The 57,671-nt window shown below is 68.7% G+C and carries 42 protein-coding genes, 6 rRNA genes and 1 pseudogene (1 of these 49 running past the window's edge); 27 read left to right on the top strand and 22 right to left on the bottom strand.

The annotated features are described in order from the left end of the window. Nucleotides 1–166: 166 nt before the first annotated feature. From ACWPXV_RS09060 to ACWPXV_RS09115, 12 genes are all read right to left on the bottom strand, one after another. Nucleotides 167–931 (bottom strand): TorD/DmsD family molecular chaperone, encoded by a 765-nt coding sequence (locus ACWPXV_RS09060; RefSeq protein ID WP_454084937.1) that lies wholly within the window; start codon nt 929–931, stop codon nt 167–169. Then, nucleotides 928–1,551, bottom strand: coding sequence for a molecular chaperone TorD family protein (locus tag ACWPXV_RS09065; protein ID WP_454084938.1), 624 nt, complete (start codon nt 1,549–1,551; stop codon nt 928–930). The genes ACWPXV_RS09060 and ACWPXV_RS09065 overlap by 4 nt, the downstream gene beginning before the upstream one ends. After that, nucleotides 1,551–2,561, bottom strand: a complete 1,011-nt coding sequence (locus ACWPXV_RS09070) for a dimethyl sulfoxide reductase anchor subunit family protein (RefSeq protein WP_454084939.1) — start codon at nt 2,559–2,561, stop codon at nt 1,551–1,553. The genes ACWPXV_RS09065 and ACWPXV_RS09070 overlap by 1 nt, the downstream gene beginning before the upstream one ends. Beyond that, nucleotides 2,561–3,178, bottom strand: a complete 618-nt coding sequence (locus tag ACWPXV_RS09075) for a DMSO/selenate family reductase complex B subunit (protein WP_454084940.1) — start codon at nt 3,176–3,178, stop codon at nt 2,561–2,563. Before ACWPXV_RS09075 ends, ACWPXV_RS09070 begins: the two co-directional genes overlap by 1 nt. After that, complete coding sequence (locus ACWPXV_RS09080; RefSeq protein WP_454084941.1) at nt 3,175–5,655, bottom strand: DMSO/selenate family reductase complex A subunit; 2,481 nt, start codon at nt 5,653–5,655, stop codon at nt 3,175–3,177. Before ACWPXV_RS09080 ends, ACWPXV_RS09075 begins: the two co-directional genes overlap by 4 nt. A 101-nt stretch (nt 5,656–5,756) precedes the next feature. Next, nucleotides 5,757–6,551, bottom strand: coding sequence for a twin-arginine translocase subunit TatC (tatC, locus tag ACWPXV_RS09085; protein WP_454084942.1), 795 nt, complete (start codon nt 6,549–6,551; stop codon nt 5,757–5,759). Beyond that, nucleotides 6,548–6,784: a Sec-independent protein translocase subunit TatA gene (gene tatA / locus ACWPXV_RS09090; RefSeq protein WP_454084943.1), complete on the bottom strand. Its 237-nt coding sequence runs from the start codon at nt 6,782–6,784 to the stop codon at nt 6,548–6,550. Before tatA ends, tatC begins: the two co-directional genes overlap by 4 nt. A 48-nt stretch (nt 6,785–6,832) precedes the next feature. Continuing rightward, nucleotides 6,833–7,168 (bottom strand): hypothetical protein, encoded by a 336-nt coding sequence (locus ACWPXV_RS09095; RefSeq protein ID WP_454084944.1) that lies wholly within the window; start codon nt 7,166–7,168, stop codon nt 6,833–6,835. Nucleotides 7,169–7,229: 61 nt separating this feature from the next. Continuing rightward, nucleotides 7,230–8,165, bottom strand: a complete 936-nt coding sequence (locus ACWPXV_RS09100) for a DUF362 domain-containing protein (protein ID WP_454084945.1) — start codon at nt 8,163–8,165, stop codon at nt 7,230–7,232. A 9-nt stretch (nt 8,166–8,174) separates the two neighbouring features. Then, nucleotides 8,175–8,459, bottom strand: a complete 285-nt coding sequence (locus ACWPXV_RS09105; protein ID WP_454084946.1) for a DUF6457 domain-containing protein — start codon at nt 8,457–8,459, stop codon at nt 8,175–8,177. Continuing rightward, nucleotides 8,456–8,791: a carboxymuconolactone decarboxylase family protein gene (locus ACWPXV_RS09110; protein WP_454084947.1), complete on the bottom strand. Its 336-nt coding sequence runs from the start codon at nt 8,789–8,791 to the stop codon at nt 8,456–8,458. The genes ACWPXV_RS09105 and ACWPXV_RS09110 overlap by 4 nt, the downstream gene beginning before the upstream one ends. Before the next feature lie 95 nt (nt 8,792–8,886). After that, on the bottom strand, nt 8,887–9,459 hold the full coding sequence (locus ACWPXV_RS09115) for a DoxX family protein (RefSeq protein WP_454084948.1): 573 nt from the start codon (nt 9,457–9,459) through the stop codon (nt 8,887–8,889). A 202-nt stretch (nt 9,460–9,661) separates the two neighbouring features. Here ACWPXV_RS09115 and ACWPXV_RS09120 point away from each other — a divergent pair, with 202 nt between their 5' ends. The 7 genes from ACWPXV_RS09120 (at nt 9,662) to rrf (ACWPXV_RS09150) (ending at nt 24,367) form a co-directional block, all read left to right on the top strand. Beyond that, nucleotides 9,662–11,149, top strand: a complete 1,488-nt coding sequence (locus ACWPXV_RS09120; RefSeq protein ID WP_454084949.1) for a malic enzyme-like NAD(P)-binding protein — start codon at nt 9,662–9,664, stop codon at nt 11,147–11,149. 600 nt (nt 11,150–11,749) lie between these two features. After that, nucleotides 11,750–13,273: ribosomal RNA gene (locus ACWPXV_RS09125) — 16S ribosomal RNA — on the top strand. Between the two features lie 296 nt (nt 13,274–13,569). Continuing rightward, nucleotides 13,570–16,697 (top strand): 23S ribosomal RNA (locus tag ACWPXV_RS09130). 99 nt (nt 16,698–16,796) lie between these two features. Further along, nucleotides 16,797–16,913: ribosomal RNA gene (gene rrf, locus ACWPXV_RS09135) — 5S ribosomal RNA — on the top strand. Together the 16S, 23S and 5S rRNA genes form the textbook arrangement of a ribosomal RNA operon. A gap of 2,290 nt (nt 16,914–19,203) precedes the next feature. Then, a 16S ribosomal RNA gene (locus ACWPXV_RS09140) occupies nt 19,204–20,727 on the top strand. Nucleotides 20,728–21,023: 296 nt separating this feature from the next. Next, nucleotides 21,024–24,151 (top strand): 23S ribosomal RNA (locus tag ACWPXV_RS09145). 99 nt (nt 24,152–24,250) lie between these two features. Further along, nucleotides 24,251–24,367: ribosomal RNA gene (gene rrf / locus ACWPXV_RS09150) — 5S ribosomal RNA — on the top strand. A 61-nt stretch (nt 24,368–24,428) separates the two neighbouring features. Here the strand turns inward: rrf (ACWPXV_RS09150) and rocD are convergent. Next, a complete protein-coding gene (gene rocD, locus ACWPXV_RS09155; protein WP_454084950.1) occupies nt 24,429–25,637 on the bottom strand; it encodes an ornithine--oxo-acid transaminase in 1,209 nt (402 codons plus the stop codon). A 167-nt stretch (nt 25,638–25,804) separates the two neighbouring features. Between rocD and ACWPXV_RS09160 the strand changes: the two genes are divergently transcribed. The 5 genes from ACWPXV_RS09160 (at nt 25,805) to ilvD (ending at nt 32,841) form a co-directional block, all read left to right on the top strand. After that, complete coding sequence (locus ACWPXV_RS09160) at nt 25,805–26,620, top strand: ABC transporter substrate-binding protein (RefSeq protein ID WP_454084951.1); 816 nt, start codon at nt 25,805–25,807, stop codon at nt 26,618–26,620. 3 nt (nt 26,621–26,623) lie between these two features. Then, nucleotides 26,624–27,409: an amino acid ABC transporter permease gene (locus ACWPXV_RS09165; protein ID WP_454084952.1), complete on the top strand. Its 786-nt coding sequence runs from the start codon at nt 26,624–26,626 to the stop codon at nt 27,407–27,409. Then, a complete protein-coding gene (locus ACWPXV_RS09170) occupies nt 27,406–28,146 on the top strand; it encodes an amino acid ABC transporter ATP-binding protein (RefSeq protein ID WP_454084953.1) in 741 nt (246 codons plus the stop codon). The genes ACWPXV_RS09165 and ACWPXV_RS09170 overlap by 4 nt, the downstream gene beginning before the upstream one ends. 50 nt (nt 28,147–28,196) lie before the next feature. After that, nucleotides 28,197–31,028, top strand: a complete 2,832-nt coding sequence (locus ACWPXV_RS09175) for a M14 family zinc carboxypeptidase (protein WP_454084954.1) — start codon at nt 28,197–28,199, stop codon at nt 31,026–31,028. Between the two features lie 112 nt (nt 31,029–31,140). Continuing rightward, entirely contained in the window at nt 31,141–32,841 is a 1,701-nt protein-coding gene (gene ilvD, locus ACWPXV_RS09180) for a dihydroxy-acid dehydratase (RefSeq protein ID WP_454084955.1), read from the top strand. Between the two features lie 83 nt (nt 32,842–32,924). Here ilvD and ACWPXV_RS09185 read toward each other — a convergent pair. Beyond that, nucleotides 32,925–33,904: pseudogene (locus ACWPXV_RS09185) on the bottom strand (quinone oxidoreductase family protein). A gap of 51 nt (nt 33,905–33,955) precedes the next feature. Between ACWPXV_RS09185 and ACWPXV_RS09190 the strand changes: the two are divergent. The 4 genes from ACWPXV_RS09190 (at nt 33,956) to ilvC (ending at nt 38,413) form a co-directional block, all read left to right on the top strand. Beyond that, a complete protein-coding gene (locus ACWPXV_RS09190) occupies nt 33,956–34,612 on the top strand; it encodes a DUF6226 family protein (protein ID WP_454084956.1) in 657 nt (218 codons plus the stop codon). Between the two features lie 319 nt (nt 34,613–34,931). After that, on the top strand, nt 34,932–36,779 hold the full coding sequence (locus tag ACWPXV_RS09195; protein ID WP_454084957.1) for an acetolactate synthase large subunit: 1,848 nt from the start codon (nt 34,932–34,934) through the stop codon (nt 36,777–36,779). Between the two features lie 13 nt (nt 36,780–36,792). Then, complete coding sequence (gene ilvN, locus ACWPXV_RS09200; protein ID WP_110853694.1) at nt 36,793–37,317, top strand: acetolactate synthase small subunit; 525 nt, start codon at nt 36,793–36,795, stop codon at nt 37,315–37,317. A gap of 67 nt (nt 37,318–37,384) precedes the next feature. Then, nucleotides 37,385–38,413, top strand: a complete 1,029-nt coding sequence (gene ilvC / locus ACWPXV_RS09205; RefSeq protein ID WP_454084958.1) for a ketol-acid reductoisomerase — start codon at nt 37,385–37,387, stop codon at nt 38,411–38,413. Between the two features lie 64 nt (nt 38,414–38,477). Here the strand turns inward: ilvC and ACWPXV_RS09210 are convergent, their stop codons facing one another. After that, entirely contained in the window at nt 38,478–39,596 is a 1,119-nt protein-coding gene (locus ACWPXV_RS09210) for a ScyD/ScyE family protein (protein WP_454084959.1), read from the bottom strand. Between the two features lie 198 nt (nt 39,597–39,794). Further along, nucleotides 39,795–40,346 (bottom strand): DUF4870 domain-containing protein, encoded by a 552-nt coding sequence (locus ACWPXV_RS09215; RefSeq protein ID WP_454084960.1) that lies wholly within the window; start codon nt 40,344–40,346, stop codon nt 39,795–39,797. An 87-nt stretch (nt 40,347–40,433) separates the two neighbouring features. Here ACWPXV_RS09215 and ACWPXV_RS09220 point away from each other — a divergent pair, with 87 nt between their 5' ends. Next, nucleotides 40,434–41,027, top strand: a complete 594-nt coding sequence (locus ACWPXV_RS09220; RefSeq protein ID WP_454084961.1) for an ASCH domain-containing protein — start codon at nt 40,434–40,436, stop codon at nt 41,025–41,027. Between the two features lie 76 nt (nt 41,028–41,103). On the opposite strand, the gene ACWPXV_RS09225 is transcribed toward ACWPXV_RS09220, so the two are convergent. Further along, a complete protein-coding gene (locus tag ACWPXV_RS09225) occupies nt 41,104–42,732 on the bottom strand; it encodes a Cys-Gln thioester bond-forming surface protein (RefSeq protein WP_454084962.1) in 1,629 nt (542 codons plus the stop codon). Between the two features lie 239 nt (nt 42,733–42,971). Here ACWPXV_RS09225 and ACWPXV_RS09230 point away from each other — a divergent pair, with 239 nt between their 5' ends. The 6 genes from ACWPXV_RS09230 to ACWPXV_RS09255 all read left to right on the top strand — a co-directional run bounded on the left by ACWPXV_RS09230 (nt 42,972) and on the right by ACWPXV_RS09255 (nt 49,622). Further along, nucleotides 42,972–44,024 (top strand): 3-isopropylmalate dehydrogenase, encoded by a 1,053-nt coding sequence (locus ACWPXV_RS09230; protein WP_454084963.1) that lies wholly within the window; start codon nt 42,972–42,974, stop codon nt 44,022–44,024. Nucleotides 44,025–44,153: 129 nt separating this feature from the next. Next, on the top strand, nt 44,154–45,248 hold the full coding sequence (locus tag ACWPXV_RS09235; RefSeq protein ID WP_454084964.1) for a branched-chain amino acid aminotransferase: 1,095 nt from the start codon (nt 44,154–44,156) through the stop codon (nt 45,246–45,248). 231 nt (nt 45,249–45,479) lie between these two features. Beyond that, nucleotides 45,480–47,099: a citramalate synthase gene (gene cimA / locus ACWPXV_RS09240; protein WP_454084965.1), complete on the top strand. Its 1,620-nt coding sequence runs from the start codon at nt 45,480–45,482 to the stop codon at nt 47,097–47,099. Nucleotides 47,100–47,142: 43 nt separating this feature from the next. Further along, nucleotides 47,143–48,192, top strand: a complete 1,050-nt coding sequence (locus tag ACWPXV_RS09245) for a lipoate--protein ligase family protein (RefSeq protein WP_454084966.1) — start codon at nt 47,143–47,145, stop codon at nt 48,190–48,192. Between the two features lie 121 nt (nt 48,193–48,313). Continuing rightward, on the top strand, nt 48,314–49,018 hold the full coding sequence (locus tag ACWPXV_RS09250) for a YggS family pyridoxal phosphate-dependent enzyme (protein ID WP_454084967.1): 705 nt from the start codon (nt 48,314–48,316) through the stop codon (nt 49,016–49,018). Between the two features lie 61 nt (nt 49,019–49,079). Then, complete coding sequence (locus tag ACWPXV_RS09255) at nt 49,080–49,622, top strand: hypothetical protein (protein WP_454084968.1); 543 nt, start codon at nt 49,080–49,082, stop codon at nt 49,620–49,622. A gap of 50 nt (nt 49,623–49,672) precedes the next feature. Here the strand turns inward: ACWPXV_RS09255 and ACWPXV_RS09260 are convergent, their stop codons facing one another. After that, nucleotides 49,673–51,673: a M13 family metallopeptidase gene (locus tag ACWPXV_RS09260; RefSeq protein ID WP_454084969.1), complete on the bottom strand. Its 2,001-nt coding sequence runs from the start codon at nt 51,671–51,673 to the stop codon at nt 49,673–49,675. An 85-nt stretch (nt 51,674–51,758) separates the two neighbouring features. Between ACWPXV_RS09260 and ACWPXV_RS09265 the strand changes: the two genes are divergently transcribed. Continuing rightward, complete coding sequence (locus ACWPXV_RS09265; protein ID WP_454084970.1) at nt 51,759–52,205, top strand: ribose-5-phosphate isomerase; 447 nt, start codon at nt 51,759–51,761, stop codon at nt 52,203–52,205. A 16-nt stretch (nt 52,206–52,221) separates the two neighbouring features. Here the strand turns inward: ACWPXV_RS09265 and ACWPXV_RS09270 are convergent, their stop codons facing one another. Next, complete coding sequence (locus ACWPXV_RS09270) at nt 52,222–53,508, bottom strand: GNAT family N-acetyltransferase (protein WP_454084971.1); 1,287 nt, start codon at nt 53,506–53,508, stop codon at nt 52,222–52,224. Nucleotides 53,509–53,559: 51 nt separating this feature from the next. Here ACWPXV_RS09270 and ACWPXV_RS09275 point away from each other — a divergent pair, with 51 nt between their 5' ends. Genes ACWPXV_RS09275 through ACWPXV_RS09285 form a run of 3 tightly spaced genes read left to right on the top strand, consistent with a single transcriptional unit; the run spans nt 53,560 to nt 55,325 of the window. Beyond that, a complete protein-coding gene (locus ACWPXV_RS09275) occupies nt 53,560–53,886 on the top strand; it encodes an MGMT family protein (RefSeq protein ID WP_454084972.1) in 327 nt (108 codons plus the stop codon). Next, the gene (locus ACWPXV_RS09280; RefSeq protein ID WP_454084973.1) at nt 53,879–54,802 is read left to right on the top strand and encodes an Fpg/Nei family DNA glycosylase; all 924 of its coding nucleotides are present in this window, start codon (nt 53,879–53,881) and stop codon (nt 54,800–54,802) included. Before ACWPXV_RS09275 ends, ACWPXV_RS09280 begins: the two co-directional genes overlap by 8 nt. Nucleotides 54,803–54,848: 46 nt before the next feature. Then, on the top strand, nt 54,849–55,325 hold the full coding sequence (locus ACWPXV_RS09285) for a nucleoside deaminase (RefSeq protein WP_454084974.1): 477 nt from the start codon (nt 54,849–54,851) through the stop codon (nt 55,323–55,325). A 105-nt stretch (nt 55,326–55,430) separates the two neighbouring features. On the opposite strand, the gene epsC is transcribed toward ACWPXV_RS09285, so the two are convergent. From epsC to ACWPXV_RS09300, 3 genes are all read right to left on the bottom strand, one after another. Then, nucleotides 55,431–56,012: a serine O-acetyltransferase EpsC gene (gene epsC, locus ACWPXV_RS09290; RefSeq protein ID WP_454084975.1), complete on the bottom strand. Its 582-nt coding sequence runs from the start codon at nt 56,010–56,012 to the stop codon at nt 55,431–55,433. A 1-nt stretch (nt 56,013) separates the two neighbouring features. After that, entirely contained in the window at nt 56,014–56,949 is a 936-nt protein-coding gene (cysK, locus tag ACWPXV_RS09295) for a cysteine synthase A (RefSeq protein WP_454084976.1), read from the bottom strand. A 240-nt stretch (nt 56,950–57,189) separates the two neighbouring features. Then, nucleotides 57,190–57,671, bottom strand: partial view of a DUF1648 domain-containing protein gene (locus tag ACWPXV_RS09300; protein WP_454084977.1) — the end only. The gene runs 529 nt beyond the window's last position; 482 of the gene's 1,011 nt are visible here — the last part of the coding sequence; the start codon falls outside the window, past its right edge; the stop codon is at nt 57,190–57,192.

Consider the following 57,671-nt stretch of genomic DNA (forward strand, 5'->3'; position numbering starts at 1 on the left):
TGGACCTCCTCACCGATCTCGCCACCGGCGGGGGTCGTCCTGGTGACGATCTGGGGGGGGCGGCCCGGCCCCCCCACCCCGCGGGAGGCGGGGGTGTTCTCGGCGGCCCCCGCGGGGGGGGAGGGGTCGACGTTGCCCTCCCTGGGGGAGGGTTTTTTGTTTCTCATTATTCCTCCTCTTGTGGGTGTGGCGGGCGTAACCCGCGGGGGTACATCCCCGCCCCGCCGGGGCGGGGGGGGACTGAGTGGTTACCCGTAACAACGCGGCTCTCGCGGGGGGTTTGTGTCTGGCGGGCGGGGTGGGGCACTCCGGTGGCGCGGGCGTAGCTGTCGATCGCGCCGAGGGAGAGCTGGGCGAGGCCTCTCATGAACGCGGTGTCCGCCTCGGCGACCACGCGGCTGAGCATGTCTGGGGCCCACTCGAGGAGGTGCCGGCGCAGGAAGTCCGCGCCGTGGCGGACGTAGCGCTCGGCGTCACCCGGGGAACCCTGCTCGAGCGCGTCCAGGGCCCGCAGGCACGACTGGGCGACGAAGTCGAGCTCGAGGCCGATGTGGTCGTCCGGCTCCCGGTTGAGGTGCGGCGCCTGGAGGGACAGCGCGCGGTAGGCGTCGCGAACCTCGAGGGTGTGGGCGTCGAACACGAGACCCTCCTGGCCGCGGTGCACCGACTCGTAGGGCGCCACGCGAGCCGTTGCGAGGGTGCCGTAGAGCCAGGCCTGGTCATGGTGGATCATCGCGGCGTCCTCGCCGGCCTCCTGCGAGGCGCGCATGAGCCGCAGCCCCTCCTCCGCGCCGGGGGTGCCGGGCAGGGGCCACTCGTCGAGGAGACCGCGCAGGCCGGCGAGGGCGGCGTCGTCGGGCGGCTCCTGGTGGAACCGCGCGAGAACCGTGAATGCGGCGGCGAGGTCGTCGAGCTGGTCGGTGTCGATCACGAGACTCCTTGGTGGACGGCGGCGCACAGGGCGGCGTGCCCGGTGAGGAAACCACGCAACAGGCCGGGGACGGCGCGGTAGAGCCGCGTGGCGGCGTGACGCGCGATGCCCTCGATGACCGGGCCGGCGACGAGGTCGGTGTGCTCGGTGCGAAACCGCAGGGCGGTGTCCGCCGCCCCACCCGCGCCGGCGACGTCCCCGGCGGCGTGCAGCCGCCCCACCCGGGTGGCGAGGTCGGCGAGGAAGGCGAGCTGCAAGCCGAGGTGGTCGTCCGCGGGGGAGGGCAGTCCGGCGAAGGTCGTCCCCGCGTAGGTGTCGAGGAGCTCCTGCCGCAGGGCGTCCGCGTCGCTGCCCCCGCGCCAGGCCGACTCGTGCAGCGGCACGAGCGGAGGACGACGGCGGAACATCGTCATGTGGTCGCGGACCACGACGTCGAGCGGCTCGGGGTCCACCGACTCGACGGCGTGGACGCTGTGGGCGTCCTGCAGCGGCCATGTCTGTCGCATCCGGGGCGAGGCGAAGCTCTCCGCGAGCGTCTGGCTGGGCGGCTCGAGGAGGAGGCGGGACAGGACGAAGCCCGCCGTCCCCACCTGCGCGCCCCGCGCGAGGAGGTCCTCCATCAGATGCCGATCCGCAGCATCGAGTCGTAGTGGAGGGAGCGGCCCATGAGCTCGGCCACCAGCGCGACGACGAAGGCGGCGGTGATGAGCGCCGTGAGGACCTGGGGCCGCTCCAGCACCGTGCTCGTCGCCGTGCGGAACACGAAGAGCGCGAGCAGGACGGTCGACAGGCTCAGGAGCAGGAGTCGAGCGGTGAAGAATGCCCCGCTGAACACCTCGGCCGAGGCGGCGCCGACCGGGTCGGAGGCGAGCTCGACGATGTGGAGGGGATAGGAGATGAGCACCGCGACGCCGGCGACCGCGGAGACGACGGCGAGCCACTGGATCGTCCGGGTGGTCAGTGCCCACTCGGCGCCCGTCGTCGGCTCGTTGATCTCCTCGACGCGGGTGCGCACCGACGTCATGACGCCACTACCGGGCGACGGCGGCTCCTGGGCTGGCGCGACCGGCCTGCCGGGGGTCACGTTGCGGCGGCGGACCCACGTCGTGACGACGAGGGCGGTGCCGACGGCGAGGGCGCCGAGCATGATCGCGGTCGCGAAGAAGTGGAACGGGACGATCGGGGTGTTCCACGCGGGGACGGCGACCAGGGAGTAGTAGATCTGGGACATCGACCAGATGAGGGCGATACCCGCCAATGCCGTCGCCGCGGCCAGCAGCTGGCGCAGCCGGAAGGTGCCGATCTTGAACCACTGGACGAGCGCGAAGCCGAAGCCGAGCGCGGCGAATGCCATCCCGAAGACGATCTCGCGTGACAACCACGAGCTGCCCACGTGACGGAACACGTTCAGGGTGTTGGTGATGTCGTTCATGTGGAGCGTCGAGGCGGCCAGGCCCAGGACCATGGCCGGTCCGATGGCGTAGACGATGGGCTCGGTCAGCCGCTCGACCGTCTGGGTGTCGTGGCGACGGGAGGCGAGGAGCTGGATCACGCCCAGAACGATGAAGGACCCCACACATATCTGGGCGATGACGGTGAAGAGGATCATCGGGAGCTCGTGGATGTTCATCAGATCTCCTTCGGGTTGGAGATCTGCCCCGTGCCGGCGTCCCAGGGCTGAGCGTCGCGGTGCGGGGTCATCACCAGACGGGGCCGGGTCACGGACGGGTCGGGCAGGGGCGCGATCGCGTCGGTGTCGCCGTACTTGCTGCGCAGCTCCTCGATGGGGCCCCAGTCCAGGGCGCGCGAGGGGCAGGCGTCCACGCAGGCGGGGTTCTGGCCCTGCTCGCGGTAGTCGTAGCACAGGTCGCACTTGGACATGTGGCCTGTCTCCACGTTGAACTGCGGCGCGGAGTAGGGGCAGGCCCACTCGCAGTAGCGGCAGCCCACGCACTTGTCCTCGTCGACCCACACGGTGCCGTCGTCCCGAACGGACATGGCGGTGGTGGGGCACACCTGCATGCACACCGGGTTCTCACAGTGGTTGCAGGAGATGGAGGTGTAGTAGGTGAAGACGTTGGGCGTTGCGGTATTGCCGTCGACACGCCACGAGCCGCCGGTGTACTCCACGACGCGGCGCCAGTTCACGCCGACCGGCAGGTCGTGCTTGTCCTTGCATGCGATCTGACACGCCTTGCAGCCGTTGCAGGACGACTGGTCAAAATAGAAGCCGAAAGCCATTGTCATCTACCTCCCTTTACCTTCTTGATCTGAACGAGGTTCGTGTGTTGCGCGTTGCCCTTGGCGATGGGGGTCGGGTGGATCTTGGTGAGGACGTTGACCGAACCTCCGCGGTCGACGCCTTCGTCGTCGAGCTCCATCCATGCACCCTGCGGAAGGGAAGCCACACCTGGCATCGTCTTGGGGGTCACCTTCGCCGGGATCTTCACTCGGCCCCGGTCGTTGAAGATCTCGACAAGATCACCGTCCGCGATTCCGCGCCGATCAGCGTCGAGCGTGTTGATCCAGACCGTCTGCGGGTGGGCCTCCTTGAGCTTGGAGTGGTTCCCGTAGGTCGAGTGGGTCCGCTGCTTGTAGTGGTGGCCGATGAGCTGGATCGGATACTTGGCGTCCGGGGCGATCGCTTCCTCGGGGCCCTCCCACGTGGTCACGTGCTCGGGCAGTGCGCTGATCCGATCACCCAGCGCGGCGTCGGGGAACTCCCAGTCCTTCGCCAGCTGCCACAGCTCGTTCGAGAAGATCTCGATCTTGCCCGAGGGCGTGGCCAACGGGTTTGCTTCTGGATCGTCTCGGAACTGCCGTAGAGGCACGGTGAGGCCCTCTGGGTTGTGATAGCGGAAGACGCCAACGTCCTTCATCTCGTCGAAGGAGGGCAGCCCTTCCACAGCCGGCCGGTACTCGGTCTCGTGCAGGTGCCGCGCCCAGTCCTCCAGGGTGCGGCCCTCGGTGAACTCCTCCTCGATACCCAGGCGCTTGGCGATCTCGGTGCACATCTCGTACGCGGGACGCGAGTTGAACAGAGGGTCGATGGCCTTCTCGCACATGATGAGGTACGCCATGTCACCGGTGTACTCGCTCGGTGCGAAGTCCCATCGTTCGGCCGTGGTGGTGTCGGGCAGTACCAGGTCGGCCAGGGCGACGGAGCCAGTGAACTGGTTGTCGACAACGCAGATGAACTCGCAGTTGGACTCGTCAGTGAGGATCTCGCGCGTCCGGTGGTTGTCGGCATGCTGGCTGGCCAACATGTTCCCGCCGTACTCGAGCATGAACTTGATGCCGACCTTCAGACGGTCTGCGCCGCGAACTCCGTCCTTGGTCGCCGTGAGCTCGGGGCCCCGCTCGATCGCATCGGTCCAGCCGAAGTTGGAGATGGCCGTCTTGACGGGGTTCTCTCCGTCAGGGAACCACGTCGTGAGTGGCCAGTAGTAGCCCTCGCGGCCACCGGTGCCGCCACCGGGGATGCCGACCTGTCCGAGCACATTGGACAGGGTGTAGATGGCCCGCGCCTGGTACTCCCCATTGGCGTGGCGCTGCGGTCCCCAACCCTGGGTGATGTTGACCGGCTTGGTCCGACCGAGCTCGAGCGCGAACTCACGGATGACGTCGGCGGGAACGCCAGTGATGGCCGAAGCCCACTCGGGCGTCTTCGCCACGCCGTCGGGGCCTGTCCCCTCGATGTAGCTGCGGTAGGAGTTGCCGCCCGGGATGCCCTCGGGCATGTGCTCCTCGTCGAAACCCACGCAGTAGGTGTCGAGGAAGTCCTGGTCGTGCAGGTCGTTGGCGATCAAGTGGTGCACGATGCCTGCGACCAACGCTGCGTCGGTGCCCGGGCGTGGCGCGATCCACTGGTCGGCCAGCAGTGCGGCGGAGTCGGAGTAGCGGGGGTCGATGACCACGATCCGCAACCCCTCGGTCTTGGCCGCTTCGAGTGAGGTGAAGACGAGCCCACCGCCGGACATGCGGGTCTCTTGGGGGTTGTTGCCCCACAGGACGAGCATCCGCCCGTTCACGACGGTGTCCTCGAAGCTGTTGGAAATCTGCTCGTCGGGCGCTCCGTAGTGGAAGCGGGTGATGGTGCCGATCTGGGAGTAGGAGTAGTTGCCGTAGTAGTTCAGCGAACCGCCCATGAGGTTGAACAGTCGTTGCCAGCCGCCGGAGTTGCCCAGGTGCGCGTTCCACACGCCGGATCCGTAGACCTTGAAGATGGCTTCGTTGCCGTAGGTGTCGATCGTGTACTGCAGCTTCTCCGCGAAGAGGTCGAAGGCCTCCTCCCAGCTGATCTCGTCCCACTGGCCGCCGCCACGGGGGGTGCCCTCGCGGCGCTTCAGGGGGGTCTTGAGGCGGTCCGGGTTGTAGATCCGCTCGCGCATGTTGCGCCCGCGGACGCAAGCCCTGATCTGACGATTTAGCAAGGAGTTGTCGCCCGTGTTGTCGGGGAGGACGCGCTCCACGACGCCGTCCTTGACCTGCAGGCGTAGGGGGCAGCGCGATCCGCAGTTCACGACGCAGGCACTCCACACGGTGCGGTCGGCGTCAGCCATCCCCTCGACGGGAAGCGCGTGGGCGGAGTCGCCTGGCATCCCGAGGTCGGACACCGTTGACACGAGAGCAGCAGCGCCGCCGGTGACGGCGGACCACTTGAGGAAGCTGCGACGGGTTGGCCCCGGCCGTTTCTTCGGCGTCTGGATATCTGTGGGACTCATGACGAGCCGCCTCCAATGCGAGTACGAACGATGTCCACATCACATCAGCGGGATTGAGGGCACCCGCAGGACCTTTGTCCAGCGGTTCGATTCCGCGGCGGCTATGAGGACAGCGTGCGTGCTTCGCCGATCTTGGCGGTGATCGTCTCCCGCCGGCGAAGCAGCCCCTCGCGCAGAGCGGCGACGCCCACGGCGAGCAGGTAGAGGCCCACGAGCGCCAGGGCCTGACCGATCATGAACACGGGGTTGGGAAGCGGGTTGATCATCGCGGCGAAGGTGAAGGCCACGACGACGGCCCAGCGCCAGCCGCGCAGCATCGTGCGCGCGGGCAGGACCCCGAGGAAGTTCAGCGCCACGAGGACCTCGGGCAGGAGGAAGGAGAGCCCGAAGGCCAGCACGAGGTACATGAAGAAGCTGACGAAGGATGTGGCACTGAGCAGCGCCGCGGCGTCGTCGGGGACGAAGGACAGCAGTGCCGTCACCGCCCGCGGCACGACAAGCACGCCGGAGACGGCTCCCGCTGCGAACAGGACGACGCCCGCAGCGCCGAAGGCCAGCGCGTGGAACCTCTCGCCGCGCTTGAGGCCCGGGCCGATGAACGCGCCGATCTGGTAGATCCACCACGGGCTGGACAGGATGGCTCCGGCCCAGAAGGCCACCTTGAGCTGGAGCTCGAAGGCGGCGCCGATGGTCTGGAAGTTCAGCTGCGAGCTGCCGCCGCTGATCTCAGTCAACGGCTCCTGGAGGAAGGCCATGACCGGTTCGTAGAGGAACCAGCCCGCCGTCGTCCCGACGGCGAGGCCGAGCAGGACGAGCACGAGTCTCTTGCGCAGCTCACGGAGGTGGGCGCCGACGCTCATCGCCCGCTCCGGGTTGGCGCGCCGGCGCGACCTCATCTGTCCGTCGGTGCCGTCCCACCGGCGGCCGGCGTGACCGGCGCGGGGGCGGGCGTGGTGGCCTGCGTGGTGGCGACGGGAGCGGCGGGGACGACGTCCTCCTGCAGCTCGGTGATCTCCTTCTTGAACACCTTCATCGACTGCCCGACGGACCGGGCGACGTCGGGCAGTCGCTTGGCCCCGAAGAGGATGACGAGGACGATGAGCAGGATGAGGATGTGGGTCGGTCTCATGGTGTCTCCCAGCGTCGAAGCGGCCTGGTCCAGGTCGTCGTATCGAACCTAACGACCCGTTCCGGGCGGAAGGTCGGACTTCGGTCCCGGCCCGGCGGCGCCCTGCTTCATCCAGGCGTCCATCTCCTCGCGGACTGCCTGCCGGACGATCTCGCGCGGGTCGTACTGGCGCAGGTCCAGGGAGGAGAGGTCGAGCTCCTCCAGGCCGACGGCCGCGGAGTCGCGCTGTGCCTCCTCACGCAACCGGGCGCTCCAGGTGCGGACGAGCTCAACGCCCCTGCGGAAGGCACGCACCGCCTGGGCGAACCCGGACGGGCCGAGGACGAGCACGACGACGACGAGCACGATGACGAGCTCGACCGAACTGACGCCGAACAGGTTCATCGCTCCTCCTCATGCCGGCTCCTGCCAGGCTAGGTCCGCCCGGAGGGCGCGGCCTGGGGCATTAGTCCCCTTCCCGCGCTCCCGCCTGTGTTCCGGCTGCCGGGCCCAGCCGGGCGAGGAGGGCCGGGGGCAGCGCCGAGCCGAAGGCGTTGCCCTCCCGGTACCGGCACGTCGGGCACAGCGCACCCTCGTCGGCGGGGTGCCGGGCACCGCAGCGCTCGCAGGCTGCCGTGGTGAGCCGGGCGAGGACGGCGACGGGCTCCTCGAGCAGCTCGGCGAGAGCGAGCGGGCCGGTGGTCGAGTAGGCGTCCACCGGGCACAGCCGGACGCACTCGAGCTCGGAGCGGCACTGCTCGCGCAGGTGGGCCAGCGTGCTCACGCCGTCGGCGTGGTCGAGGACGAGCGCGTCGTGGGGACAGGCCAGCACGCACACGCCGCAGGCCGTGCACCCCTCGACGAGGAGCCGCGCGGCTGCCGCGGCCGGCGGCGGTGCGGCCCGGCCCTCGGCGGCCGCGGCGGGGTCCTCGCGCGGGCGGGCGCGGCCGGCCTCCTCGAGCAGCCTGAGCGCGGCGAGGGTGCGGCCGGCGTCGTCGAGGTCGAGGTCGAGGGGGGTGCGGTCGCGCAGGCCCAGACCGAGCAGCGTGCGCCGGGGGAGCGGGATCTGCCCCAGGACGAGGACGTCGGGACGCGACCGCCGGCGGCGCGGGGGAGAGAAGGAGGCGACGCCGTCGGGAAGGACGGCGCTCCACGCGGCGACGTGGGTGGCCGCGGCACCGGGGTCGGTCGGGCAGGGCAGCACCTCGACGACACCCACGCCCGACGCGAGGAGCTGGGCCGACAGCCCCACCCCGACGTCGCGGACACAGCCCTCGAGGCGGACGGCGACTGTCCCGCGTGCCACCCGCGGCGGCTCAGCGTCCGCGCAGATGAGCACGACGCGCTCGGGGGTATCGTGCGCGGCGAGCCACCGCAGCAGCGCCCGGTTGGGGTCGGACATGGCGTGGGGTCAGCGTGCCGTCCGGGAGGCGACGAGCCGCTCGACGGCCTCGGCCCGCTCCGTCACGTCGCGCACGGTGGTGGCGGTGTCCAGCTCCCGTCCTGCGGCGCCCGCCGACAGACCGACGAGGAACGCCGTGAGCGGGGCCCCCGGACGGGTGGGCCCGTGGGCCACCTGGCCGACGAGCGCGAGGAGCTGCTCGTCCGTGCTCTCGACGACGGCGGGGTCGACGCCGAGCTCGGCGCACACCTCGCGCAGCCACTCGTGCATCTGGACCATCCGCTCATCGCTCACGGACGGTCCTCCGCCTCGAGGACCTCGCTGGCCCACTTCCAGGCGGCGATCGTCGCCGGGAAGCCGCGCGTGGTGAGCCCGAGCAGGACCACCTGCTCGACCTCCTCGCGGCTGGCCCCCGCCTCCAGGGCCTTGCGGACGTTGGAGCGCACGGCGCCGTCGGCCTGGGATCCCAGCGCGATGCCGAGCTTGACCAGCCGCAGCGTGCGCTCGTCGAGCGGTCCGGCGTCGTCGACGGCACGGGCCACGGCGTCGTGGCGCTCGACGACGTCGCCGAAGCGGCGACGGAAGGACTGGTAGACCTCGGGCAGGTACTCGGTGCTCTCGTCCATGCGCGTCATCGTGGCACAGCTCCTTCCGGCAGATTCGGGGGAGACGCACGAGCGCCGAGGACCGGTCGTGCCCGGTCCTCGGCGGGTGCAGGGGGTTAGCGGAGCCAGCTGTTGCCGACCTTTCCGGCCCACCACTTGCCCAGGCCCCACTTGTCACCGGAGAGGGTCACCGCGGCGATGATGAGGAGCAGTGCCTCCATCCAGTGGGAGTCGAGGACGGGGTTGGTGCCGTGCTCACCCACCCAGGGGAGGGCGACGACGTACATGAAGGCCATGAGCAGGGTGCCGCTGACGGCCGCGATGCGCAGGCCCGCGCCGGTGATCATCGCGACGCCGATGCCGAGGAGGCCCAGCATGAAGACGATGTCACCGAAGGGGTTGAGGAACAGGGACTGGAACAGCTCCGCAAGCGGCTGCTCCGGCGGGAGGTTGCCGAGGTAGCCCTGGGCCGGCGTGCCGCCGTTGATCCAGGCCCGCTCGCTCGGCGTCGAGAAGCCGAGGCCGAAGGTCTTGTCGAGGAAGGCCCACAGGAAGTAGAAGCCGATGACGATGCGTCCCACGGCGAGGGCGGCCTGCGCGCCGGGCCGGGTGACGATGTCGTCCATGTACAGGGTCGTGCTGCCGCGGCCCTGGGCGGAGCCTCTGGCGGGAGTGGTCGTGGTGGCCATCGGAGTTCTCCTTGCTTGTGGGTGGTGCCGTGTGGTGCTGTCATGCACAAGCGTCCTCTTCGGACTTGTCCGGCAAACGGGGCCAAGGTCCCGACTTTCCCGACACGGCGCGCCGGGGCCGCCTCGAGCGGCCCGCGCCCGCGGGTTGGCCGATAATGACGGTGGTCGCGACGCCGCGACCACGGCGAGAGGACTGACAACGATGGCACTGCCCAGCCCGAGCTACACGATCACCATGCGCGTGCAGGTACCCGCCTCGCAGGCGGCGACGAGCGAGCTGGTGGCCGCGGCGGCCGCGGAGGGCGCCTCCGTCACCGGTGTCGACATCGCGCAGTCGAGCACCGACCACCTCACGGTCGACCTCACCTGCGACACGATCGACGGGCCGCACAGCCAGCGGGTGGTGGACGCGCTCGACGCGCTCGACGACGTCCACGTCCTCAAGGTGTCCGACTCGACCTTCCTCATGCACCTGGGCGGGAAGATCGAGGTGGCTCTCAAGGTGCCGCTGCGCACCCGGCGCGACCTGTCCCGGGCCTACACACCCGGCGTCGCCCGGGTGTGCCTCGCGATCGCCGAGCGGCCCGAGGACGCCCGGCGCCTCACCATCAAGCGGAACACGGTCGCCGTCGTCACCGACGGGACGGCCGTCCTGGGGCTGGGGAACATCGGGCCGGCGGCAGCGCTGCCGGTCATGGAGGGCAAGGCGGCGCTCTTCAAGAAGTTCGCCGGCGTCGACGCCTGGCCGGTGTGCCTGGACACGACGGACACCGAGGAGATCATCTCGATCGTCAAGGCGCTGGCACCGGTGTACGGCGGGGTGAACCTCGAGGACATCTCGGCTCCGCGCTGCTTCGAGATCGAGCGGCGCCTGCGCGCAGAGCTCGAGATCCCCGTCTTCCACGACGACCAGCACGGCACGGCCATCGTCGTCCTCGCCGCGCTCATCAACGCCCTCAAGGTGGTGGACAAGCGCATCGAGGACGTCCGTATCGCCGTCGCGGGCGTGGGCGCCGCGGGCTCGGCCGTCATCCGGCTGCTGCACGCCCAGGGTGCGCGCAACATCGTCGGCTTCGACCGCGACGGCGCCATCCACGCGGATAGCGACACCCCGGGGGAGCACCACCAGTGGATCGCTGCGAACACCAACCCCAAGGGTTTCACCGGGACCCTGCAGGAGGGGCTGGAGGGGGCGGACGTCTTCATCGGCGTCAGCGCGGGCGACATCCTCACCGGTGACGACGTCGCCCGGATGGGGGAACGGTCCATCGTCTTCGCGCTCGCCAACCCCGTCCCGGAGGTCGACCCGATCGCGGCGGCCGCGCACGCGCACGTCGTGGCGACCGGACGCAGCGACTACCCGAACCAGATCAACAACGTGCTGGCCTTCCCCGGCCTCTTCCGCGGGCTGCTCGACGCCGGCGCGCGTGACGTCACCCAGGAGACGATGCGGCGCGCGGCCGTCGCCATCGCCGGCGTCGTCGGGGATGACGAGCTCAACCCGTCCTTCGTCATCCCGGGCGTCTTCGACACCAGGGTCGCCGAGGCCGTCGCCGACGCCGTCCGTGAGGAGGCCGAGGAGGCGCGCGCGGCCGGTCGGTCGCCCGCACTCGCGGACCAGGAGGCCGAGGATGCCCGGGTCACGTGGCCGGGGCGCCAGCCGGGCGACGAGGACCCACATGTGCCGTGACGCACACCCCGGCGCCCGCTCGGCCGCGAGGGTCCATTTTTCCCCGGAACGGCGCGCTTTCTAGGACGTGCAGCGGGCCTTTCGATCCGGCTTGACCGGCGGTCGGTCGCCTGCCTATGATTCTCGAGCCGGCAAGGGAGGCACGGACACCAGGAGCTGAGAGGCTCGGTGGCCGGTCCCGCCGGAACGACTACTGAACAGGGCGCCGCTCAGTCGGCGCCGCTTCGGACAGTCGGAACTCGACAGGGTTCAGGGCGTCGCTCGCACAGCGGGCGGAAGTCACTGGGTCATGCCGGGACAGCTGGAAGATAGCCCCGTTCCGGGTCTGCACGGTTGGTGTGGGTCTGGCGGTGTGTGTCTGTTTCTTGAGAACTCAACAGTGTGCCAAGTTTTTGATGCCAATATGGTCCTGGCGTCGGCTGGTTTGTCCATCGTCTGGTGGATGGGTTGGTTGGTGTCTGGGGTCGTTAGTTTGTTTGGTTGATGCTCGTCCGTGGTTTCCTTTCTGCGGGTGGGTGTTTGCCTGGATCGCTCGCCGTCCTTTTGGGTGGTGGGTGTTTCTTCGTATGGTTGTTACCTCTTTGGGGGTGGCGATAAACATTTACGGAGAGTTTGATCCTGGCTCAGGACGAACGCTGGCGGCGTGCTTAACACATGCAAGTCGAACGATGAAGCCCAGCTTGCTGGGCGGATTAGTGGCGAACGGGTGAGTAACACGTGAGTAACCTGCCCCTGACTTCGGGATAACTTCGAGAAATCGTGGCTAATACCGGATATGACACGTGCCTGCATGGGTGTGTGTGGAAAGATTTATCGGTTGGGGATGGGCTCGCGGCCTATCAGCTTGTTGGTGGGGTGATGGCCTACCAAGGCGACGACGGGTAGCCGGCCTGAGAGGGTGACCGGCCACACTGGGACTGAGACACGGCCCAGACTCCTACGGGAGGCAGCAGTGGGGAATATTGCACAATGGGCGAAAGCCTGATGCAGCGACGCCGCGTGAGGGATGACGGCCTTCGGGTTGTAAACCTCTTTCAGTAGGGAAGAAGCCTTCGGGTGACGGTACCTGCAGAAGAAGCGCCGGCTAACTACGTGCCAGCAGCCGCGGTAATACGTAGGGCGCAAGCGTTGTCCGGAATTATTGGGCGTAAAGAGCTCGTAGGCGGTTTGTCGCGTCTGCTGTGAAAACGCAAGGCTTAACCTTGCGCCTGCAGTGGGTACGGGCAGACTAGAGTGCGGTAGGGGAGACTGGAATTCCTGGTGTAGCGGTGGAATGCGCAGATATCAGGAGGAACACCGATGGCGAAGGCAGGTCTCTGGGCCGTTACTGACGCTGAGGAGCGAAAGCATGGGGAGCGAACAGGATTAGATACCCTGGTAGTCCATGCCGTAAACGTTGGGCACTAGGTGTGGGATCCATTCCACGGGTTCCGTGCCGCAGCTAACGCATTAAGTGCCCCGCCTGGGGAGTACGGCCGCAAGGCTAAAACTCAAAGGAATTGACGGGGGCCCGCACAAGCGGCGGAGCATGCGGATTAATTCGATGCAACGCGAAGAACCTTACCAAGGCTTGACATACACCGGAAAAGTGCAGAGATGTGCTCCCCGTAAGGTCGGTGTACAGGTGGTGCATGGTTGTCGTCAGCTCGTGTCGTGAGATGTTGGGTTAAGTCCCGCAACGAGCGCAACCCTTGTCCTGTGTTGCCAGCACGTAATGGTGGGGACTCATAGGAGACTGCCGGGGTCAACTCGGAGGAAGGTGGGGATGACGTCAAATCATCATGCCCCTTATGTCTTGGGCTTCACGCATGCTACAATGGCCGGTACAAAGGGCTGCGATACCGCGAGGTGGAGCGAATCCCAAAAAGCCGGTCTCAGTTCGGATTGGGGTCTGCAACTCGACCCCATGAAGTCGGAGTCGCTAGTAATCGCAGATCAGCAACGCTGCGGTGAATACGTTCTCGGGCCTTGTACACACCGCCCGTCACGTCATGAAAGTCGGTAACACCCGAAGCCGGTGGCCCAACCCCTTGTGGGAGGGAGCTGTCGAAGGTGGGACTGGCGATTAGGACGAAGTCGTAACAAGGTAGCCGTACCGGAAGGTGCGGCTGGATCACCTCCTTTCTAAGGAGCTCACCACATCATCGCCCGCTTCGTCGGGGTTCATCGGTGGTGTCAGGTGGCCACGCAGACACCGTATGTGTGTCTGGTGGTTGCTCATGGGTGGAACATCGAGGCTTGGCATGCTGTTGGGTCCTGAGGACACAGGCCACAGCCACCCCGCTTGCGGGTGTGGTTGGGTGTGTTTCTTCTGGTGGCCGCCTTCTGCCGGTCCTCACGCCGAAGTGTGTGGGGGACGGGGTTGGTCGGTGGGTTGCTTGAGAACTGTACAGTGGACGCGAGCATCTTTGATCTTTTGTGGTCAAGTTTTTAAGAGCATTCGGTGGATGCCTTGGCACTAGGAGCCGAAGAAGGACGTGGTGGCCTGCGATAAGCCTCGGGGAGTTGGCTAACGAACCGTGATCCGAGGATGTCCGAATGGGGAAACCCAGCTGGGGTCATGCCCAGTTACCCGCGCCTGAATGTATAGGGCGTGTGGAGGGAACGTGGGGAAGTGAAACATCTCAGTACCCACAGGAAGAGATATTCCGTGAGTAGTGGCGAGCGAAAGCGGATGAGGCTAAACCGGGGGTGTGTTAAAGACGGCAGTCGTTGCACCTTCGGGGTTGTGGGACCCGCTCACTCAGCCTGCCGGCTGGGTAGGGAGTAAAAAAGTGTTGTCATAGTCGAACGGTCTGGGAAGGCCGGGCACAGTAGGTGAGACCCCTGTAGACGAAATGGCATCACCTCCCGGTGGGGATCCCGAGTAGCACGGGGCCCGTGAAATCCCGTGTGAATCTGGCAAGACCACTTGCTAAGCCTAAATACTACCTAGTGACCGATAGCGGACAAGTACCGTGAGGGAAAGGTGAAAAGTACCCCGGGAGGGGAGTGAAATAGTACCTGAAACCGGATGCTTACAACCCGTCGGAGCCTCCTTAGCTGGGGTGACGGCGTGCCTTTTGAAGAATGAGCCTGCGAGTTAGTGGTACGTGGCGAGGTTAACCCGTGTGGGGAAGCCGTAGCGAAAGCGAGTCCGAATAGGGCGATTCAGTCGCGTGCTCTAGACCCGAAGCGAAGTGATCTACCCATGGGCAGGTTGAAGCGCGGGTAAGACCGCGTGGAGGACCGAACCCACTTAGGTTGAAAACTGAGGGGATGACCTGTGGGTAGGGGTGAAAGGCCAATCAAACTTCGTGATAGCTGGTTCTCCCCGAAATGCATTTAGGTGCAGCGTTGCGTGTTTCTTGCCGGAGGTAGAGCTACTGGATGGCCGATGGGCCCCAACAGGTTACTGACGTCAGCCAAACTCCGAATGCCGGTAAGTGTAAGCGCAGCAGTGAGACTGCGGGGGATAAGCTTCGTAGTCGAGAGGGAAACAGCCCAGACCACCGGCTAAGGCCCCTAAGCGTGTGCTAAGTGGGAAAGGATGTGGAGTTGCACAGACAACCAGGAGGTTGGCTTAGAAGCAGCCACCCTTGAAAGAGTGCGTAATAGCTCACTGGTCAAGTGATTCTGCGCCGACAATTCAGCGGGGCTCAAGCACACCGCCGAAGCCGTGGCATCAGCACATGTCCCCAGCGCCTCCCTCGTGGAGTGTGTTCAGGGGTGTTGATGGGTAGGGGAGCGTCGTGTGGGAGGTGAAGCTGCGGGGTGACCCAGTGGTGGATCCCACACGAGTGAGAATGCAGGCATGAGTAGCGAAAGACGGGTGAGAAACCCGTCCGCCGAATGACCAAGGGTTCCAGGGCCAGGTTAATCCGCCCTGGGTAAGTCGGGACCTAAGGCGAGGCCGACAGGCGTAGTCGATGGACAACGGGTTGATATTCCCGTACCGGCGAAACACCGCCCATACCGAGCCCGGTGATGCTAACCGCCCAACGCCCACTCGTCACCCTTCGGGGTGCGTGTGGGCCGCGCGCGGAACCCGAACCGGTAGTAGGTAAGCGTATTAACAGGGGTGACGCAGACAGGTAGCCTCCGCGTGCTTAATGGCTATGCACGTCCAAGGGAGCAGGGCGAGGTCCAGGCAAATCCGGGCCTCACACAAGCCTCAGACCCGATGGTGACCGCGAACGCGGGAAGCAGGGTGATCCTATGCTGCCAAGAAAAGCCTCGACGCGAGGTGTTAGCCGCCCGTACCCTAAACCGACTCAGGTGGTCAGGTAGAGTATACCAAGGCGATCGAGATAATCATGGTTAAGGAACTCGGCAAAATGCCCCCGTAACTTCGGGAGAAGGGGGGCCTGAGGGGTGAAGCCACTTGCTGGCTAGCCTTTGAGGGCCGCAGAGACCAGGGAGAAGCGACTGTTTACTAAAAACACAGGTCCGTGCGAAGTCGCAAGACGATGTATACGGACTGACGCCTGCCCGGTGCTGGAAGGTTAAGAGGACGGGTCAGCTCAACTTCGGTTGGGCGAAGCTCAGAATTTAAGCCCCAGTAAACGGCGGTGGTAACTATAACCATCCTAAGGTAGCGAAATTCCTTGTCGGGTAAGTTCCGACCTGCACGAATGGCGTAACGACTTCTCCGCTGTCTCAACCGTGAACTCGGCGAAATTGCATTACGAGTAAAGATGCTCGTTACGCGCAGCAGGACGGAAAGACCCCGGGACCTTTACTATAGCTTGGTATTGGTGTTCGGGACGGCTTGTGTAGGATAGGTGGGAGACTGTGAAGCAGCCACGCCAGTGGTTGTGGAGTCATCGTTGAAATACCACTCTGGTCGTTCTGAACATCTAACCTCGGTCCGTAATCCGGATCAGGGACAGTGCCTGGTGGGTAGTTTAACTGGGGCGGTTGCCTCCCAAAATGTAACGGAGGCGCTCAAAGGTTCCCTCAGCCTGGTTGGCAATCAGGTGGCGAGTGTAAGTGCACAAGGGAGCTTGACTGTGAGACTGACAGGTCGAGCAGGGACGAAAGTCGGAACTAGTGATCCGGCGGTGGCTTGTGGAAGCGCCGTCGCTCAACGGATAAAAGGTACCCCGGGGATAACAGGCTGATCTTGCCCAAGAGTCCATATCGACGGCATGGTTTGGCACCTCGATGTCGGCTCGTCGCATCCTGGGGCTGGAGTAGGTCCCAAGGGTTGGGCTGTTCGCCCATTAAAGCGGTACGCGAGCTGGGTTTAGAACGTCGTGAGACAGTTCGGTCCCTATCCGCTGCGCGCGCAGGAAACTTGAGAAGGCCTGTCCCTAGTACGAGAGGACCGGGACGGACGAACCTCTGGTGTGCCAGTTGTTCCGCCAGGAGCACGGCTGGTTGGCTACGTTCGGAAGGGATAACCGCTGAAAGCATCTAAGCGGGAAGCCTGCTTCAAGATGAGGTTTCCACCACCCTCGAGGTGGGAAGGCCCCCAGCAGAACACTGGGTTGATAGGCCGGACGTGGAAGCGGGGACTAAAGACCCGTGGAGCTGACCGGTACTAATTGGCCAACAACTTCACCACAACACAAAGATCAATTGTTGACGCGTCCACTGTACGGTTCTGGAGCCACCCACCCCACACACCACGCGTGTGTGGAGCGGCTGGACAACTCCACAGAGTTACGGCGGTCATAGCGAGGGGGAAACGCCCGGTCCCATTCCGAACCCGGAAGCTAAGCCCCTCAGCGCCGATGGTACTGCGTGGGAGACTACGTGGGAGAGTAGGACACCGCCGAACACCCATTCCCGTAAGGGCCGCACCACTGGTGCGGCCCTTACGTGTTTCACCAGCCAAACCGCTAACCCTGCACCACCATCAACGCCGCCTCTCCACCGGTGGAGCGAACGGAGCATTCTCGGACGGGCGTTAGGGTCGCCGGTATCGGGCGCAGTCATGCTCCTTCTTAAGACCTGGGCTGCGAGCGATGCTCCGGGCTTCCCCCTCTGAAAGACTCCGTGTCGAGGGTCCGACGAAGCACTCACGGGGTGTGGGGCCCAGTCTCCGCAGCACCGTGCGGTGAGTGGGTCCCTTTTCTCCTCCGCCGTCGCGGCTCGAGGCCGACCGGCGTGCTTCGCACGGCGCCTGCCGTCGTCCCGCTGTGGCGCCCATGTCCGAGCCCCCGGCCGTCGCTCGGCTCGGTCTTGGGCACCGGGGGAGGAGCGCCGCGCTCGAGGAGCTCCTGGGCGGCATCTCGGTGGCCGGCGCGGCTGATGACGTGGCTACGGATGACGACGTCCGCCTGGAGCAGGTGTCCCCGGACTCGAGACATCTCCGAATGCCAGGGCGGACAATGCGCCGACGAGCTTCACAGCCGCCGACTGCCGGCGCCCTCTGAGCACCTCGGCGGCTTTCCTCCGGCCGCTGTGCCCCTCCTCGGCGTCTCCAGGCCTCGGCAGTCACCGGTGAAGCCGACCGGAGACCCCGGTGTGCCGCAGGCAGTGAGGGGGGCGGCCGCCGGCTCGAGTGCCTTGCCGGCCGGGGGCGGCAGCCCCACGTGCTGCGCACAACGCGGGGACTGGCTGCTGACGATCTCCGCCACCCTCGACTCGTCTCTGTCCGCGGCGCCGTCCATGACGGTCTCGGAGCGCAGCGCGGCCGATAGGGCGGATCGCCGGTCGGCGGCTGAGCCTTAGTCGTCCGCAGGCGTATGGCGGAGGGGGATGGCACCTGCACTCGGATCCCGACGTGAATCCATACTGCACGTCTGACCGCCGGGACCCGGCACCGCTGGCACTGCCCCGAGGTGTGGGTGGCCGCCGTGGTGTCAGCCAACAACGACGAGCGATCCGGCAAGGCGACGGCGGGCCGTGCCGACCCGCTTCCCGAACGCGGGGGGAACGCTTCTGGTGAGTGTGGGGCTCGCGTTCAGTCACGGGCAGGAGGCGATGCGACTCGATCCCTTCAGGACCGGCGCCGAACACGGTCTGGCTACGCCATGGCTGTCGGGACCGCCCGGACGGGGACTCCTACCGCACCCGCGGCCACCGCACCGCGCCACCACCACCGGCACGAACCAGCAACTAACCAACAGCAAAGACCCCGCGGGGGGTCAACTTTCGATCGGCAACAGGGGGTCAGTTCTCGCCCGGCGTTGACACGAGCTCGTCAAGGCGAGGGACGCATCGTCAGCGATGCTCGCGTGCCCACGGCTCGAGCCGTGGCGCTCCGCGTGGAGCCGGTACCGGCGTGACGCTCCGCGTGGAGGGGTACTGCCCCTTGCGCTGTGTGCGAGACCGGGCCGGCGGAGAGGCACACTGCTCTGCGCCGTCACCGGCGGCACCCAGGGGGCCGGGCGACGCCGGGGCCGCACCGGGGACGTTCCGGGGGCTACCGCCAGCCCAGTGCGCCACGCCGGTGCACATGCAGGGCACGACAACGCCCAGCGACTCGCGGGCGACTCGTGTGAACGACCGCACAGCGTCAAAATATCGCCTAAGGTGTGGTCCGGACGTTCAGACGACGCATGAAACTGCAGGTCAGAGCGTGATCTAGTGCCCCAGGGAGGTGCTGCGCCCGCCGTTTGACGGTTGGCCCGCCGGCCCCGTAATGTTTCACCTTGTTGCCCCCCAGGGAGGCACGGACGCCGGGCCGAGAGGCTGGCGGCCGGTCCCGGGGATGGCGAGTTCACATCGAAGAGAGCGACCTCGTGTCGTGCCCACTGGTGTGAACGTCGGAGGGTTCTGAGCCTGGAAGCGCGAGTTGACAGGGTGGGACCGTCCGGGTAACTTTAAGAAGTTGCCCCGGTCCGGATCTGCGCTCTAGAGCGTGGGTCTGGCGGTGTGTGTCTGTTTCTTGAGAACTCAACAGTGTGCCAAGTTTTTGATGCCAATATGGTCCTGGCGTCGGCTGGTTTGTCCATCGTCTGGTGGATGGGTTGGTTGGTGTCTGGGGTCGTTAGTTTGTTTGGTTGATGCTCGTCCGTGGTTTCCTTTCTGCGGGTGGGTGTTTGCCTGGATCGCTCGCCGTCCTTTTGGGTGGTGGGTGTTTCTTCGTATGGTTGTTACCTCTTTGGGGGTGGCGATAAACATTTACGGAGAGTTTGATCCTGGCTCAGGACGAACGCTGGCGGCGTGCTTAACACATGCAAGTCGAACGATGAAGCCCAGCTTGCTGGGCGGATTAGTGGCGAACGGGTGAGTAACACGTGAGTAACCTGCCCCTGACTTCGGGATAACTTCGAGAAATCGTGGCTAATACCGGATATGACACGTGCCTGCATGGGTGTGTGTGGAAAGATTTATCGGTTGGGGATGGGCTCGCGGCCTATCAGCTTGTTGGTGGGGTGATGGCCTACCAAGGCGACGACGGGTAGCCGGCCTGAGAGGGTGACCGGCCACACTGGGACTGAGACACGGCCCAGACTCCTACGGGAGGCAGCAGTGGGGAATATTGCACAATGGGCGAAAGCCTGATGCAGCGACGCCGCGTGAGGGATGACGGCCTTCGGGTTGTAAACCTCTTTCAGTAGGGAAGAAGCCTTCGGGTGACGGTACCTGCAGAAGAAGCGCCGGCTAACTACGTGCCAGCAGCCGCGGTAATACGTAGGGCGCAAGCGTTGTCCGGAATTATTGGGCGTAAAGAGCTCGTAGGCGGTTTGTCGCGTCTGCTGTGAAAACGCAAGGCTTAACCTTGCGCCTGCAGTGGGTACGGGCAGACTAGAGTGCGGTAGGGGAGACTGGAATTCCTGGTGTAGCGGTGGAATGCGCAGATATCAGGAGGAACACCGATGGCGAAGGCAGGTCTCTGGGCCGTTACTGACGCTGAGGAGCGAAAGCATGGGGAGCGAACAGGATTAGATACCCTGGTAGTCCATGCCGTAAACGTTGGGCACTAGGTGTGGGATCCATTCCACGGGTTCCGTGCCGCAGCTAACGCATTAAGTGCCCCGCCTGGGGAGTACGGCCGCAAGGCTAAAACTCAAAGGAATTGACGGGGGCCCGCACAAGCGGCGGAGCATGCGGATTAATTCGATGCAACGCGAAGAACCTTACCAAGGCTTGACATACACCGGAAAAGTGCAGAGATGTGCTCCCCGTAAGGTCGGTGTACAGGTGGTGCATGGTTGTCGTCAGCTCGTGTCGTGAGATGTTGGGTTAAGTCCCGCAACGAGCGCAACCCTTGTCCTGTGTTGCCAGCACGTAATGGTGGGGACTCATAGGAGACTGCCGGGGTCAACTCGGAGGAAGGTGGGGATGACGTCAAATCATCATGCCCCTTATGTCTTGGGCTTCACGCATGCTACAATGGCCGGTACAAAGGGCTGCGATACCGCGAGGTGGAGCGAATCCCAAAAAGCCGGTCTCAGTTCGGATTGGGGTCTGCAACTCGACCCCATGAAGTCGGAGTCGCTAGTAATCGCAGATCAGCAACGCTGCGGTGAATACGTTCTCGGGCCTTGTACACACCGCCCGTCACGTCATGAAAGTCGGTAACACCCGAAGCCGGTGGCCCAACCCCTTGTGGGAGGGAGCTGTCGAAGGTGGGACTGGCGATTAGGACGAAGTCGTAACAAGGTAGCCGTACCGGAAGGTGCGGCTGGATCACCTCCTTTCTAAGGAGCTCACCACATCATCGCCCGCTTCGTCGGGGTTCATCGGTGGTGTCAGGTGGCCACGCAGACACCGTATGTGTGTCTGGTGGTTGCTCATGGGTGGAACATCGAGGCTTGGCATGCTGTTGGGTCCTGAGGACACAGGCCACAGCCACCCCGCTTGCGGGTGTGGTTGGGTGTGTTTCTTCTGGTGGCCGCCTTCTGCCGGTCCTCACGCCGAAGTGTGTGGGGGACGGGGTTGGTCGGTGGGTTGCTTGAGAACTGTACAGTGGACGCGAGCATCTTTGATCTTTTGTGGTCAAGTTTTTAAGAGCATTCGGTGGATGCCTTGGCACTAGGAGCCGAAGAAGGACGTGGTGGCCTGCGATAAGCCTCGGGGAGTTGGCTAACGAACCGTGATCCGAGGATGTCCGAATGGGGAAACCCAGCTGGGGTCATGCCCAGTTACCCGCGCCTGAATGTATAGGGCGTGTGGAGGGAACGTGGGGAAGTGAAACATCTCAGTACCCACAGGAAGAGATATTCCGTGAGTAGTGGCGAGCGAAAGCGGATGAGGCTAAACCGGGGGTGTGTTAAAGACGGCAGTCGTTGCACCTTCGGGGTTGTGGGACCCGCTCACTCAGCCTGCCGGCTGGGTAGGGAGTAAAAAAGTGTTGTCATAGTCGAACGGTCTGGGAAGGCCGGGCACAGTAGGTGAGACCCCTGTAGACGAAATGGCATCACCTCCCGGTGGGGATCCCGAGTAGCACGGGGCCCGTGAAATCCCGTGTGAATCTGGCAAGACCACTTGCTAAGCCTAAATACTACCTAGTGACCGATAGCGGACAAGTACCGTGAGGGAAAGGTGAAAAGTACCCCGGGAGGGGAGTGAAATAGTACCTGAAACCGGATGCTTACAACCCGTCGGAGCCTCCTTAGCTGGGGTGACGGCGTGCCTTTTGAAGAATGAGCCTGCGAGTTAGTGGTACGTGGCGAGGTTAACCCGTGTGGGGAAGCCGTAGCGAAAGCGAGTCCGAATAGGGCGATTCAGTCGCGTGCTCTAGACCCGAAGCGAAGTGATCTACCCATGGGCAGGTTGAAGCGCGGGTAAGACCGCGTGGAGGACCGAACCCACTTAGGTTGAAAACTGAGGGGATGACCTGTGGGTAGGGGTGAAAGGCCAATCAAACTTCGTGATAGCTGGTTCTCCCCGAAATGCATTTAGGTGCAGCGTTGCGTGTTTCTTGCCGGAGGTAGAGCTACTGGATGGCCGATGGGCCCCAACAGGTTACTGACGTCAGCCAAACTCCGAATGCCGGTAAGTGTAAGCGCAGCAGTGAGACTGCGGGGGATAAGCTTCGTAGTCGAGAGGGAAACAGCCCAGACCACCGGCTAAGGCCCCTAAGCGTGTGCTAAGTGGGAAAGGATGTGGAGTTGCACAGACAACCAGGAGGTTGGCTTAGAAGCAGCCACCCTTGAAAGAGTGCGTAATAGCTCACTGGTCAAGTGATTCTGCGCCGACAATTCAGCGGGGCTCAAGCACACCGCCGAAGCCGTGGCATCAGCACATGTCCCCAGCGCCTCCCTCGTGGAGTGTGTTCAGGGGTGTTGATGGGTAGGGGAGCGTCGTGTGGGAGGTGAAGCTGCGGGGTGACCCAGTGGTGGATCCCACACGAGTGAGAATGCAGGCATGAGTAGCGAAAGACGGGTGAGAAACCCGTCCGCCGAATGACCAAGGGTTCCAGGGCCAGGTTAATCCGCCCTGGGTAAGTCGGGACCTAAGGCGAGGCCGACAGGCGTAGTCGATGGACAACGGGTTGATATTCCCGTACCGGCGAAACACCGCCCATACCGAGCCCGGTGATGCTAACCGCCCAACGCCCACTCGTCACCCTTCGGGGTGCGTGTGGGCCGCGCGCGGAACCCGAACCGGTAGTAGGTAAGCGTATTAACAGGGGTGACGCAGACAGGTAGCCTCCGCGTGCTTAATGGCTATGCACGTCCAAGGGAGCAGGGCGAGGTCCAGGCAAATCCGGGCCTCACACAAGCCTCAGACCCGATGGTGACCGCGAACGCGGGAAGCAGGGTGATCCTATGCTGCCAAGAAAAGCCTCGACGCGAGGTGTTAGCCGCCCGTACCCTAAACCGACTCAGGTGGTCAGGTAGAGTATACCAAGGCGATCGAGATAATCATGGTTAAGGAACTCGGCAAAATGCCCCCGTAACTTCGGGAGAAGGGGGGCCTGAGGGGTGAAGCCACTTGCTGGCTAGCCTTTGAGGGCCGCAGAGACCAGGGAGAAGCGACTGTTTACTAAAAACACAGGTCCGTGCGAAGTCGCAAGACGATGTATACGGACTGACGCCTGCCCGGTGCTGGAAGGTTAAGAGGACGGGTCAGCTCAACTTCGGTTGGGCGAAGCTCAGAATTTAAGCCCCAGTAAACGGCGGTGGTAACTATAACCATCCTAAGGTAGCGAAATTCCTTGTCGGGTAAGTTCCGACCTGCACGAATGGCGTAACGACTTCTCCGCTGTCTCAACCGTGAACTCGGCGAAATTGCATTACGAGTAAAGATGCTCGTTACGCGCAGCAGGACGGAAAGACCCCGGGACCTTTACTATAGCTTGGTATTGGTGTTCGGGACGGCTTGTGTAGGATAGGTGGGAGACTGTGAAGCAGCCACGCCAGTGGTTGTGGAGTCATCGTTGAAATACCACTCTGGTCGTTCTGAACATCTAACCTCGGTCCGTAATCCGGATCAGGGACAGTGCCTGGTGGGTAGTTTAACTGGGGCGGTTGCCTCCCAAAATGTAACGGAGGCGCTCAAAGGTTCCCTCAGCCTGGTTGGCAATCAGGTGGCGAGTGTAAGTGCACAAGGGAGCTTGACTGTGAGACTGACAGGTCGAGCAGGGACGAAAGTCGGAACTAGTGATCCGGCGGTGGCTTGTGGAAGCGCCGTCGCTCAACGGATAAAAGGTACCCCGGGGATAACAGGCTGATCTTGCCCAAGAGTCCATATCGACGGCATGGTTTGGCACCTCGATGTCGGCTCGTCGCATCCTGGGGCTGGAGTAGGTCCCAAGGGTTGGGCTGTTCGCCCATTAAAGCGGTACGCGAGCTGGGTTTAGAACGTCGTGAGACAGTTCGGTCCCTATCCGCTGCGCGCGCAGGAAACTTGAGAAGGCCTGTCCCTAGTACGAGAGGACCGGGACGGACGAACCTCTGGTGTGCCAGTTGTTCCGCCAGGAGCACGGCTGGTTGGCTACGTTCGGAAGGGATAACCGCTGAAAGCATCTAAGCGGGAAGCCTGCTTCAAGATGAGGTTTCCACCACCCTCGAGGTGGGAAGGCCCCCAGCAGAACACTGGGTTGATAGGCCGGACGTGGAAGCGGGGACTAAAGACCCGTGGAGCTGACCGGTACTAATTGGCCAACAACTTCACCACAACACAAAGATCAATTGTTGACGCGTCCACTGTACGGTTCTGGAGCCACCCACCCCACACACCACGCGTGTGTGGAGCGGCTGGACAACTCCACAGAGTTACGGCGGTCATAGCGAGGGGGAAACGCCCGGTCCCATTCCGAACCCGGAAGCTAAGCCCCTCAGCGCCGATGGTACTGCGTGGGAGACTACGTGGGAGAGTAGGACACCGCCGAACACCCATTCCCGTAAGGGCCGCACCACTGGTGCGGCCCTTACGTGTTTCACCAGCCAAACCGCTAACCCTGCACCACCATCAACGCCGCCTCCAAGCGCTCGATCATCCACACGAGCTCCTCCTCAGTCACGACCATCGGAGGAGCCAACCGGATCGTTGCGCCGTGCGTGTCCTTGGCGAGGACACCGTGGTGCTGCAGCTCCTCGCACAGCCGTCTCCCGCTGGCCACGCGCGGATCGAGGTCGATGCCGGCCCACAGTCCGCGGACGCGGTGGCGCACGATCCCGAGGGCGTGGAGCCGGGCCAGGCCCTCCTCGAGGGCAGGCTCGAGGCTGCGGACGTGCTCCTGGACGTCGCCCGGCTCGAGGAGCTCGACCACGGCTTCCCCGACGGCGCAGGCGAGCGGGTTGCCCCCAAAGGTGGAACCGTGCTCCCCGACACCGAGGACGCCGAGGATGGCGTGGTCGGCAACGACGGCGGAGACGGGGAGGACCCCGCCGCCGAGCGCCTTCCCCAGGATGTAGACGTCGGGGACTACCCCCTCGGACTCGCAGGCGAAGGTGTGGCCCGTGCGGCCCAGCCCGCTCTGCACCTCGTCGGCGAGCAGGAGGAGGTCGTGGCGGTCACAGATCTCCCGCACCGCGGCGAGGTACCCGCGCGGTGGCAGGAGGACACCGGCCTCGCCCTGGATGGGTTCGAGGAGGACCGCTGTCGTCGTCGGTGTCACGGCCGCCTCCAGCGCGGCAGCGTCGCCGAAGGGGACGAGGTCGAAGCCGCCGTCGTACGGTCCGAAGCCCGCGCGCGCGGCCGGGTCGCTGGAGAAGCCGACGATCGTCGTCGTCCGGCCGTGGAAGTTTCCCTCGGCGACGATGATCCGCGCTCGCCCGTCCGGCACCCCGCGCCTCGTGTACGCCCACTTCCGCGCCACCTTGATGGCGGTCTCCACCGCCTCGGCCCCCGTGTTCATCGGAAGGATCCGCTCCTTGCCGCACAGCCGTGCCAGACGCGTGGCGAAGCCGGCCAGGCGGTCGTTGTGGAAGGCGCGGCTGGTGAGGGTGAGGCGGTGCAGCTGTTCCTCGGCCGCCGCGAGCAGGGCCGGGTGGGAGTGGCCGAAGTTGAGGGCGGAGTACCCCGCGAGAGCGTCGAGGTACTCGCGGCCCTCGACGTCCCGTACCCACACGCCGCGTCCCTCGCTCAGCACGACCGGCAGCGGTGCATAGGTCTGGGCGAGCACGGACGCCTCGGCTGCGATGGTCTCCGCGGTGCTCATCGACGCCTCCTCGCCTCGGTGCGATCCATCACGATGGTAGGCAGGAGAACCGCGAGAAGTCCGCGTTTTAAGACGGTCCCAGCGAGGCTGCCATGTGACACGCCGGTAACGTGGGACCGCGTAGCATGACGCCAGCCGTCTCTCACCCAGCAGAAGGACAACGGACAATGAACTCTTCTCCTCTGGCCCGACGCTCCGCGCTCGCTGCGACGGCAGCCGCGGCGCTCCTGCTCGTGTCCGCCTGCGGTGGCGACGAGGGCGAGAGCGGTGAGAGCGCCGGCCTCGGGCTGGTCAACGAGGGCACGCTCACCGCCTGCTCCAACGTCCCCTACCCGCCCTTCGAGTTCGAGGACGCCGAGGCGCCGAGCGGGTACAGCGGTTTCGACATCGACCTCCTCCAGGCCATCGCCGACGACCTCGAGCTCGACCTCGCCGTCGAGAACGTCAGCTTCGAGGCTCTCCAGTCCGGCACCACCTTCGTCTCCGGGCAGTGCGACGTCGGTGCCTCCGCGATCACCATCACGGAGGAGCGCCAGGAGAACCTCACGTTCTCCGAGCCGTACTACGACTCCCTCCAGTCGCTGCTCGTGGCGCCGGACTCCGGCATCGAGTCCATCGCCGACCTCGGGGGCAAGAACGTCGGCGTCCAGGCCGGGACGACCGGCCTGTCCTACGCCGAGGAGAACGCCGAGGGCGCCACGCTCGTGGAGTACCCGGGGAATGCCGAGCTGTGGTCGGCGATCCAGGCCGGCCAGATCGACGCGATCCTCCAGGACCTGCCGGTCAACATCGAGAACGCCGAGGCGGACCCGAGCTACGTCATCGTCGAGGAGTACTCGACCGACGAGCAGTACGGCTACGCCATGGCCAAGGACGCCTCCACCGAGCTCGTCGACGCGATCAACTCCTCGCTCCAGGGCCTGCGTGACGACGGCACCTACCAGGAGATCTACGACTCCTACTTCGCCGTCGAGCGCCGCTAGACCATGCGCCTCACCACACGCCGGCGGCTGACCCGAGCGGGGATGTACGTCCTGTTCTTCGCCGCCCTCGCGGCCGTCGCCCTGCTGGCCGACTGGGAGCGGATCACCAACCAGTTCTTCCGCCTCGACATCGCCCGCGACCAGTTCCCCGAGATCGTCACGATCGCGCTGAAGAACACGCTCCTCTTCACGCTGATCTCCTTCGCCGGTGGCCTGGTGCTCGGGATCGTCTTCGCCCTCATGAAGCTGTCGAGCGTCGGTCCCTACCGGTGGTTCGCCACCGTCTGGATCGAGCTGTTCCGGGGACTGCCGGCGCTGCTGACGATCTTCGTGATGGCGTACGTCGTGCCGATCGCCTTCGGCTTCCGGATCCCCGGCGGGAACGTCGGGGCCGGCCTCGTCGGGCTCATCTTCGTCGCCTCCGCCTACATGGCCGAGGTGATCCGATCCGGCATCCAGGCCGTGCCCAAGGGGCAGAGCGAGGCGGCTCGTTCGCTCGGCATGTCGCCGGCGGAGACGATGGTGAGGATCATCTTGCCGCAGGGCTTCCGCATCATCATCCCGCCCCTGACCAACGAGTTCGTGCTCCTCCTCAAGGACACCTCGCTGCTGTTCATCGCGGGCTCCACGGTCCTCACCAAGGAGCTCACGACCTTCGCGCGGGACGGCCAGACGACGACGGGCAACGGCACCCCGCTCGTCATGGGCGCCCTGCTCTACCTGGTGATCACGATCCCGCTCACCCGGCTCGTGGCAGTGCTCGAACGACGGATGGCGAGGGGACGATGACGGGCACCACCCCCGCGATCGAGATCACGGGACTGCGCAAGAGCTTCGGCGACAACGAGGTCCTCAAGGGCATCGACCTGTCGGTCCACAAGGGCGAGGTCGTCTGCGTCATCGGCCCCTCCGGCTCGGGGAAGTCCACGCTGCTGCGCACGGTGAACAGGCTCGAGGAACCGAGCGGCGGCTCTCTGCGTATCGAGGGCGAGGACATCCTCGACCCGGACTGCGACATCGACGCCGTGCGCACCCGCATCGGGATGGTGTTCCAGCAGTTCAACCTCTTCCCGCACCTCAACGTCATGGGCAACCTCACCATCGCCCAGCGCCGCGTCCTCAAGCGCGGCAAGCAGGAGGCCACCGAGGTGGCCCGCGCGATGCTCGAGCGCGTCGGCCTCGCCGACCGTGGCGACGCCTACCCGGCGCAGCTCTCCGGTGGCCAGCAGCAGCGCGTGGCCATCGCCCGCGCCCTGTCGATGAACCCCGACATGATGCTCTTCGACGAGCCGACCTCCGCGCTCGACCCCGAGCTCGTCGGTGAGGTCCTCGACGTGATGAAGCTCCTTGCCGCCGAAGGCATGACGATGATGGTCGTCACCCACGAGATGGGCTTCGCGCGCGAGGTGGGGGACCGGCTCGTCTTCATGGACGACGGTCTCATCGTCGAGGAGGGCGTACCCGCCGAGGTCCTCGCCTCCCCCCAGCACGCCCGCACCCAGGCGTTCCTGTCGAAGGTGCTCTAGCCGCTCCCACCCCCGCTGCTGGCGCACCTCCGCAACATTCGCTTCATCGCATGGTTGACGAGAGGAACACGATGCAGGTTCGACGACGAGTCTGGTGCGGCGCGGCGGTCTCCGCCGTGCTGCTGGGGGCGGTGACGGTGCCCGCGGCGGGCACCGGACCGGTGACCGCGGTGGTCACGCCCCCGACGGTGAGCGCCGCGCCAGAGGACGACGGCGTGCCCTACCCGCGGCAGGAGCCGCTCACCGAGCCGCCGGTCAACGAGGACGACCAGTCCTACGGCCGCGGGGCCATCCCCTTCCACGAGATCGCGCCGCTGCTCAACGAGCTTGCCGAGGGCAACGAGTACGTCTCCACCGAGGTCGTCGGCCAGTCGACCGCGGGGCGCGACCTGTACCTCGTGACGATCACGGCTCCGGAGACGGCTGAGGAGAGCGCCCAGCAGGATGAGTGGCGCGACCGGATCAAGCAGGACGCCGACGCCGCTCAGGACGACGCCGAGCTGATGGCCGGCTACAAGCCGCCGATCTGGTTCAACAACAACATCCACGGCAACGAGTGGGACGGCACCGACGCCTCCCTCTCCTACATCACCGAGCTCGTCGAGGCGCTCGAGGCGGGTGACGAGGACGCCGTGGCCCTCGCCGAGGACTACCGCCTGTACTTCACGGTGAGCAACAACCCCGACGGCCGTGTGGCCGGCACCCGCGCCACCGCGCTCAACCTCGACGCGAACCGTGACTTCATCACCAACACGACGCCGGAGACCCGCGCGATCCGTGACCTCACCGGGGACCTGCAGCCGGTCTTCTTCATCGACCTGCACGGGTACACCGGCAGCCTCCAGGTCGAGCCGACCGGCCCGCCGCAGGGCGAGAACTACGAGCACGACCTCCTCATGCCCTACTCCTACGCCGCCGCGCTGCGTATCGAGCAGGACGTCGTCGACGCTGACATCGAGGGCAACCCGCTGACCGAGGACGGCGGGATCATCATCCCGTTCCGCGACATCCCGGACGGCTGGGACGGCTGGCCGCCGATCTTCACCCCGCAGTACGTCCAGTTCCAGGGCTCGATCGCCTACACCGTCGAGCTCGGCCCCGGCCGGACGAACGACCCCGAGGAGAGCGCCCGACGGCTGGCGACCAACCGCGCGGTCGGCCACCAGGTCATCGAGTCGACGGTCGCCTACGTCGACGAGAACCGCGACGCCATCCTCGGCAACCAGATGGAGATCTTCCGCCGCGGTGAGGCGGGCGAGCCGCTCCGCGACATCCCGGCCAACCCGGACCCGGAGAACTACCCCGGTCCGGACGAGTGGACCGAGGAGTGGGACGAGCCCGACGTCACCGGCACCGACTTCCCGCGCGCCTACGTCATCCCCGCCGGCACGACCGACGCCGCGACCCTCGTCGACCACCTCCTCGCCCACGGCGTCGAGGTCGGCACCGCCGACTCTGCGTTCAGCGCCGGCGGCCAGGACTACCCGGCCGGAACCTTCGTCGTCGACATGCACCAGCCGCTGCGCGGTCTGGCCAACGTCCTGCTCTCCGACGGGTCCGACATCTCCGACCGCGTCCCGAGCATGTACGACATCTCCGCCTGGAGCCTGGGCCGCCTGTGGGGCGCCGAGGTCGACCGCGTCGGGGACACGACCGACCCGGCGCTGCCGGTCACGGCGACGCCGCTCGTCGTCGCGCCGCCGACCGGCGCCTTCCCGGCCGACGCCGAGTACGTGAGCCTCGCGCTCGACGGCGTCGCGGCGGTGCAGGCGGTCAACCTCCTGCTCGCGGGCGGGGTGGCCGTCGCCGACATCGGTGACGGCACCGTCGTCGTCGGCCCTGACGGCCTGGAGGAGGCGGAGGTGGTGAGCGAGCTGCTCGGCGTCGCCTTCACGGCGACCGACGGCCGCCAGCTCGCCGACGACGACGTCCGCGGCCTGTCCGCGCTCCGCGTCGGCTACACCACGTCCTCCGCGGTGGCCGGTGGTGAGGACGAGCTCGTCCTCACCGGCCTGGGCTTCGTCGACCCGGTCCGCGTGACGCCGGCCGGCCTCGCCGACGGCAGCGTCGACCTCGACGAGATCGACGTGCTGTGGCTGGGCGCGCCGCTTCGGCTGGGCACGGACGACGCCGCCGCGCGGGCAGCGCTCGAGCTGGACGAGTACTTCGAGTCGGGCAGGGGCGTCGTCGCTTCCGCGCAGGCCGGTACGTGGGCGGCCGACACCTTCGAGCTCTTCGAGGCGACGGCGGTGAGCGGTCCCGGCCGCGCCAACGGCGTCGTGCTCGTCGACACGGCCGACGGCGTCATCGGCGCCCAGGCCGAGGAGGCCGCGTTCACCTACGGGCCGGCGTACTTCACCGAGCTCGGGGAGGAGGTGACGGTCGAGCAGACCTTCACCGCCGAGCCGCTGCTCAGCGGTCACTGGCTGCCGAACGAGGACGGGACCGGTGGGCCCGAGCAGGCCGCAGGCCAGCCCTCGGTCATCTCCGCGGTGACCGACGACGGCTCCCGGGCTCTCGTCTTCGGCACCGACCCGTTCTTCCGCACCCACCCGCGCGGGATGTTCGACGACGTCGCGGCCGCGCTCTACTGGGCGGGTCCCGAGGGGGCGCTCGTCGAGCCGCCCGTCGAGGAGCCGACGGAGGAGCCGACGACTCCCGAGCCGACCGAGGAGCCGACCACCTCCGAGCCGACCGAGGAGCCGACGACGGCCCCGACCTCCGAGGAGCCGACGGTCGCCCCGACGGCTGCCCCGACCGACGGCCCGGGGAGCGGGCGCCTGCCCACCACCGGTGCCGACGTCTGGGCGCTCGGCGTGCTCACGGTGCTGCTCGCCGGTGGCGGCGCGGCGCTCGTCGCCCGCCGTCGCCTGACGGACTGACACCGGCCTGACCCTGCGGGGCGGCACCTCCGACCGGGGTGCCGCCCCGCTGTCATGTCTTGCCGCTCGAACGTGCGCCGAGAGTGTCGGTGCGGAGTCTTAGACTCGGGACATGACCACCGAAGCCACTGACATAAAGCCGCGCAGCCGTCAGGTGACCGACGGCATCGAGGCGACGGCGTCGCGAGGCATGCTTCGCGCCGTCGGCATGGGGGACGACGACTTCGCCAAGCCCCAGATCGGCATCGCGAGCTCGTGGAACGAGATCACGCCCTGCAACCTCTCCCTGGACCGTCTGGCCCAGGGAGCGAAGGAGGGCGTCCACGCCGGCGGTGGCTACCCCCTCCAGTTCGGCACCATCTCCGTGTCCGATGGCATCTCGATGGGCCACGAGGGCATGCACTACTCGCTCGTCTCGCGCGACATCATCGCCGACTCGGTCGAGACCGTCATGCAGGCCGAGCGCCTCGACGGCTCCGTACTCCTCGCCGGCTGCGACAAGTCGCTGCCCGGCATGCTCATGGCCGCGGCCCGCCTCGACCTCGCCGCCGTCTTCCTCTACGCCGGCACGATCATGCCGGGCTGGGTGAAGCTCGAGGACGGCACCGAGAAGGACGTCACCCTCATCGACGCCTTCGAGGCCGTCGGCGCGTGCTCGCGCGGACTCATGAGCAAGGGTGACCTCGACCGCATCGAGCGCGCGATCTGCCCCGGAGAGGGCGCGTGCGGTGGCATGTACACCGCCAACACCATGGCGTCCGTGGCCGAGGCCATGGGCATGTCCCTGCCCGGCTCCGCCGCCCCGCCGTCGGCCGACCGTCGCCGCGACATGTTCGCCCACCGCAGCGGTGAGGCCGTCGTGGAGATGCTGCGCCAGGGCATCACCGCGCGCGACATCATCACGAAGAAGTCGCTGGAGAACGCGATCGCCGTCGTCATGGCCTTCGGTGGCTCGACGAACGCCGTGCTCCACCTCCTCGCGATCGCCAACGAGGCCGAGGTCGACCTCACGCTCGACGACTTCAGCCGCATCGCCGAGCGCGTGCCGCACCTGGGGGACCTCAAGCCCTTCGGCCGCTACGTCATGAACGACATCGACCGCATCGGCGGCGTGCCCGTCGTCATGAAGGCGCTGCTCGACGCCGGTCTCCTCCACGGGGACTGCCTCACTGTCACCGGCAAGACCGTCGCGGAGAACCTCGCGGGCATCAACCCGCCGGACCCGGACGGCAAGATCCTGCGCGCGCTGGACAACCCGATCCACGCGACCGGTGGCATCACCATCCTCGGTGGCTCCCTCGCCCCGGAGGGTGCGGTCGTGAAGTCCGCGGGCTTCGACTCCGACGTCTTCGAGGGCACCGCGCGCGTCTTCGAGCGTGAGCGGGCCGCGATGGACGCTCTCGAGGACGGCACCATCCAGGCCGGCGATGTCGTCGTCATCCGCTACGAGGGCCCCAAGGGCGGCCCGGGCATGCGCGAGATGCTCGCCATCACCGGCGCGATCAAGGGCGCCGGGCTCGGCAAGGACGTCCTCCTCCTCACCGACGGCCGCTTCTCGGGCGGCACGACCGGCCTGTGCGTCGGTCACGTCGCCCCCGAGGCCGTCGACGCCGGACCCATCGCCTTCGTCCGCGACGGCGACAAGATCCGCCTCGACGTCGCCGGCAAGACCCTCGACCTCCTGGTCGACGAGGACGAACTGGCCCGGCGCCGCGAGGGTTGGGCGCCGCTCGCCCCGCAGTTCACCAAGGGCGTGCTGGGCAAGTACACCAAGCTCGTGCAGTCCGCGAGCACGGGCGCCATCCTCGCCTGAGCGAGCGGGCCTGACGCCGAGAGCCGGATTCCTCGTGGAGGAATCCGGCTCTCGGCGTTGGAGGGGAGGGAGGACGGGGCGCGTCAGGGGACGAGGAGGACCTTGCCGGTCGTCTGCCGGCCCTCGAGGGGGCGTGCGCGGCGGCGGCCTCGGTGAGCGGGAACTCCTGCCCGATGCGGACGTCCAGCCCGTCGGCGACGGCGTGGAAGAGGTCTGCGGCCCGCCACAGCAGCTCGGCGCGGTCGGCGGTGTAGTGCGCAAGCGTCGGCCGCGTGACGAAGAGCGAGCCGGCGCCGTTGAGCCGCTGGAGGTCGAAGGGCGGCACCTGCCCGCTGGACCCGCCGAACAGGACGAGCATGCCCCGCGGGCGCAGGCTGCCCAGCGAGGCGTCGAAGGTCGCCTTGCCCACGCCGTCGTACACGACGTCGACGCCGCGGCCGTCGGTGAGCTCGCGAACGATCTGCGGCAGCTCGGCCGTGAGGTCGTCGAGCTCGGTGTAGCGGATGACCTGCTCCGCGCCCGCCTCGCGGGAGAGAAGCTCCTTCTCCTCGGTCGACACGGTGGAGATGACGCGGCCGCCCCGCCGGACGACGAGCTGGGTGAGCAGGAGCCCGACCCCACCGGCGCCGGCGTGGACGAGCGCGACGTCGCCGGGTGACACCGGGAAGGTCGAGGCGCTGAGGTAGTGGGCGGTCATCCCCTGGAGGGGGAGTGCGGCCGCCGTGTGGAGGTCGATCCCCGCCGGCACCGGGATGGCCTCCTGCACCGGGACGTTGGCCCGCTCGGCGTAGCTGCCCGGCGCGGCCGCCCAGGCGACGTGGTCACCGACCGAGAACTCCGTGACGCCGTCACCCAGCTCGACGACGGTGCCGGCGCCCTCGGAGCCGACGACGTGCGGGAACTCCATCCGGTACACCCCGCCGCGGCGGTAGGTGTCGATGAAGTTCACCCCGGCGGCGGCCACCTCGACGCGGACCTCACCCGGACCGGGCGGCTCATCGGGCAGGTCGACGACGGTGAGGACCTCGGGGCCCCCGGCCTCGGTGGCGTGGACGGCGCGCATGGTCCATGTATACCTGGTTCCCCTACCGGGAGTGCCGGTAGGTTCGTGGTCGTGGCGAGCTATGTCCGGCCGGCGGTGCCGGACCGTGTCTTCCGGGACGAGCCCGGGGCCGTCATCGAGTACGGCCACCGCTGGGGCGGTGGTTCCCCACCGGAGAACACGTACTCCGTCATCACCCACCCCGAGCGCTTCGAGCCCGTGACGACAGTGGCGGAGGCGCTCATCGCCCACCTGCGCGTGACCTACGACGTCGACGTCGTCGAGCACGTGGACGTGCTGGCCGACTTCGTGAGCCCGCCCCGGGAGGCGAGGGCGGTAGTACGTCTGACTCCCAGGCTCGCCACGGCGGCGCCGCTGACCTTTGCCATCACCGACGACCCGGGCGTCCTGCTGCACGCCGGTCTCCTCCACGACGCGCCCTTCCCCGGCTGCGGCTGCGACGCGTGCGACGAGACGTGGCAGACCCAGGCGGAGGACCTGGAGGAGCTGGTCCTCGCCGTGGTCGCGGGGCGCTTCGGCGAGCGGGTGACCGGCGTCGCCCGGCCCTGGGTGCACCACGCGTTCACCGACGAGCAGGGCTCGGTCGCCTCAGGGGGTGGGCGGGCGTGGCGCGTGCCGCCCGAGCGCTTGCGGGCAGCGCGTCGGGTGCTGCGGCGGATCGGTGGCCCGTGGCACCCGTGGCCGCTCCGCCGTGAGGGGGACGCCTGAGCACGACGGCGCCGCCAGGTCCTGCAGACGCTCGCTGACGCCGTGGAGGGATCCGGCTGTCGGCGGTGGGCCGCCGGAGCTCGGTGTCGGCGGCCGTGTCAGATGGCGGGACGGGGAGCCAGCATGTGAGACGGTTTGGGTGGGTCGGGTGGTCGGGGTTACAGTTTCGGCATGCAGCAGGACGTCGTACTTCACAGGCGCGCAGCCGCCGACCGCTGAGCCGGTCCCGCTGCGCGCATCCCTTCGCACCCGCCTCGGGTCGAGGGGTTTTTTGTTTGCCGCTCTGCCGCACCACCACCGAGGTACCAGGAGGGTCATCATGGCCAAGGGACCAGTCCCCGCGCCGCCCCGCACCACGCCGCAGCCGTCGGCGCCGAGCGTCGTCCCGGCGTCGTCCGCGCCCGTCGGGCAGATCCGCGAGGAGGTCAACGGCGCCACGAGCATCGTCCGCTCCCTCGAGGAGGTCGGTGCGGAGGTCATCTTCGGCATCCCCGGCGGGGCGATCCTGCCCACCTACGACCCGCTCTTCGACTCGAAGCGGCTGCGCCACATCCTCGTGCGCCACGAGCAGGGCGCCGGCCACGCCGCGACCGGGTACGCCGCAGCCACCGGCAAGGTGGGCGTGTGCATGGCGACGTCCGGCCCCGGCGCGACGAACCTCATCACCGCGCTGGCCGACGCCAACATGGACTCCGTGCCCCTTGTCGCCATCACCGGCCAGGTCGGGGCGAGCGCGATCGGCACCGACGCGTTCCAGGAGGCCGACATCGTCGGCGCCACGATGCCGCTGACGAAGCACTCCTTCCTCGTCACCGACCCCGACGAGATCCCCGCGCGCATCGCCGAGGCCTTCCACATCGCCTCGACGGGCCGTCCCGGCCCGGTGCTCGTCGACATCGCCAAGAGCGCCCAGCAGGCCCGGACCACCTTCGCGTGGCCCCAGCAGCTCGACCTGCCCGGCTACCGTCCGGCCGTCAAGCCCCACTCGCGCCAGGTGCGCGAGGCGGCGCGCCTGCTGGCGACCTCGCGGCGTGCGGTGCTCTACGTCGGCGGCGGTGTCATCCGCGCCCAGGCCTCCGAGTCGCTGCGCCGGCTCACCGACCTGTCCGGCGCGCCCGTCGTCACCACCCTCATGGCCCGCGGCGCCCTGCCCGACTCCCACCCCCAGCACCTGGGCATGCCCGGCATGCACGGGTCCGTCGCCGCGGTGGCCGCGCTCCAGCAGGCCGACCTCATCGTCACGCTGGGTGCCCGCTTCGACGACCGCGTCACCGGCCACCTGCCCTCCTTCGCGCCCAAGGCGACGATCGTCCACGCCGACATCGACCCGGCCGAGATCTCCAAGAACCGCCACGCGGACGTCCCGATCGTCGGGGACCTCGGCGACACCATCCCCGACCTCGTCACCGAGCTCGCCGCTGCCCACGAGCAGTTCGGCAAGCCCGACATCGAGGCGTGGTGGCAGCGTCTGGACGAGCTGCGCGAGACCTACCCCCTCGGCTGGACGCCGACGGCGGACGGGCACGTCGCGCCGCAGCACGTCATCAGCCGCATCGGGGAGATCTCGGGCCCGGAGTCGATCTACGCCTCCGGCGTGGGCCAGCACCAGATGTGGGCCGCGCAGTTTATCCGCTACGAGCACCCGCGCACCTGGCTCAACTCCGGTGGCCTGGGCACCATGGGCTACGCCGTGCCCGCCGCCATGGGCGCGAAGGTCGGCATGCCGGACCGCACCGTGTGGGCCATCGACGGCGACGGCTGCTTCCAGATGACCAACCAGGAGCTCGCCACCTGCGCGCTCGAGGGCATCCCGATCAAGGTGGCCGTCATCAACAACTCCTCCCTCGGCATGGTCCGGCAGTGGCAGACCCTCTTCTACGACGGCCGCTACTCCAACACCGACCTCAACACCGGCCACCAGACCGCCCGCATCCCCGACTTCGTCAAGCTCGCCGAGGCCTACGGCTGCGTCGGCCTGCGCGCCGAGTCCGTCGGCGAGGTGGACGACACGATCAAGCGGGCGATGGAGATCGACGACCGTCCCGTCGTCGTCGACTTCGTCGTCAGCCGTGACGCGATGGTGTGGCCGATGGTCGCCGCCGGAGTGAGCAACGACGACATCCAGTACGCGCGGGGGATCACCCCCTCGTGGGACCGCGACGAGTGAAGCGAGGAAAGCGATGAGTACCCGTCACACCCTCTCGGTGCTGGTGGAGAACAAGCCTGGCGTGCTCACCCGCGTCTCCGCGCTGTTCGCCCGCCGTGCCTTCAACATCCACTCCCTCGCCGTCGGCCCGACCGAGCACCCGGACATCTCCCGGATCACGGTCGTCGTCGACGCCGCGGAGCTGCCCCTCGAGCAGGTGACCAAGCAGCTGAACAAGCTCATCAACGTCATCAAGATCGTCGAGCTGGAGCCGGAGTCCTCCGTCCAGCGCGAGCTCCTGCTCGTCAAGGTCCGCGCCGACGACGCCTCGCGCACCGCCGTCCTCCAGGTCGTCGAGCTGTTCCGGGCCCACGTCGTCGACGTCGCACCGGACGCCGTGACGATCGAGGCGACCGGCTCGCACTCCAAGCTCCAGGCGCTGCTCACGGCGCTCGAGGCGCACGGCGTCCGCGAGATCGTCCAGTCCGGCACCGTGGCCATCGGCCGCGGCTCCCGCTCGATGACCGACCGCGCCCTCGAGCGGGTCCGGACCGCCTGACCCCCATACTGACCAACGAAGCACCGGCCCCCGCGGGGCCACCACACCAAACACCAGGGAGAACACTGTGGCTGAGCTGTACTACGACGACGACGCCGACCTGTCCGTCATCGCCGGGAAGAAGGTCGCCGTCATCGGCTACGGCAGCCAGGGGCACGCCCACGCGCTGAACCTGCGCGACTCCGGCGTCGACGTCACCGTCGGCCTGCGTGAGGGCAGCTCGTCGGCCGCCAAGGCCAAGGACCAGGGGCTGCAGGTCGCGAGCATCGCCGACGCCGTCTCCGCTGCCGACGTCGTCGTCATCCTCGCCCCGGACCAGGTGCAGCGCACCCTCTACGCGCAGGACATCGAGCCCAACCTCAAGGCCGACGCCACGCTGCTCTTCGCCCACGGCTTCAACATCCGCTTCGGCTACATCAAGCCGGCCGCGGGCCACGACGTCGTCATGGTCGCCCCCAAGGGCCCGGGCCACCTCGTGCGCCGCGAGTACGAGTCCGGCCGCGGCGTGCCCGTCATCGTCGCCGTCGAGCAGGACGCCACCGGCGCGGCCTGGGACACCGCGCTGTCCTACGCCAAGGCCGTCGGTGGCCTGCGCGCCGGCGGCATCAAGACGACCTTCACCGAGGAGACCGAGACCGACCTCTTCGGCGAGCAGGCCGTCCTGTGCGGTGGCACCTCCCAGCTCGTCCAGTACGGCTTCGAGGTCCTCACCGAGGCCGGCTACCAGCCCGAGGTCGCCTACTTCGAGGTGCTCCACGAGCTCAAGCTCATCGTCGACCTCATGTGGGAGGGCGGCATCGCCAAGCAGCGGTGGAGCATCTCCGACACCGCCGAGTACGGCGACTACGTCTCCGGCCCCCGGGTCATCTCCCCGGACGTCAAGGAGAACATGAAGGGCGTCCTCGCCGACATCCAGTCCGGCGCCTTCGCGGACCGCTTCATCGCCGACCAGGACGCCGGCGCGCCGGAGTTCAAGGAGCTGCGCGCCAAGGGCGAGCAGCACCCGATCGAGACGACCGGCCGTGAGCTGCGCAAGCTCTTCAGCTGGGTGGAGTCCAAGGACTCCGACTACACCGAGGGCAGCGCGGCGCGCTGACCCCAGTGACATGAGGCGCCGGCCGGGAGAGATCCCGGCCGGCGCCTCGTGCGTGGACGACCGGTCAGTCGCCGTAGGCGTACTTCACCAGCGAGCCCTCACCGAAGGTGCCGGTGGTGGCGTACACCGTGTGGCCGGCGACGGCGACGTCCGCGGGCGAGTCCGCCTCGAAGAGCGTGGTCGCCTGGTTGTGGCCGTGGGGGATGGCCGAGACCCTCCCACCGAACATCTCCGCGACGATGACGGTGCCGTCCGCCGTCACGTCGAGACCCGTCGCGCCGCGCATGTCACCGGCGACCTCGAAGGTGTACTCGGCGTCCGGGCTGATCCAGTAGACGCTGCTCAGCGGCAGGACCTCCCCGGCGCTCCCGCCCAGCGTGCTGACGTACAGCCCGCCGAGCCAGCCCACCTGGACGTCCGTCGGCACCGACTCGGCGATGAACCGCTTGCCGACGATGCAGTCCGGGATGTCGAGCCCGAGCTGCCCCTCCATCGCGGCCTCGAGCCCGGCCGTGAACTTGATCGTCTTCCCGGGCAGGACACTCACCGTCGAGATGTCTCCCGTGCTCTCGTCGACCTTGAGGACCGCGTTGGCGGCCGCGTCGGCGACGTAGATGGTGCCGTCGTGCACCTCGAGCTGGTAGCCGTGCGACTCGACGATGCCCCGGTAGTTGACGACCGGGAAGCCGGCCGTCTCCTCGAAGGCGGTGAGCTGGTCGAGGCACGTGCCGCGCGCGTTGGTCACGCCGTACCGCTGGGACCGGTCCGGATTGTTGGCGATCTCGTAGGCCCACAGGTCGTCGCTGACGACGGTGCGCTCACCGTCCTTCGTCCTGACGATGTAGGTGGTGGGCGCCTCGCCGCTGAAGTCGCTCTCGATGTGGTACGTGGCGCCGCCGCTGTAGGTGACGCCGACGAGCTCGGCGGTCTCCGGGCTGCCCTCGAGGGTGTGGAGGTTGGTCACCGTGCCGTCCTGGCCGACGTTCGACAGCGTGTTGGCGAAGGTCTGGGTGACGTAGACGTCACCGCTGTCGCCGGCGGCGACCGTGAGCGGGCCGATGAGGCCGCCCGTGACCACCTCCGGCTCGGGGGTGTGGTCGTCGGCCTGGGCCGGGACCGTGACGAGGGAGGCGGCCAGGGCGAGGACGCCCGCTCCGGCTGCCAGGGTGGATTTCTTGCGCATGGGCTTCTCCAGGCGTGAGGGAGGACGGTCGTCCCTGGCTGGGACGACCGGTACCCGGGTGCGCGGCGACGGGCTTCCTGGGCCCGCCTCGCCCTCCCGCCTCCGCCGGGACAGCGCGAGGCTATGCCCGCGTATCGAGTGGCGGACAGGGTGACGAGGGGGGATTTCCGCGAAGCACCCTCCGTCACCCTCCGGCGCTCAGTGCAGGATCGGCACCTGGAACGGGTAGCGGTAGACCTCGCCGCGGTTGGCGGCGATCGCGCCCTTGATCGAGAGGACGAGCTGGGCGACGAACGCGCCCACCCACAGGAAGATCGCGACCGGCAGGAGGAAGAACGTGAAGGCGCAGATGATCGCCGCGATGTTGGCGACCCACACGGTGACGTTGAAGTTGAAGGCGCTCGCAGCCGCGTTACGCACCAGGGGTCCACGGTCGCGCCAGATGAACCACACGACGAGCGGGGCGAGGAAGCTGAGCAGCGTGGCGGTGAGGACGAGACCGATGAGCGGGGAGAGGTGGGCCAGGACGGCGATCGTGCGGTCGTCGCTCGAGGCGTAGGGCTGCTGCCCGTAGGGCGGGTAGCCGTAGGGCTGCTGCCCGGGGGCCTGGTAGCCGTACTGCGGGTCCCCGTAGGGCTGCTGGCCGTAGGGCTGTCCCTGCGGCGGGTACCCGGCGCCCTGCCACGGCTGTCCACCGGAGGGCGGCGGCTGGCTCTGGTCGCGGAAGTCGTCCGGAGGCGTGGTGGACATGGTGCTCCTTCGTCGGCACGGCGTGCTCGGGCCCAGCGTACGGGCGCGCCGGTGCCGCTGTCCTCACTGCCTGGCACACTCGCCCCCATGACGTGGAGCGAGGACACCGACGGCAGCACCGAGCACGAGCCGGGGACGGCGGAGGCGCGGGACGCCGCCGTCGCCGCCTACTGGGCCACGGCCCGCAAGAGGGCCGGTCTCAACCGGCTCGACGTCGTCGTCGGCCAGCAGGCGATCGGAGCGGTGCAGCCGCCCGCGTGGTCCTTCGGCTCCGACCCCCGCGAGGCCGACTCCCTGCTCGGCCTGGTGCTCAGCGGCCGGAAGACCGCGACCTCGAGCGCGGCCCAGCCCTACGCCGTACGCGGCGAGTCGGTGCCCCGGCCGGGTGACCTCTCGATCATCCTCGACGGTTCGGGTCGCCCACGGGCGCTCATCGTCACGACGGCGATCGAGGTCGTCCCGTACTCCGCGGTCGACGCCGCGCACGCGGCGGCCGAGGGGGAGGGGGACCTGTCCCTCGAGCACTGGCAGGCCGTCCACGCGCCCTTCTTCGCCGCGGAGCTCGGGGAGGTGGGCCTGGCCTTCGACGACGACAGCGAGGTCGTCCTCGAGCGCTTCCGGCTCCTCGACCCGAAACGACACACACAGGGGGCTGACGAGCGGGAGCCGGTGCTCACCTGAGGCAACCGCACTCGCCCCGAGAACGCCGCAGGGTGCCCGGCCGGCGGCCGGGCACCCTGCGTGTCCTGCTCCGTGCCTACAGGGAGAGTGAGCGGCGACGGATCACCGCGGCGGCTCCACCGAGGACAAGCGCGCCCGCCACGGCGAGCGGCATGATCGCGTTCGCGCCGGTGCTGGGCAGCCGCTCCGCGGGCGGAGCCCCGGGGGTCTCCTCGCCGGCGACGGCGCAGTCGGGCTCGGTGAGCTCGACGGTGGTCGTCGCGCGGGTGCCGTCGTCGCTGAGGGTCCAGCCCTCGGCCCCGGTCAGGCTGTAGCCCTCGCGGGCGGTGGCGGTGACCTGGACGGTGCGGCCGGCCCGGACCTCGTCCTCGTCGTAGGAGTAGTCGATGCCCTCGGTGGTGGCCGGGGTGATCGACGGGGTGGTCGTGTCGCCCTCCTCGGTGCAGACGGCCTGCGTCACCTCGGGTGCCACGGCAGCCACTTCGGTGGCGGGCGGCGGCACGACCGTGCAGTCGGGCTCGGTGAGCTCGACGGTGGTCGTCGCGCTGGTGCCGTCGTCGCTGAGGGTCCAGCCCTCGGCCCCGGTCAGGCTGTAGCCCTCCTGGGCGGTGGCGGTGACCTGGACGGTGTGACCGGCCCGGACCTCGTCCTCGTCGTAGGAGTAGTCAATGCCCTCGGTGGTGGCCGGGCTGATCGACGGGGTGGTCGTGTCGCCCTCCTCGGTGCAGACGGCCTGCGTGACCTCGGGCATCACGGGCGCGACGGTCTCGTCCCACGACAGGGTCGCGGCTGCGACGTCGGAGACGTCCCCGGTCTCGACGAGGATGAGGGTCTGGGCGTGGCTGCCGGCGCTGCCCTCGGCGGCCGGGACCTTGAGGATGGAACCGGTGACCTGCGACGCCGTGGCGGTCGCCCGGAAGGTGACCGAGCCGGCCGTGGTCTCCTGGCGCGCGTCGACGTAGAGCTCCTGACCGTCCGACACGGCACTGAGGTCGAGGTGGGCGCCGTTCGCGTCGACGACGGGAACGGTCGAGTCGGTCGTGACCGCCACCGAGCGCTGGTTGGTCGTGACCGTCACCGGTCCCACCAGTGTCCCGGAGAGCTGCGGCCCGGTCGGGACGGTGAGGGTCACCTCGGTGCGGACGTCGCTCTCGGCGAGGCCGACGTTCGCCTCACCGAGAAGGTAATTGCGCAGGGTCTGCGCGTTGGGGCTCAGGGTGGCGTCGACGTCGTCCGTCAGCTTCCAGATTGCGTACTGCGTGCCCGCGACGGCCTCCCTTGCGGAGAGGTTCGGAACCCCGATGCTCTCGCCCAGCTGCTCCAGGGTGAGCGCCGGGTAGCTGTTCGTGATGATCCAGGCGACCTTCTCCCGGACCACCTGGGACGTGCTGAAGCTGTTGTCACCGGCGAACTCGCCCCACCCGGCGGACTCGGCGTCGGTGTCGAAGCGCGCGGGGACGCTGTTCTCGATGCAGTACGCCCACAGGTCCGGCTCCCCGGAGGCTCGGCTCTCCTCGCTGGTGAAGACGGGGAACAGGCGCGCGGCGCTCTCGCCCGGCTGCGCCTGGTCACTGCGACCGATGGAGAAGTCGGCCTCGGCCGTGTCCGCGTACGCCGCGCCCGGTGCCACCGTCATCAGTGCCACGAGTGCTGCGGCGCCCAGTGCGAGCCACCGCACCACCGCGTTCGCGGGTCGTTGTCTCAAGCCGTGCTGCATGGAAGGCCCTGCTTTCGAGTCGGTGTGGAGGTCGAAAGACCGGACAGCGCTGTCCGGTGCGTCGCCAGATCGAATGGTACCCCCGGGAGTCCGGGTGTGCGCGTCGAAAGTAGGATGCTCGAACTATACGAAAGTAGGAGATCGGAACTCCGCGAGGTGGACCGGATGAGCCGCTCAACTGATGAGACGCGCGTCCCGACACGTGGACGGCTCTCTACGATGACCGCATGACGCGCACCATCGACCTTGCAGTGATCGCCGGGGACGGGATCGGTCAGGAAGTCGTCGCCGAGGGGCTCAAGGTCCTCGACGCGGCGCTGACGGACGTCACCGTCCGCACGACCCCTTACGACCTCGGCGCCGCCCGCTGGCACCGCACCGGCGAGACCCTCACCGACGAGGACCTCGCGGCCATCCGCCAGCACGACGCCATCCTCCTCGGCGCCGTGGGGGACCCGGGCGTCCCCAGCGGTGTCCTCGAGCGCGGGCTGCTGCTGCGCCTGCGCTTCGAGCTCGACCACTACGTCAACCTGCGCCCCTCGAAGCTCTTCCCCGGTGTGTCCACGCCCCTGGCGGAGCCCGGCGAGATCGACTTCGTCGTCGTCCGCGAGGGCACGGAGGGGCCCTACGTCGGCAACGGCGGCGCCATCCGTGTCGGCACGCCGCACGAGGTGGCCAACGAGGTGAGCGTCAACACCGCCTTCGGCGTCGAGCGCGTCGTGCGCGACGCCTTCGCCCGCGCCGCAGCGCGACCCCGCAAGAAGCTGACGCTCGTCCACAAGCACAACGTCCTCGTCCACGCCGGCCACCTGTGGCGGCGGACGGTCGAGCGCGTCAACGCCGAGTTCCCCGACGTCACCGTGGACTACCTCCACGTCGACGCGGCGATGATCTTCCTCGTCACCGACCCCGCGCGCTTCGACGTCATCGTCACCGACAACCTCTTCGGTGACATCGTCACCGACCTCGCCGCCGCCGTCACCGGCGGGATCGGCCTGGCCGCGTCGGGCAACGTCAACCCCGACGGCACCGCACCGAGCATGTTCGAGCCGGTCCACGGGTCCGCGCCGGACATCGCGGGCCAGGGCAAGGCCGACCCGACCGCCACCGTGCTCTCGGTCGCCCTCCTGCTCGAGCACCTCGGCCACGGCGACGCCGCGGCCCGTGTCGAGCGCGCCGTCGCTGCCGACATCGCCGCCCGGGGGACGACCCCCCGCACGACGAGCGAGGTCGGCGACGCGCTCGCGGCCGCCGTCGCCGAGGCTCAGCCCGTCTCCTGACGGCCGTCAGCGCCGGGAACCGGTATCCCGGTTCCCGGCGACGCGCTCCCCGGCGCTACCCTCGAGTACCACTGCACGCACCAGCACCCGCCGTGGGGCGGATGACCGAAGGACCGCTGGAGGCCCGCCATGACCACTGCACCTGCCGAGTTCGCGATCGTGCCCAGCTCGCGGCCGCGGACGACGGCCGAGCGCGCGGCCGCCCTGGACCGGCTGAGCTTCGGTGTGGAGTTCACCGACCACATGGCACGGGCGACGTGGACGGTCGACGGCGGGTGGCACGGCCACCGGGTCGAGGGCTTCGCCCCGCTCGAGCTCTCCCCGGCGGCCTCGGTCCTCCACTACGGCCAGGAGATCTTCGAGGGCCTCAAGGCCTACCGGCACGCCGACGGCTCGGCCTGGGCCTTCCGCCCCGAGGCCAACGCCCGGCGCTTCCAGGCCTCCGCGCGGCGCCTGGCGATGCCCGAGCTGCCGGTCGAGGACTTCCTCGCCTCCATCCGGGCGCTCGTGGAGACCGACCTCGAGTGGGTGCCGGCGGCCGCTGGCGCCAGCCTCTACCTGCGCCCCTTCATGATCGCGACCGAGCCCTTCCTCGGGGTGCGGCCCTCCCACCGCTACGAGTACCTCGTCATCGCCTCGCCGGTGGGTCCTTACTTCGTCAACGGCTTCCAGCCGGTCTCGATCTGGGTGGCCGAGGACTACCACCGCGCCGGCCCCGGTGGGACCGGCAACGCGAAGTTCGGCGGGAACTACGCCGCGAGCCTGCTGCCGCAGCAGACCGCCTACGCGCGCGGCTTCGACCAGGTGTGCTTCCTCGACGCCAGCACGGGCACCAACCTCGAGGAGCTCGGGGGCATGAACGTCTTCGTCGTCGGCGCCGACGGCGTCGTGCGCACGCCCGCCCTCACCGGCACCATCCTCGAGGGCGTCACGCGCTCGTCGATCCTCACGCTGCTCGCCGACCAGGGCACCCCGGTCGAGGAGTGCGACATCCCGCTCAAGGGGCTGCTCGCCGGCATCCGCGACGGCTCGGTCAGCGAGGTCTTCGCCTGCGGCACCGCCGCCGTCATCACCCCGATCGGGCGCCTGGCGGGGGAGTCCTTCGACGTCACCGTCGCCGACGGCGCGGCGGGCCCGGTCACCGAGCGCCTGTTCACCCAGCTCACCGACATCCAGTTCGGCCACGCGCCCGACCCGCACGGCTGGATGCAGCCCCTCGTCTGAGGGAACGCGTGGACGGGTGGTACGGGTCACCCTCCGCGTGTGGCATCATGACCCCATGCAGTTCCGGCTCATTATCGGCTAGCGCACGCGGCACCACCCGCCACGTGCGCAACCTCCCGTACCCCGGGAGGTTTTTTTGTTGCCGGGGCCACCTGCCCGCGGCGACCGAGACCCGGCACCACCCCCGCCGGGGAGCAGGACTGCGACGGCTGACACAGGGAGACCGACACCATGAGCACGACGACGCGCCCCGCCTCGCAGGCTGAGCTCACCATCGACGTCTACGACACGACCCTGCGCGACGGCGCGCAGCAGGAGGGAATGAACCTCTCCTTCGCGGACAAGCTCGCCATCGCCCCGCTCCTCGACGAGCTCGGGGTCGGGTACATCGAGGGCGGGTGGCCCGGCGCGATCCCCAAGGACACCGAGTTCTTCGCGCGTGCCGCCAAGGAGCTGGACCTGCGCCACGCGCGTCTGGCCGCCTTCGGGTCCACGTGCAAGGCCGGCACGCGGCCCCACGACGACCCGCAGGTCCGCGCCCTCGTCGACTCCGAGGCGCCGGTCATCACGATCGTCGCGAAGAGCGACATCCGGCACGTCGAGCGGGCGCTGCGCACGACGGGGGAGGAGAACCTCCGGATGATCGCGGACACCGTCCGCTACCTGCGCGAGCAGGACCGCGAGGTCATCCTCGACGCCGAGCACTTCTTCGACGGCTACCGCTACGACGCCGAGTACGCCGTCGCCGCGATCAGGGCGGGCCTGGACGCCGGCGCGCACGTCGCCGTCCTGTGCGACACCAACGGCGGCATGCTGCCCGGCTGGGTCGGCGAGATCGTCACCGCTGTCCGCTCCCGGGTGGACGGGGTCCTGGGCATCCACGCCCACAACGACACCGGCTGCGCCGTCGCCAACTCCCTCGCCGCCGTCGAGGCCGGCGTGCGGCACGTCCAGGGCACCGTCAACGGCTACGGGGAGCGCACGGGCAACGCCGACCTCGTCACCGTCGTCGCCAACCTCGAGCTCAAGCACGGCGTCGACACCCTCGCCGGTGACGGCCTGCGGGAGTCCAGCCGCCTGTCCCACGCGATCAGCGAGATCACCAACATCAGCCCCTACGCCCGCCAGCCCTACGTGGGCTCCAGCGCCTTCGCCCACAAGGCCGGCCTGCACGCCTCGGCGATCCGCGTGGACCCCGACCTCTACCAGCACATCGACCCCGTCGCCGTCGGCAACGACATGCGCATGCTCGTCTCAGAGATGGCGGGCCGCGCGAGCATCGAGCTCAAGGGCCGCGAGCTCGGCATCGATCTGTCCGGCCGCGCAGACGTCCTCTCGCGCGTCACCGAGCGCGTCAAGGCCGCCGAGGCGCAGGGCTACACCTTCGACGCCGCCGACGCGTCCTTCGAGCTCCTGCTCCGCGAGGAGCTCGACGGCGCCCGCCCCCGCTACTTCACCGTCGAGAGCTGGCGGGCCATGGTGCAGACCCTGAGCGAGGACATCTCCCTCACCCTCGCCGAGGCCACCGTCAAGCTCCACACCGGCCGCGGCCGCGTCGTGTGCACGGGGGAGGGGAACGGCCCGGTCAACGCCCTGGACCACGCCCTGCGCCAGGCCCTGGTGGACGTGTACCCCGAGCTCGAGGACTTCGAGCTCATCGACTTCAAGGTGCGCATCCTCGACACCCAGTCCGGCACCGACGCCACCACGCGCGTGCTCATCGAGACCTCCGACGGCGCCCGCTCGTGGAGCACGGTGGGCGTGGGCCCCGACATCATCGAGGCGAGCTGGGAGGCCCTGGTCGACTCGGTCGTCTACGGGCTGCTCCACCGCGACGTCCACCCGCGCTGACCGCGACAGCCGCGGCAGGGGCGGTGCGCGGTAGCCTGCAGGCGTGCGAGGCGAGTACAAGGTTCCCCAGGGCAAGCTGGTCGCCGTCGACCTCGACGTCGTCGAGGACCGGCTGCGCCACGTCAGTGTCTCGGGGGACTTCTTCCTCGAGCCCGACTCCGCGCTGGAGGACATCAACGCGGCCCTCGAGGGCATGCCCGCGACGGCGGGCGCCGAGGAGCTCGCGCAGGCGGTGACCCGGGCGCTGGACCCGCAGGTGGCGCTCGTCGGCTTCAGCGCCGACGCCGTCGGGATCGCGGTGCGCCGCGCGCTCGGCCACGCGACCAGCTGGGCCGACCACACCTTCGAGGTCATCGGCCCCCGCGTGCTGCCGCCCGCGCTGCACGTGGCCCTGGACGAGGTCCTGCCCGGGGAGGTCGCCGCAGGCCGCCGCGGCCCGCTCATGCGGATCTGGGACTGGGACGCCCCGCTCGTGGTCATCGGCTCCTTCCAGTCGGTGCGCAACGAGATCGACCCCGAGGGCCTGGCCCGGCACGGGATGACGGTCGTGCGCCGCGTCTCCGGCGGCGGGGCGATGTTCATGGAGCCGGGCAACTGCATCACCTACTCCCTCGTCGTGCCGACCTCGCTCGTCGAGGGGCTGAGCTTCGAGCGCTCCTACGCCTTCCTCGACGACTGGGTGCTCGGCGCCCTCAAGGAGGTGGGGGTCAACGCGCGGTACGTTCCCCTCAACGACATCGCCTCCGACGCCGGGAAGATCGGCGGGGCCGCGCAGAAGCGCTTCGCCAGCGGCGTCGTCCTGCACCACGTGACGATGAGCTACGACATCGACGCGGACAAGATGCTCCAGGTGCTGCGCATCGGCCGGGAGAAGATGTCGGACAAGGGCACGGCGAGTGCGAACAAGCGGGTCGACCCGATGCGCTCGCAGACCGGTATGAGCCGCGCGGCCATCATCGACGCCTTCATCGCCCACTTCGAGGGCCGCTACGACACCGTGCGCTCGGACTACACCTCCGACGAGCTGGCCCGCGCCGAGCAGCTCGTCCAGCACAAGTTCCTCGACGACGCCTGGACCTACCGCGTTCCCTGAGCGCTCCTCTCTCGCCGCCACCTGGATCGTGCGCGGGGCAGGATCCAGCTCTCGGCGCGATGGTGGAACCACGCCCGGTCCCACGGCGGGGCCGGTACGCGGCCGCGATATGGTCGACGGCGTGAGCAGTGAGGTGGCCGAGCGCCTGGCGCAGGTGCGGGAGCGGGTGGCCGCCGCCGCCCGTGTCGTCGGCCGTGGCCCCGCGGAGGTCCAGCTCCTCCTGGCGGTCAAGACCCTGCCCGCCGACCGCGTCCGGGGGGCGATCGACGCCGGCGCCCACCTCCTCGGGCACAACCGGGCGCAGGAGCTCGTCGCCACCGCCCCCGACCTCGCCGGCCTCCCGCACGAGATGCACTTCATCGGGCGGCTGCAGTCGAACAAGGCAGGCAAGGTCGTGCCGCTCGTCAGCTGCGTCCAGAGCGTCGACAGCCTCGCCCTCGCCGAGCGGCTCGACCGCCTCGCCGCCCGCGAGGGACGCCGCCTGGACGTCTTCGCCCAGGTCAACACCTCCGGTGAGGACACCAAGGCCGGGGCGGCGCCGCAGGACGCGCTCGCGCACGCCCTGGCCGTCGCCGCCCTGCCGCACCTGCGGCTCCGCGGGCTCATGACGATCGGCGCCCGGTCCGAGGACGTCGACGTCGTCCGCGCCTCCTACGAGCGGCTCGCCGCGCTGCGGGACGACGTCGTGGCGAGCGGTGCGCCGGGGACCGCCGACGCGCGCGAGCTGTCGATGGGGATGAGCACGGATCTCGAGCTCGCCGTCGCCGCCGGCGCAACGATGGTCCGGGTCGGGACCGCCGTCTTCGGAGCCCGTCCCACCGGCTAAGTTGTCCTCCACGGGGGATCGTCACGTACCGTGTCGGGGTTCTTGAGAGACGGGAAGGTCCATGTCCGACACCGGCCGCCGGCTGACGCCGGCGCAGCTGCTCCTCATCGTCGTTGTCAGCATCCTCGTGCTGCTCTTCGTCATCCTCCTCGCCGGCCGTCTCACGAGCGGCGGGGGCGAGCCGGGTGCGGACGCGTCGACGGCCACCACCGCCCCGTCCGGCGACACGACCGACGACACGACCGACGACGTCACGCCGACGCCGGAGCCCGAGGCGGAGTACTTCGCCTCGCCGTCGGGAAACATTGTCTGCGCGCTCACCCCTGACAGCGCCGACTGCGTCATCTCGAACTTCCAGTACGAGCCCGAGGACGCCGACTGCGAGGAGGAGGGTGCCGGCGGGCACCTGCGCGTGGAGGCGGCCGGGGCGTCGATGCCCTGCGAGCCGCTCGTCGTCGCCGGCGACGTGCCGGCCCTGGACTACGGGGAGACGACGACGGCGCACGGCTTCACCTGCGAGAGCGCCGAGTCCGGGGTCACCTGCCGCCACGACGACTCCGGCTACGGCTTCGCGGTGGCTCGGGCGTCCTACGAGCTGTTCTGACGCGACGAGGGCCGCCCGGGATGTCCCGGGCGGCCCTCGTCCTCAGCGAGTCACCAGATGCGCACGCGCTCCTCGGGCGGGAGGTACAGCGCGTCGGTGCGCTCGACGTCGAAGGCCTCGACGAAGGCGTCGAGGTTGCGCACCACCCCGTTGCAGCGGAACTCGTTGGGGGAGTGCGGGTCGATCGACAGCAGCCGGACCACCTCGGCGTCGCGCGCCTTCTGCTGCCAGATGCGGCCCCACGAGAAGAAGATTCGCTGCAGGCCGGTGAGCCCGTCCACCACCGGAGCATCCTCCAGGCCGGACAGGCCCTGCTTGCGCAGCGCGATCTCGTAGGCCTTGATCGCGATCGACAGCCCGCCGAGGTCGCCGATGTTCTCCCCGATCGTCAGGGCGCCGTTGACGTGGTGCGAGCCGTCCAGCTGGGCGGGGGAGAAGGCGTCGTACTGGGCGATGAGGGCCGTGGTGCGGGCCTCGAACTCGGTGCGGTCCTGCTCGGTCCACCAGTCGTGCAGGCGGCCAGTGCCGTCGTACTTGCTGCCCTGGTCGTCGAAGCCGTGGCCAATCTCATGCCCGATGACCGAGCCGATGCCGCCGTAGTTCCACGCGTCGTCGGCGTCGACGTCGAAGAACGGGGGCTGCAGGATGGCGGCCGGGAAGACGATCTCGTTCATCGTCGGGTTGTAGTAGGCGTTGACCATCTGCGGCGGCATGAACCACTCGTCGCGGTCCATGGGCTCACCGAGCTTGGCGAGGTTGCGCGCGGTCTCGAAGAGCTCGGCGCGACGGACGTTGCCGAGCAGGTCGGTCGGGTCCGTCTCGAGGGTGGAGTAGTCGCGCCACTTGTCGGGGTAGCCGATCTTCGGCGTGAAGGCGGCGAGCTTCTCCAGCGCGCGCTCCTTGGTCTCCTCGCCCATCCAGTCCAGCTCGGTGATCGACTGCCGGTAGGCCTCGATGAGGTTGTCGACGAGCTTTTGCATCCGGGCCTTGTGCTCGGGCGGGAAGTGGCGCTCGACGTAGATCTTGCCCACGGCCTCGCCCAGGGCGCCCTCGACGAGCGCGACGCCCCGCTTCCAGCGCTCGCGCATCTCCGGCGCGCCGGTGAGGGTGCGGCCGTAGAAGTCGAAGTGCTCCTCGACGAAGGCGGCCGGCAGGTACGGCGAGCGGGCGGAGACGACGTGCCACAGCAGCCACATCCGCAGCGAGTCGACGTCCAGCTCCTCCCACGCCGCGGCGAAGTGGGTGAGGAAGGAGGGCATCCCGACGATGGTGGAGTCGACGGCGCCCGCGGGCAGGTTGAGCGACTCGCGCCACAGGTCCCAGGGGAAGCCGGGAGCGGAGTCGAGGACCTCGGCCCACGTGCGGGGGTTGTTGATCTGGTCCGCCTCGCGGGAGCGGACCTTGTCCCAGTGGCCGGCGGCCAGGCGGGTCTCGACGTCCATGACGCGCTGCGCCGCGCCCATCGCCTCGTCGGCGGTGACGAGCCCGGAGAGCTCGAGCATCGCGGCGACGTGCGCGAGGTAGGCGGCGCGGGTCTCGGCGTGGGCGTCCTCGCGGTAGTAGGACTCGTCGGGCAGGCCCAGCCCGCTCTGCCACAGGAAGACGCGGTAGCTGTCGGGGTCGTTGAAGTCGGTGTCGACGAAGAGCGCGACGGCGCCGCCCACCCCCGTGGAGGCGAGCGTGCCCATCGCGCGGGCGAGCGACTCCTTGTCGCGGGCGGCGGTGAACAGCTCGAGGTCCGGCTGGAGCGGCCCCGTCCCGAGCGCCTCGATGCGCTCCTCGGCCATGAACGAGGCGAACAGGTCGCCGACCTGCTTGGCCTCGCCCGTCGCGTCCTCCGCGGCGGCCGCGTCGGCGATGATCTCGCGCACCCGCTGCTCGGACAGGTCGCGCAGCACCATGAAGGCGCCGTCGCGAGCGCGGTCGGCCGGGATCTCGTGCTCGCGGAGGTAGGTCCCGTTGATGTGGCGGTAGAGGTCGTCCTGCGGCCGCACGGTCGTGTCCATGGCCTGCTCGAACGACATCGACGTGGTGGTCTCGTCAGTCGTCATGGTCCGACGATACGGGAGGGGCCGCAGCCGGCGCGGGCTGAGATCGTCGTCCGCAGCGGTCGCGGGACACGGCAAGATAGGGACCATGCGCATCCACATCGCCGCCGACCACGCCGGGTTCGAGCTCAAGGTCGCCCTCGTCGAGCACCTCACCGCCGGGGGCCACGACGTCGTCGACCACGGGGCCCACACCTACGACGCCCAGGACGACTACCCGTCGTTCTGCTTCGCGGCCGGGGAGGCCGTCGTCGCCGAGCCGGGCAGCCTGGGGATCGTGCTGGGCGGCTCCGGGAACGGCGAGCAGATCGCCGCGAACAAGGTCCGCGGCGTGCGCGCCGCGCTCGCGTGGGACCTGGACACCGCGACGCTCGCGCGCACCCACAACGACGCCAACGTCCTGTCCCTCGGCGCTCGCAAGCACTCGGTCGACGACGCCGTCGCCATGGTCGAGGCCTTCGTCGCCGAGCCCTTCTCCGGCGAGGCCCGCCACCAGCGCCGCATCGACCAGCTCGCGGAGTACGAGCAGCGCTGAGGCGGGCCCCCTCCTCCTAGAAGCCCCAGCCGGTCGACGCGGCGACGGGCCACGCGAACGCCGTCGCCGCGGGCACGAGGGTGCCGGGCACGAGCTCGGTGGCCCGGCCCGCCGCGGCGAGGGCGGCGATCGACGTCGCCCCGAGGTACACCGCCCCGAGGTCGGCGATGCCGAGCGCGAGCTCGGCCGGCTCGTCGGTCCGGGTGACCTCGGCGCCGTCGGGGCCGCCGCGCACGTGCCAGCGGCCGGCGTTGTCGGGCACGAGCGGGTCGTCGACCTCGAGGACGACGTCGACGGCGGCCGGGTAGGCCCGTGCCTCCAGCGCCGCCGGCACGTCGAGGATGCGGACCCAGACGTCGTCGTGGACCCGACGCTCGATGCCGCGCAGCTCGGTGAGCAGCCCGAGGAGGGCGTCGTCGGGGGCGAGGTTGTGGGCCTTGACCTGCCCCATGAGGTCGAGGTCGAGGAGCGTGGACCACAGCGCCCGGGAGGCGGCGGGGTCGAGGGCGAGGGCGTCGTGGACGCTGACGGTGCCCGTGGGCAGGTTCTCCTCGCCCCAGCTCTCCTTGCGACGCAGGACGGCGTAGCCGCGCGGCTCGCCCGAGGGGTCCCGGACGACGGCGATGCGCTTGCGCTCGGCGCCGCGGCGCGCGGAGGGCCAGTCGACGAGGTGCGCGGCCCGCAGCTCCGGGGTGTCCCGGGTGATCCACCCGGGCCGCACGACGGCACCGTGGACACGCTCGACGACCTCGGGGCCGTGGTACGCGGGGTCGAGGTTCTCGAGCTCGACGACGAGCGCGTCGGCGCCCGCCACCGCCCGGAGGCCGGCGCCGCGGGACAGCGAGAGGGACACGCGGTGGGAGGCGATCCCGTAGCCGTAGCGCCCGTAGATGCCGCTCTCGGCGGCGTTGAGCACGGAGAGGACCTCCCCGCGCTCGCGGGAGCGACGCAGGTGCGCGTGGAGCATCGCCCGGCTCAGTCCCCGCCGGCGGTGGCCGGGGTGCACACCGACCCACGTGAGGCCGGCGGCCGGTAGGCGCTTGCCGCCCGGCACCTGGACCCGGAAGGCGAAGGAGGAGTGCATCGCCGCGAGCGTGGTGCCGCGCGGCCCGTCGTGCCACACGCCGACGCTCCGGCCGGGCTCGAGGTTCCACACGTCGGCGGGCTCGTCCTCGGGGTTGAGGTCGAAGGCGAAGGCCCAGCGGTCGATCTCGCGCATGGCCTCGCGGTCGGCGACGTCGTCGAGCTCGGCCAGGCGGTATCCGGACGGCAGCGGGGTCTCGGGCGGGTCGGTGAAGGTCACGGGCAGAGCATGTCAGCGGCCCGGACGGCGTCGCGAGCGGATTTTGGGACAATGACCGGCGTGACCGACTGGAGCGAGCTCGTCCTCGACATCGCCGACGACGTCCCGCCCGGCCGTGCCACGACGTACGGCCTCGTCGCGGAGGCCGCCCGCGCCCGCACCGGCCGAGGCTCGGCGCGGTCGGTCGGCGCCGTCATGTCCCGCGAGGGCAGCTCCGTCGCCTGGTGGCGGGTGGTCCGCGCCGACGGCTCCCTGCCCGAGCAGCTCAGCGCCCGCGCCGCCGAGCACTACCGCAGCGAGGGGACACCACGGCGACCCGGCGGCTCCGTCGACCTCACCCGCGCCCTGTGGGACCCCGTGGAGGACCCCCATGCCTGAAGGCCACTCGATCCACCGCCTCGCGCTCGCCTTCGACGAGCTGCTCCACGGCGAGCGCCTGGAGGTCACCTCACCGCAGGGGCGCTTCGCCGCGGGCGCCGAGCTGCTCGACGGACGGCGCCTGGCGGCGACCGACGCCCACGGCAAGCACCTCTTCCTCGGCTTCGCGCAGGACGGTGAGGCGCCCGAGGACTTCCGCTGGCTGCGGGTGCACCTGGGGCTGTACGGCTCGTGGACCTTCGCCGGCGACACCACCTTCCACGCACCGCACGCCATCGGCGCGCCCCGGCGGCGGGTCGCGGAGGAGGAGACACCCGTGGGGGACGGCGGCGCCCAGGCGCTGTCGCCGGCGGAGTGGACGGTGCCCGAGCCGCGGGGCGCCGTGCGGGTGCGGCTGCTGGGGGAGCACGGCGTCGCCGACCTCACCGGCCCGACCGCCTGCGAGGTGGTGACGCCGCAGGAGAAGGACGCCGTGCACGCCCGGCTGGGTCCCGACCCGCTGCGGGCGGACGGGGACGTCGAGCAGTTCGTCGCCAACGTGCGCCGCCGGGCGCGGCCGGTGGGCGAGCTGCTCATGGACCAGTCCGTCATCGCCGGCGTCGGCAACATCTACCGCGCCGAGGCGCTCTACCGGGCCCGGCTGCACCCTCGCAAGCTCGGCCGGACCGTCGCCGCGCCGCGGCTGCGGGAGATGTGGGCCGACCTGGTCACGCTCATGTCCGACGGCGTGGCCACCGGCCGGATCGTCACGACCGAGCCGGAGGACCGCGAGGTGGACGAGGACCGCTGGTACGTCTACCACCGTGAGGGGCGCCCCTGCCTGCGGTGTGGGAGCAAGGTCGCCGAGGACGAGATGGCCGGTCGGCGGGTCTTCTGGTGCCCGCGGGAGCAGCGCCGGCCCTCGGCCGCCGCCTGACGAAAACACTCGCGGCGGGCGCGCGACCGGGGGCAGCATCGGGGGCATGGACGAGGAGACTGTCACCACCGAGCTGACCGCCGTCGTGGCGCGGGCCGAGCGCAACGTCGCCCACGACGGCGGGCCCTTCGCCGCCGTCGTCGTCCTGCCCGACGGCCGGCGCTTCGAGGGGGTCAACCGCGTGGTGCCGACCAGTGACCCGACGGCCCACGCGGAGGTCGTCGCCGTCCGACGCGCGTGCGCCGCGACGCGTTCGGTCGCGCTTGACGGCGCGGTCGTCTACGCGAGCTGCGAACCCTGCCCCATGTGTGTCGCGGTGGCCCTGTGGGCACGCGTCGACGCGGTCTACTACGCCGCCGACCGCCACGACGCCGCGCGCGCCGGCTTCGACGACGCCGCCTTCCACGACTACTTCACCGACCCGGCGCACCGGGAGCTGCTGCCCGTGGTGCGGCAGTCGGTGCCCGCGGCTACCCGGCCCTTCCTCGCCTGGGAGGGCCGGGCGGACCGGACGCCGTACTGACGCCCGGCTAGCCCACCGCGCTCGCCGCTGAGCTCGGCTACCGCTCCGAGGCGGCCTTCAGCCGGGCCATTGCCGGACCCTGGGCGCGGTGCGGCGGGAGTCGGCTCAGATGAACAGCGCGGGATCGGCGTAGGGGTCGATCTCCGGGGGGTTCTCGCGGACGCGGCCGGGCACTCCGACCGCGACCGCACCCGCCGGCACGTCCTTGACAACGACGGCGTTGGCGCCGATCTGGGCGTCGTCGCCCACGCTGATCGGGCCGAGCACCTTCGCGCCGGCGCCGATGACGACGCGGTTGCCGATCGTGGGGTGCCGCTTGCCGCGCGTCATCGAGCGGCCACCGAGGGTGGTGCCGTGGAAGAGGACGACGTCGTCGCCCACCCGGGAGGTCTCGCCGATGACGACGCCCATCCCGTGGTCGATGAACAGGCGGCGGCCGAGGACGGCCGCCGGGTGGATCTCGACGCCGGTGAGGGCGCGCACGAGCTGGGACAGCAGGCGCGCCGGCAGCTTGCCGAGGGGACCGGCGTGCCACATCCGGTGGCAGACCCGGTGGGCCCACAGTGCGTGGACCCCCGGGTAGCCGAGCGCCACCTCTGCGAGGCTGCGCGCCGCGGGGTCACCGCGGCGCGCAGCCTCGAGGTCCTCCCGGAGGAGGACCCAGAAGCGGATGTGGGAGTTGTGCACGTCAGTCGGCGAACTCGCTGTAGAGCGGCGTCGAGAGGTAGCGCTCGCCGAAGCTCGGGATGACGACGACGATCGTCTTGCCCTCGGCCTCCGGGCGGGCGGCGATCTCGAGCGCGGCGGTCACGGCGGCGCCGGAGGAGATGCCGACGAAGATGCCCTCCTCGGCCGTGAGCCGGCGGGCCATCTCCACGGACTGCTCGGCGTTGACGTCGATGACCTCGTCGTAGACGGAGGTGTCGAGGATCTCGGGGACGAAGTTCGCGCCGATGCCCTGGATCTTGTGCGGGCCGGGCTGCCCGCCGTTGAGGATCGGCGACTCGGCCGGCTCGACGGCGATGATCTTGACCCCGGGCTTGCGCTCCTTGAGGACCTGGCCCACGCCGGTGATGGTCCCGCCGGTGCCGATGCCCGCGACGAAGTAGTCGACCTCGCCGTCGGTGTCGTTCCAGACCTCCTCGGCGGTGGTCTGGCGGTGGATGGCGGGGTTGGCCTCGTTGGCGAACTGGCGGGCGAGGACGGCGCCCTTGCGCTCCGCGGCGATCTCCTCGGCCTTGCTGACGGCGCCCTTCATGCCCTCGGAGCCGGGGGTGAGGACGAGCTCGGCACCGAAGGCGCGCAGCAGCGCGCGGCGCTCGCGGCTCATCGTCTCGGGCATGGCGAGGACGACGTTGTAGCCACGGGCGGCGCCGACCATCGCCAGGGCGATGCCGGTGTTGCCCGAGGTCGCCTCGACGATCGTGCCGCCGGGGGGCAGCGCACCGGACTGCTCGGCGGCGTTGACGATCGAGACGCCGATGCGGTCCTTGACGGAGCTGGCGGGGTTGTAGAACTCGAGCTTGGCCAGGACGGTGGCGCCCAGGCCCTCGGTGACGCGGTTGAGGCGCACGAGCGGGGTGCGGCCGATGAGGGCGGTGACGTCGTCGTAGATACGTGCCATGGGACTTCCTTCACTTCGGGAGGTTCGGGGCAGGGGCGCCACCGACTCTGGTGGCTGGGGAGCGCCGGGCATGCGGCAGGCCGCACGGTTGGAGCCGGGCGCTCTACGGACAGCGCTGGCAGCGGGAGGAGGCGGGGGCGGCGAGCACGAGCACGGCTGCGGCATCTCCTCTCACTGCTGCCGGGCCGGTCGACGTGCCGGCCTGCGTTCCTTGAACCCTAAACCAGGCCATCGGGCCGATCAATCGGTGGTCGTATCGCGGGCGGGGGCCTGCCGGCGGGCGCGGGCGGCGTAGGTGTTGAGGAGTGCGGCACCCGACGCGGCGTCGTCGACGGTGACGACGAGCCGCCGCCCGCCGGAACGCTCGACGGCGACCGCCTCACCGGAGCGGATGACGACGCCGACCGTCCCCGACACGTTCGTGCGCAGTCCCCAGCCGCCGAACTCGGGGAAGGGCCGCACCGTGGTGACGTCGGCGCGCTCCACCTCACCGGCTGGGACGTGGATCCGGGGCCAGCCGAAGGTGCCGCGGGCGGTGAGCCCGCGCGCGTCGACCTGGACCTGCCACGTCGTCATGGTGAGGACGAGGACGAGCAGCGGGACCGCGACGACGAGGGGGACCAGCGTGTCCCCGAGGAGCCACAGGGCCACGCCGCCCACCGCGCCGACGGCGACAACCACCCAGGTGACCGTGGTGCCCAGGCCCGCGACGCCGCGGACCC

Source organism: Georgenia sp. Marseille-Q6866 (assembly GCF_965111665.1).

Excerpts from the sequence above, each read along its gene's own strand:
- ACWPXV_RS09070 (WP_454084939.1), bottom strand. The coding sequence starts at position 2,561 with ATGAACATCCACGAGCTCCCGATGATCCTCTTCACCGTCATCGCCCAG.
- ACWPXV_RS09115 (WP_454084948.1), bottom strand. The coding sequence starts at position 9,459 with ATGGCCACCACGACCACTCCCGCCAGAGGCTCCGCCCAGGGCCGCGGC.
- ACWPXV_RS09120 (WP_454084949.1), top strand. The coding sequence starts at position 9,662 with ATGGCACTGCCCAGCCCGAGCTACACGATCACCATGCGCGTGCAGGTA.
- ACWPXV_RS09160 (WP_454084951.1), top strand. The coding sequence starts at position 25,805 with ATGAACTCTTCTCCTCTGGCCCGACGCTCCGCGCTCGCTGCGACGGCA.
- tatA (WP_454084943.1), bottom strand. The coding sequence starts at position 6,784 with ATGAGACCGACCCACATCCTCATCCTGCTCATCGTCCTCGTCATCCTC.
- ilvD (WP_454084955.1), top strand. The coding sequence starts at position 31,141 with ATGACCACCGAAGCCACTGACATAAAGCCGCGCAGCCGTCAGGTGACC.
- ACWPXV_RS09230 (WP_454084963.1), top strand. The coding sequence starts at position 42,972 with ATGACGCGCACCATCGACCTTGCAGTGATCGCCGGGGACGGGATCGGT.
- ACWPXV_RS09235 (WP_454084964.1), top strand. The coding sequence starts at position 44,154 with ATGACCACTGCACCTGCCGAGTTCGCGATCGTGCCCAGCTCGCGGCCG.
- cysK (WP_454084976.1), bottom strand. The coding sequence starts at position 56,949 with ATGGCACGTATCTACGACGACGTCACCGCCCTCATCGGCCGCACCCCG.
- ACWPXV_RS09110 (WP_454084947.1), bottom strand. The coding sequence starts at position 8,791 with ATGGACGAGAGCACCGAGTACCTGCCCGAGGTCTACCAGTCCTTCCGT.
- cimA (WP_454084965.1), top strand. The coding sequence starts at position 45,480 with ATGAGCACGACGACGCGCCCCGCCTCGCAGGCTGAGCTCACCATCGAC.
- ACWPXV_RS09175 (WP_454084954.1), top strand. The coding sequence starts at position 28,197 with ATGGTTGACGAGAGGAACACGATGCAGGTTCGACGACGAGTCTGGTGC.
- ilvN (WP_110853694.1), top strand. The coding sequence starts at position 36,793 with ATGAGTACCCGTCACACCCTCTCGGTGCTGGTGGAGAACAAGCCTGGC.
- ACWPXV_RS09275 (WP_454084972.1), top strand. The coding sequence starts at position 53,560 with ATGACCGGCGTGACCGACTGGAGCGAGCTCGTCCTCGACATCGCCGAC.
- ACWPXV_RS09170 (WP_454084953.1), top strand. The coding sequence starts at position 27,406 with ATGACGGGCACCACCCCCGCGATCGAGATCACGGGACTGCGCAAGAGC.
- ACWPXV_RS09265 (WP_454084970.1), top strand. The coding sequence starts at position 51,759 with ATGCGCATCCACATCGCCGCCGACCACGCCGGGTTCGAGCTCAAGGTC.
- ACWPXV_RS09220 (WP_454084961.1), top strand. The coding sequence starts at position 40,434 with ATGACGTGGAGCGAGGACACCGACGGCAGCACCGAGCACGAGCCGGGG.
- ACWPXV_RS09075 (WP_454084940.1), bottom strand. The coding sequence starts at position 3,178 with ATGACAATGGCTTTCGGCTTCTATTTTGACCAGTCGTCCTGCAACGGC.
- ACWPXV_RS09280 (WP_454084973.1), top strand. The coding sequence starts at position 53,879 with ATGCCTGAAGGCCACTCGATCCACCGCCTCGCGCTCGCCTTCGACGAG.
- ACWPXV_RS09210 (WP_454084959.1), bottom strand. The coding sequence starts at position 39,596 with ATGCGCAAGAAATCCACCCTGGCAGCCGGAGCGGGCGTCCTCGCCCTG.
- ACWPXV_RS09215 (WP_454084960.1), bottom strand. The coding sequence starts at position 40,346 with ATGTCCACCACGCCTCCGGACGACTTCCGCGACCAGAGCCAGCCGCCG.
- ACWPXV_RS09260 (WP_454084969.1), bottom strand. The coding sequence starts at position 51,673 with ATGACGACTGACGAGACCACCACGTCGATGTCGTTCGAGCAGGCCATG.
- rocD (WP_454084950.1), bottom strand. The coding sequence starts at position 25,637 with ATGAGCACCGCGGAGACCATCGCAGCCGAGGCGTCCGTGCTCGCCCAG.
- tatC (WP_454084942.1), bottom strand. The coding sequence starts at position 6,551 with ATGAGGTCGCGCCGGCGCGCCAACCCGGAGCGGGCGATGAGCGTCGGC.
- ACWPXV_RS09285 (WP_454084974.1), top strand. The coding sequence starts at position 54,849 with ATGGACGAGGAGACTGTCACCACCGAGCTGACCGCCGTCGTGGCGCGG.
- ACWPXV_RS09100 (WP_454084945.1), bottom strand. The coding sequence starts at position 8,165 with ATGTCCGACCCCAACCGGGCGCTGCTGCGGTGGCTCGCCGCGCACGAT.
- ACWPXV_RS09165 (WP_454084952.1), top strand. The coding sequence starts at position 26,624 with ATGCGCCTCACCACACGCCGGCGGCTGACCCGAGCGGGGATGTACGTC.
- ACWPXV_RS09065 (WP_454084938.1), bottom strand. The coding sequence starts at position 1,551 with ATGGAGGACCTCCTCGCGCGGGGCGCGCAGGTGGGGACGGCGGGCTTC.
- ACWPXV_RS09195 (WP_454084957.1), top strand. The coding sequence starts at position 34,932 with ATGGCCAAGGGACCAGTCCCCGCGCCGCCCCGCACCACGCCGCAGCCG.
- ACWPXV_RS09255 (WP_454084968.1), top strand. The coding sequence starts at position 49,080 with ATGTCCGACACCGGCCGCCGGCTGACGCCGGCGCAGCTGCTCCTCATC.
- ACWPXV_RS09095 (WP_454084944.1), bottom strand. The coding sequence starts at position 7,168 with ATGAACCTGTTCGGCGTCAGTTCGGTCGAGCTCGTCATCGTGCTCGTC.
- ACWPXV_RS09080 (WP_454084941.1), bottom strand. The coding sequence starts at position 5,655 with ATGAGTCCCACAGATATCCAGACGCCGAAGAAACGGCCGGGGCCAACC.